The organism is Shewanella corallii (genome assembly GCF_023349125.1).
GTDB classification, from domain to species: Bacteria; Pseudomonadota; Gammaproteobacteria; order Enterobacterales; family Shewanellaceae; genus Shewanella; species Shewanella corallii.
In genome coordinates, this window is record NZ_JAKIKT010000007.1 from 173,015 (window position 1) to 230,541 (window position 57,527).

Genomic DNA, 57,527 nt, shown 5'->3' on the forward strand with positions numbered 1-57,527 from the left:
AAGATTAATGAGCACATGATCAGCGGTATCAAGATGCTGGAGGAGATCCCTTTCCCACCAGAACTGGCCAGGGTACCCAGATACGCCTCCACTCACCATGAAACCCTGAGGGGAGATGGATATCCCAGAAAGCTCAACGGCGCGCAATTGTCAGTACCTGAGCGCATTCTGGTACTGGCGGATATTTTCGAGGCCCTGACAGCATCAGATCGACCTTACAAAAAAGCCAAGCCCCTGAGTGTGGCGGTGGATATTCTGCACAAAATGGCGCTGGATAAGCATCTGGATATCGAAGTATTCAACCTGTTCCTCTCCAGCGGTGTGTATCTGGATTATGCCCGGGCCTTCCTGCCTGAAGCTCAGATTGACACAGTCGATATTGGCAAATATCTCGACAATAACACTGAGGTGGAGTTGCCCAGAGCCGGTTGATGTTATCTCAGTAAAGCTTATTAATCAGGCAGAGGTGAATCTCTGTCTGATTTTTAAGGTATTGATAGTTATCTGATTAATTGTTTTTCTTTCCCGCTTTTACCCTTGTTCGCCAGTCATTGTCCCAGACTCAGGCCCCTGTGAGTGCTTAGTATCCGCTTGGCGTCATCAGACGCAAAGATTCACTCACAGTAAGGATACCCATGATGAAATCTATCTATTCACAAATTGCCGGAGCGTCACTGCTGACTCTGCTGGCCTCCCAGGCTCAGGCCGCTGAGCAAAAACAGCCAACAGTATCACTGCAGGACACGTCCATCAGTTTCAGCCTTGATGAAAGCTATGCAGGTGAGAGTCGTGCCTATACCGCCTACCTCAATGGCAAGGCGATATCAGCAGAAGAGTTGATGGCCCAACTGGAGAGGTTTGGACCAATACGTGGCAATCAGCTTGAGCTGACTCTGGACCGTGACAGCCGCACTATGGTCGAAGGGCAGGCAAGCTTTGATGGCCGGCACTTTACTCTCAGTGGCATCAATCGCGAATTAAGCAAAGCCAGATATGAATGGAACGCCTGCCTGAACGGATATTCAGGTCGCAGTGAGCTTCAGGTCTGTCTGGGCTCGGCGTTGGTCCCTGATCGTTATCTGATTGCCGTCAGCAAAGAGATATCAGCGGATGAGTTGGCGCAAATGGCGAGGGGCACTGCTGAGCGCTACGGTGCCCGTGTGGACGCTGTGTACGAGTCTGTATTCCATGGTTTTGCCCTGCAGATAGACAAAGACAAGCTGGCGGAGCTAAAGCAGGAACGCTGGGTGAGTGATGTCTACGCCGATGGACTGGCCTATACCCATACAATTCAAAACCCTGTGCCGTCATGGGGAATGGACAGAGTTGATGAGCGTCCCCTCAATCTGGATAACCGTTTTACCTACCAGCAAACAGCAACAGGTCAGGATGTGTACGTGATTGACTCAGGGCTTAATGCGGCTCACCTGGACTTTACCGGCAGAGTGGGCGTCGGCGCCAGCTTTGTGGGGGGCAGTGCCAATACCGACTGTATCGGCCATGGTACCCATGTGGCGGGTACTGTACTGGGCACCCGACATGGTCTGGCCAAGGGCGCGACTGTGCACCCCGTGAGAGTATTTGGCTGCACCGGCAGTTCGGCGACCTCAACCATTGTCGCCGGGGTTAACTGGGTAACGGCCAATGCCGGTGGCCAGGGGGTGGCCAACATGAGTTTGGGTGGCGGCGCCAATACCGCCATGGACAATGCGGTACAAAACTCCATTAATTCAGGGGTGACCTATGTGGTTTCTGCCGGTAACTCCAATGCCAATGCCTGCTCATACTCGCCGGCGCGGGTGAACGATGCCATTACCGTAGGTTCAACCACCATCAATGACAAACGCTCCAACTTCTCCAACAAGGGCTCCTGTGTGGATCTGTTTGCGCCGGGCTCTGACATCACTTCGGCCTGGCATACAGGCAGTAATGCCACCAACTCCATCAGCGGTACCTCTATGGCCGCGCCACATGTAGCAGGCATTGCGGCGCTGATGCGGGCAGAAGATCCCGCTGCCACGCCGGCTGATATTATGCTGAGAGTGATTTCCGACGCGACGGTTGGCGTACTGTCCAGCATTGGCAGTGGTTCGCCCAATCTGCTGGCGTTCTGGAAGAATCCCTGTACCGATCCTGTGGCCATGCACGATGGCTCCAGCCTGATGCCCTGGTTTGATGGTGCCAACTGTTATGTGATGCCAGTACCTTCAGGTGCCGATCCCTTTATCTGGTCGGGTAACTACTATGTCGAAGCCAAGTTGATGGATTGTCCGTTGGGCAGCTATGACGGTGCAAACTGCTATGTGATGACCAAGCCGGAGACAGGGTTTATCTATGCCAACAACTTCTATCATCAGTACGATGACTGTTCCGTGGGCAGTGATGATTCAGCCAACTGCTATATCGCATCAGCGCCTGGCGGCACCAGTGCATTTGAGTGGGGCGGCAACTTCTACACTACCGCATTGCCGGGTAATGTATGTCCTCTGGGAACCTATGATGGCGCCAACTGCTATGTGATGACCAAGCCAGCCGGTGGTTTTATTTATGCCAATAACTTTTACACCACCTATGATGCCTGCACATCTGGCACTGACGATGGTGCCAATTGCTACCTGGCGTCAGCACCGGCAGGTACCACTGCCTTTGAGTACGATGGTAACTTTTACACCACGCCTACCGGCGCGCCAACTTGCCCGGCAGGAAGCTACGATGGTGCCAACTGCTATATAGGTACAGCGCCTGCGGGTTCCAGCCCATTTATCTGGGGTGGTAACTTCTACTATGGCGATTGATCTCTTTGCCTAGGACTAGGCCCATGCCCGGCAGTGATGCCGGGCTTTTTACGGTTAAGGTGCCCGAACCATCAAGTTAGTAGCTTTGCACTATGTCCTGCTGCAGCCGGGTTCAATATCCTGTGTCACTGGATTTCAGCGTCAGTTTGTCAGCTAAGGTTAGAACTGAGCAGAAGCAGAGCCGACAGGAGCAGTGGCGGAAGTATGGCATTCAGGATTAATAAAGTGTCCGACGATCTTTGGATTGGGGCTGAGCAACACGGTTACGCGCCGCAATTCAGAAATACCAAAGCAATAAGAGGGGTTGGATTCAGCACAGGTTTCGGAACCAGCCATATGATGGAGGATATTCTCAGTCCTCCCCCCAGGAAACTCGAGCTTGAACAAGAGGAAGGTGCCTGTGAGGTGTCTTACTATTTGCACTCTGCCGGGACCTATGGTGACTTTATCGATATGAGGGTCAACAGTGTTCATTGCAGGCAAACCCTGACCCGCTTTTCCCAGTTCTTTCTGTTTCCCATGATGCTATTTGTTTATCTGGTTATCAGATTGGGCCGTGACGATACTCCCTGGTTGTACTTGTCGCCGGCAGAAGCCTGGTTGTTTGGCGCCTGTTTGTTGCTGGTTTTGATTGATGTGTGCCGACCAATCAGAACCCCGGTTCGCTTTCATCATAACAACCGGGAGGTTTATGTTTTCCACAAGAAGGCGCTGTATCGTATTCCCTGGAAGTACTGTCATATCGCCTTGATGTACGCGCCTCACCATATTGGCCAGGGAGCCTTTACCGATGCCTATAACCTGAATCTTTGGCTTTACCCGGACTATTGCGTTAACGGCAAATGTGGCTCTCAGCCCGTGGCGTTGAACCTGTGTATGTGTGTGGGCGATCCTGAGAGTGCCTATGACTACTGGGAATTTGTCCGGCGTTTTATGGAAGAGGGGTCGGATAGCCTGCAACACGCCAATGAACAGAAAGCCTGGGTGTTAAAGATCCCCCATTCCGACTGGAGCAAAAAGGCGAAGATAATAGGTTGGCTCCTGTCTCCTTTGTTTTATTGCCTGTTGCCCTTTATTTCACCCTCTCAGTTTGCCACTCGCTTTAATCCCATCAGAGACAGATGGCCGCCAGAGGTTCATCAATGGACGGGAAGAAAAGTTAGCGGCTATTAGCGGTTTTATTGATAAAAAAAGGCCCGGCAATGGAGACGCTGCCGGGCCTTTTGGTTTCCACACGAGGCGAAATTTTAGAAAGGTTTGAGAACTAACATTGTTTGACCGGAAAAGGTTTGGTCGGGAAGGTGGCGATGCCTCCCCGGCCATTTCTAACGATCAGGTTTAGCTATCAGGCTTTGATAACCTTCACCGTGGCGCTGCCATCTTCGTGCTGGTATACACCGTGAATGTCGGTTTCGAAACCTGGGTAGTGCTTGCCGATTTCGCAAAGCATTTCCAGGAAGTCCAGAACCGGACGGGACGCGTCAGTGACCATTTCACCTGGCAGTACCAGAGGTACTCCTGGTGGGTAAGGCAGGATCATGTTGGCACTGATACGGTCAACCATATCGCTCAAAGGCACTTCTTCGATGTTACCGCGCAGCTCTTCCTGCCATGCAGCGTGAGGAGTCAGCTTCATTTCTGGCAGTACGTCGAAGGCTTTGAACATCAGCTCAGGCAGCTTGTACTGAGCAGTCAGTTTGTGGATGCCCAGAGCCAGTTCCTGAATACGCATATCTTTGTAGAAGGAAGGATCTTCTGCGTACAAAGAAGGCAGCATGTTCTTGATGGTCAGGTTCAGGTCGTAACCACGTTTGAACTCGGTCAGGGCACGCAGCAGCTGCATCGCTTTTGGCTTGTCGATACCAATAGAGAACAGGAACAACATGTTGTATGGGCCGGTTTTCTCAACCACGATGCCGTGCTCATCCAGGAACTTGGACACGATAGAAGCTGGGATACCGGTTTCAGCCAGTTCACCGTTTTCAGTCATGCCAGGAGTCAGGATGGTGACCTTGATTGGGTCAAGGTACATATGTTCGTCATCGATGTCCTTGAAGCCGTGCCAGTTGTCTTTAGGATCCAGCTTCCAACATTCAGTCTTGTCGATGTTTTCTGGCTGCCATACATCGAAGAACCAGGAGTCAGCTTCAGTGCGCAGACGTTTGATCTCTTTACGGAAGCGAATTGCACGGTCGATTGATTCCTGGATCAGGCGCTTACCACTGTTACCACGCATCATAGCGGCAGAGATCTCGGCAGAGGCCACGATACCGTACTGAGGAGAGGTCGAGGTGTGCATCATAAAGGCTTCGTTGAAAGACTCTTCTTCAATGTCACCTTTAACATGGATCATGGAAGCCTGAGAGAAGGCCGCCAGCAGTTTGTGTGTGGACTGAGTTTCATAGAACACACGACCTGGCATGGCTTCACCGCTCATACCACACTTGCCTTCATAGATAGGGTTGAAGTTAGTGTATGGCACCCACGCTGAGTCAAAGTGGATGTACTTGGTTTCCAGAGTGTCTTTGATGAACTTGGTGTTGTAGAACAGACCGTCGTATGTGGAGTTGGTTACTACCGCATAGTTAGGCATGGTTGCGCCAGGTGTGGCAGCCACTTTCTCAGCGATAACAGACTTGGTGAACTCGCTCTGAGGAATACCACCAAGGATACCGTAAGCGTTACGGGTAGGGCGGAAGTAGATTGGGGTCACATCTGACATCATCATCAGGTGAGTCAGGGATTTGTGACAGTTACGGTCAACCAGCACAGTGCTGCCGGCTGGCGCTGAGTACATACCCACAATCTTGTTGGCGGTGGAAGTACCATTGGTCACGATGTAAGAGCGGTCGGCATTGAAAGTGCGGGCAATATACTCTTCGGCCTCTTTGTGTGGACCTGAGTGGTCCAGCAGCGAACCCAGTTCAGGCATAGAGATAGAGATATCAGCCTTGAAAGTGTTGGCGCCGTAGAAGTCGTAGAAAATACTACCTGCAGGGCTCTTGTTGAATGCGGTACCACTCATATGACCAGGAGTACAGAAGGTGTATTTGCCTTCTTCAGCGTACTTGAACAGGGCTTTGGTCAGTGGAGGCAGGATGGCGTCTTTGTATGCGTCAACCGCTTGTTTGATCTTCACGCTGATATCAGCCGCTGAGCTTAAAGTGTATTCAAAGTAGCTGATGTTCAGACGCAGGTCAGTCAGGGAAATGTCCAGAGTGGACTGCTCGTTGGCGAAGGTAAACAGAGGCAGCTTTTCGTTCAGGCTGTTGACTGTTTTGCACAGGTCCATTGAGTAGGTATCCCAGTCGAAAATCACGCCGCAGATACGGGCATTGTTTTCAATCAGTTTAATCAGGTCCTGCTCATCCTCTGGGTAGACAACCTGGAAGCCTTTGCTTTCCAGCTGGGCTTGCAGTTCTTTAACAGGCACTTTCTTAAACAGTGCCTCCACATGGTTCATGATAGCGATAATATTCATCTGAATTTCTCCAGGGTGAGTGAGGGCGCCCTCCTATGCAAATGACAGGAGGATAAGAGAGCGCCTATAAAAATTGAGAGTTTTAAATCAGTTGTTTAGCTTGGGAGGGCGGGTGAGAGGTCACCCGCGCTTTCAATGCTGTAAGGGCTTAGTGAGCAGCAGCTTCTTTGCTGTCGTTGCCTTTGATTTTGTTGGCAGCACGTTCGATGTGCTGTCTCAGGCCCAGTTTGCGGCCGTAGAAGATAAACACTGCCAGAGACACGATGAAGGTAGCGCTCAGGGCGTGTGGGTCAGCACCAATCAGGGCGATGAAGCAGAACACACAGGCAACACCGGAGAACAACATCACGAAGCCGTTGCGGGTAGTCATACCTTCGTAGCGGATCATGTTCACGGCAGAGTAGAAGTAAGGCAGCATGGTCAGCAGTACGGCGTCAGAAGACAGTACGTTGAACAGGTCAGAAGCATGGCCGTCGCCTGAGCTCAGCAGGGTGATGGCGATCATCAGTACGGTCATCATGGTTGAAGCCAGCAGCAGACCTTTCTTGGGTACACCTTTCTCGTCGGTTTCACCGAACACTTTAGGGAAGTTACCATCAGCGGCAGCACGTTTACCGGCTTCACCAACCAGCATCATCCAGCTACCCAGAGAGGTGAAACAAGCCAGGGCAGTGAAGGCTGCAACGAATGGCGCAGTCCACTTACCGAATACTTCAGAGGTTGCCAGGGCGAATGGAGCACCTGATGCAGCCACTTCAGAGGCTGGGAACATACCGGCAATAACCTGAGTAGACAGAATGTAGATGATGCCGGCCAGCGCAGTACCCAGCATGGTTGCCAGAGGTACGGTGCGACGTGGGTTTTTCACCAGACCAGAAGATACCGCAGCAGACTCAACACCCACGAAGGCCCACAGAGTGATCAGCACTGCGTTAACAATGGCATGAGAATCAGAGGTGTGTGAAGTGTTCCAGTTTTGGGTGTACAGGCTTGGGTCAAAGTGAGTCCAGCCACCCAGTGCAGTACCAACAACAGGAATAAGGATAAGAACCAGACCAATAGTACACAGACGGCTCACCCAGCTACCACCCAGCAGGTTGATAAAAGTGAATACCCAGACTGATGCAATTGTCGCGATAGCGGCTGGTACGGTTTCGTTCAGTACAGGGAAGAATACTGACAGGTAAGACACACCGGTAATGGCGATTGCCAGGTTACCAATCCAGTTGGCGTGGTAATAAAGCACACCGGTCTGGAAGCCGAAAGCAGGAGAGATTTCGCCTGCATAAGCAATAGGACCACCTTCCTGAGGGTTGTTGGTACCCAGTCTGGCGTATACGAATGCCAAACTCAGGGCGCCAACCAGGCAGATAATCCAACTGTAAATTGAAATTGAACCGACTTGAGCGAGGGTTGATGGCAGCAGTGCAATACCACTCCCCATCATGTTACCGGCTACCACACCGGTACAGGCAATTAAGCCAATCTTCTTTGCGGACATACTGTCTCCATTTTCAGCTAATTCCAATCCGCCTGGATAGAAGAGTGAGGGGGAGCCCGTTTGCATCTCTTTATTCAGGAGTGCAGTAAGAGGTCTGGTGCGCTCTGCTATTCATGTGAATTGGAGGTTGAATTGCCAACTTGCATTTCCCGTTTCGGGTGAGCCCATCCGCCTGCTTATCTATGAATAGTGGGCGGGGTAAGGGCGCTGTTCGCATCTTGGCAATCGCCTGGGCAATCCCCCCGTATGCCTTGTGTGAGAGGAGGGAAGTGCCTGATTCGGGAGCAAGATTACGCCCGGATTTCGCGGAGGTGAAATCATGGTTTGGTCAATGACAAAAAGATGAGTCAAAGCTGATAAAGACTAAAATAAATCCAATAAATACAATGGGTTTATATTTTTAGAGAAAAATATCAAGGTGATATCAAGGTCGAAAGATGAAGGATATAAACCGGGTTTATATCGCGGTTTATAGGAGGTTTATGGCCATCAGGCCGCAATTGAGGTCAATGGCGGGGACCACTGCGGTACAGGGGCATTTCTGTTGTGTTCAGAGGTGAGGTTGGGCAGGGACTCGCTATGTTAAACTTGCCACCTAGGAGGTTGAATACCGACCGGGTTGGCTGCTAGCTTGGTTATCCAGACTTTCGCCAACATTGTTGTTGTCTGATGGCAAGGTCATATGAATGTGTGGTTGAATTTTATACTGACGAGTTATCCAAATGGCAAACAATGAACTAAAGAGGCTCCCTAAATGGTTAGCCGTTTTTTGTTTCATGGCAGGAGCGTGCGCTTTTGTATGGACTGTTAGCTTGATCGTTAGCGGCGAGTTCACTTTTAAAGGAAGTTTCTATTCGGCTACAGAAACACCGATTATCTTTTGGCTGCACATTACCGTGTTCTTGTTCTTTAGTGTCTCCTCATTATTGGTTTCATTTTTACCTGATTCCTGGTTCAGTTAACTCTCCACGGACCAAAAGTCATATAATCTAAGTTGCCCCATCCAACATTGCGTCCAATCCTTTCGACTCTGGCATCCTGCTTTGTTCTACCTCCTGCACCTATACACTCGTCCGGCAACTCTCGACGGGGACAGGTGTATTCAACGAGTCGCGGGTTGACCCAAAGGTTTCTCTACTGGCAGGTTATCCAGTTAAGGTGGCAATAGCAGGAGTGGCTCCAGAGATTATATGCATTTGGCAGTACAACAGCGCGATTACAAGTAGACGTATTACATCGGCCCCTATAGGTCTGGCGGGCAGAATCGCTGGCAATATGTATAAACTCCTCTATCTTGGGTTGAATCGGCAGGGTTAACGATCTAATGAGAAGAGGGCATGATGGTTACGTTGAAAAATCTGCCGACCTTGATAGGCATCATTGTCATTTAAGAATCGTCTTAGGCTCAAAGCCAGGAGATGAAAGAGGTAAAAGGAAGTAACTATGCCATATAGCCCTGAGGATATATCAGACTTAAAGAACAATCTGTCATCTTACCCAGGTATTGATTACTTGGGTGATGTTAAAGCTCATGATGGTGAAATCTTGTCATATTGGAGGCCAACAACGGGCCTTTACAAAGGGTTTGCACACATAGATATAAAGGGAAATTTTTCTGACATAGCCAGTCAGGCATCAGGGCTTCTGTGGAGTAAGATCAATAAGTTTAGCAGTGGGGATATTGAGTTATTATCTTCTGTTGATTCATTTGATAAATGGATCAGCATTAGAGTAGAGAAAGGGACTAATATTGTTGACGCGTTTGAACTTTATGAAGAATCTTCTGAGTTTGTGGCAATAGATAAAGAACGAAAATACTTGATTGCAGCTCACTCTGAGAATATATCAAACTACACTGACCAGTTATTATTGTACTTCTATAAGTTAGAAATAAATGGCGATGGTTCGGTTAGCTTTTTAAAGTGCGAATAATATGGCAGAAAGTGGGGCAGGCATATCTGTATAAGGGGCCGTCTTGCTCTAACGCTGTTCTAGAAATCGTAACTTTGGCACTACTCACTCGATGGTTGATTCCGCCAGAGCTGAGATATCAAACTAACTTCTGTCCCTACGCTTTATACACGGAATTTGAAGATTGCACCTCGTCCCCGTCCAACGCTGCCGAGGAGTTGTCAGCGTTGGTTGGGGTGTCCTAGGGGTTGTTAGGGTATTGGACAAGCAATACCCCTGACCCGGGTGAAGCCTTGGGCGAGTATTGCGAAGAAATAGGCTAACGAGCGAGAGGCAAGGATGCCGAACTGGCTTTTGTGCAGGGATGCATTTGGCTTCGATTTCGATCAAGCGCAGCTTGTTAATTAATCTCGGCAAGCGAAGCCTGGCAAAACAAAGCGTCACCGCCTGACGCAATCAGGCAAAAAAACGGGGGTCAAATTGACCCCCCCAAAGGTGAGCAAAAAACATTTGGAATGTTTTCTTGCAGGGAAACTTGTTTAACTCATCTCGCCATAGCGTCAGCTTCGCTTTAAAACCTTCTGCACAGCGGCTAGGGAATCCCGCTAAACCTGACCATTCCGCCAAACCCATTCACAAGAGGTGATTAGCTGGCCTCAATTCAGCTTAGCTAACACTCAATTCAGCTTCGCCAGTACAGGGGCACTTTGACTGAGCTCACTGTGATGAACCAGTGACTGACAGAGTAAATAGGTCCGTTCACTGCGATCCAGATAGTACGCCTGACTGAAGGCTTCGCTGGCCATCACAGGGTGGGTCTTTTCCGACAACTTGCCCAGGATGATATAGCCCAGAGAGGTGTAGTCCCCCAGCAGCTGGTGGCTGTGTGCCAGGGCTGTACGTACTGTGGTGTCTTTACCATGTATCAGAGCCTGCAGGGCAATAGCGTCCCAGTACTCAGGGGTATCCAACGCCGGATGATGCTGCATATAGTCGGTCAGCGCCTGGCCGTAGTTACGCAGCACATTGTTATCGATTGCTTTGTCTTCGGAGGCCTGATTGGTCAAGGCCAGCATCTGTGCGTAGCTGATGTATCTCAGTGCGATCGCTTTACCATTGGCAGGCTGTTTGGCAATAAGCTCATCCAACATGGCGATGCCTTTGTCCATCAACACAGGCTCAGGTTGCTGCAGGAAATAGCGTGCCAGCATCAGAGTTTTAGCTGAGGTCTCATCTGCCGGCAGCGACGAAAGTAAAGCCTGACGCTGGGATTCGGTCAGGGTGACATGCAAATCATCCAGCAATTCAAACTCTGTATGCTTAATCACCTGAGCCAGGTTCTCGCCGGTCAGCAGTTCATTGCTTTGGTAGATATCCCGCTCAGTGGCATGGCTGTAAAGGCGCACCGTGAGATAGGTGCCGTCGTCTCTGTAATTAATACTCACTATTAAACGCTTGCCCGGGGTTTGTGGGCTGCCACTGAGGTAACGGGTGCGGTACTGACTGAACTGTTCAACACTGGTTTGTAACTGCTTGCTGATGCCATAGGCCAGCAGACCCATCTGGTCCGGTGCCCTGGTATCTGACTGAGCTTCGATGGCAATAAGCTGGTTATCCAGTTCAGGCATGTTTTGATGACTGGATTGATAAATGGTCAGATAGCTGACAATCGCCACCAACACCAGCAGCATAATGGTGTCGAAAAGACGATTCACCAGAGTGTTGGCCATGGAGGCAATACTGGGCAGCAGCGGCTTGCCTTCATCTTCGCTCAGACTGCTGAGTGCACGGCTCATTGGGCCGGCGGGGAAGGGGGCAATATGACCTGTATGCCGGGAGTTTTGCTGTTCGCCGATGTCGGATTCTGGATGTTTTGCGTTTAGTGCTGCAGCGGGTTGATGCATGCGCACACTGGAGTGGGCTGGCTCGGCGGCGGTAAACCGCATTTCATGGAGCGGTGCGACGCAGGCCTCTGTCGTTGGATGTTCGCACTCACAGGAAAGGTCGTGGACATGAATCTCTTCAACATCCGCACTCAGCTTATAGCCCCTTTTGGGGATAGTGGTGATGATGCCAGCCTGATTACACTCTGCCAGCAGTTTTCTCAGTTCAAAAACAGACTGGGTGACCACCTGCTCTGTGACAATTGCACCATCCCATACCGCCTGGATCAGCTCTTCACGGGAAAATACAGTGTCAGGGTGACGGGCAAAGAAGCTGAGCAGGTTGACCAGTCGGGGCTCGATACAAAGCTTCCTGTCCATGAAGCAGAGTTTGCCTTCACTGGTATGCAGGATGAGATCATTGATTTTATATCTTAAATCAATCATGTATGTACCCGACGAGGTGAGAGATTGGTTCGATAACCTAAGAAATGGAGCAGGGCTGACTATACGCCTGTTAAATTTACATTAAAGGATTAAATTTGGGTTCTGAGATCCTCTCCGGCAGACTAACGAATGTTAATTTGGCGATCATTACCCCTTGATATAACTTGTGCTTTCATTGTTGGTATCTGCAACCAAAGCGGGTTGCCAGTGCTGCAATTGCTGAGTTTTTATTCTCTCCCGTCCTGGCTGTGCTGGACAAAAAAATGGCAGCCACAAGGGCTGCCGAAAAATCCAAATGGATCACCTGGAGAAAGAGCAATTACGCAATTAGTTGGCTTCTTTAGGGCCCATGTAGGCTGATAGTCCCTTGAAGCCACCTTTTAAAATCTTCACATTGTCAAAGCCTGCGTGACGCAGTGCGGTTCCCAGAGCGGTAGCCCGGGCGCCGGATTTGCAGAACACCACAATAGGTTTGTCGGTGGGAAGTTTGGCCAGATTCTCTGCTTCAAATACCTGATTGGCAGGGATATTCAGGCTATCAGGCAGAGCCAGGCCAAAGATTGACATCTCCGCAGGGGTACGAATATCCAAAGCCACCATCTCTTTACCTGCCTTGGTCGCTTCGACAAAGGCGGCAGGACTCATCAGCCCCAGATTTTTACCGGCAGCAGCGCCCTCTACATTGGCGAACTGTTGCTGATAGCTTTTAGCCAGATTGGCATCATAAGCCAACGCGCTGGCACTGGTGAGAGTCAGACCCACAATCAGTGGTAAAGACAGGTGTTTCAGTTTCATCGTCATTCCTTTGGTAAGTCAACGCTATCAGGTTATGACCATGTTGGAGTTTGCTCAATGGATGGGGATCACACTTTCCCCGGACATAAGATGTGAAAAAAGTTTAAGAAGTTTTGCCAACTGAAATGCTGGATTTGAGAATTCTTAATCTATAAAAAACCGAAAATTATTTAGCCTCAGGTGAATCTCGCTTAAGACAGTTTTTGGGTTGCTTAAGCTTTAACAGGTTTTTACAGTTGCAAACCTTGTCTCGCTTATTCCAGCGAGGCGACCACCAGACGAATTTGTGCTCTGGCTTCATCCAATGAGTCGACGATTGCCATGGCTGACTGATTGTGGTTACTCATGTCGGCCCAGTTGTCCTGCCAAACCATTTTGATATTGGTTGCCGCCTGCTGAGCATCCTGAGGCATCAGCAGGGCCAGGTCCTGGATTAGTCCCACTTTTACCCAGCCCTTTCTGGGGTTGCCTGTGACTATGTCCTTGTCATAGTGGGCGGTATACACAATCAGCTCCAGCTCCGCAATTTCTTTAAGGACTTCAAAGGCGGCATTGCGAACGGTGGCATTCTCTTCAGTGACCTCCATACGCCATACATTGTATGAGAAGCCGATAAGCGCAAATATCATGCTGAATATCGCTGTCAATCTGAAAATCTGACTGCTGTGCTGGGGCAACATAAATCTCTCCGGTCGGTTCGGGTTATTAATCAGACCCGGGTCAGCTCAATTCCTGTTCAGGTATAAGCATAACTTGCCAGAAAGACACGGGAAGGTCAGCTGCGCAGGTTACCGCAGTCCCGGGTTTCTGCCGAAAGCTGATAGTTAAAGCTGGCCGTGGGGGAGCGATAGACAATATGACAATTGAGTTCACCCGCCTGAATTTGAGCTTTTGCAAAGGCCAGGGTGGTGGGGAGCAGTAATCTGGCACCTGTCCCGGGCTGGCTGAGTATCAGCCAGTCACCCTCTGTTAAGCCGGTTAGCTTACGGAAGTTGTTCTGAATAACAGGGTTGGATGCCGACGCAATAGGATAGCCATTGGCCACGTAGAGACGCGTGCCCTGGATGGTGACGTAGAAATAGCCCATTTCCCTATCCCAGTTGGGGTGACCATTGCAGTCGTAACGGCATTCACTGAGATCACCAATGCCTTCGATTTGACTCAGACTATGAATTTGGCGGTTAAATTCAGCGATTCGGGCGCTGTTGCCCTTAAGTTGTGCGCTGTGGCTTTCACCGAACAGAGAGATAAACTTTGGCGCTGCGATTACCGCAATGATGGCGAGCAGGGTAACTGTGATGACAAGTTCAATCTAATACCAATTTCAGTTAATAGTTAATCAGCTTCAGCGGGAGTTCAATGCGCTTGAGACAAGGCGAGTTGACGAAGTCATAGTGGTTCTATGTCAAGACGACTCAACACAGTATCAAGTGCATTGACCCCCGCACTGCGTGAGCGTGTCAGGCATCCTGCTTCTGTGTTGCATTGCTCTTAAAGGGGCCACCCTTAGTCAATCAATGCGCCTTGAATCAGAATCCCTGACGCGCTCTGAAATGATAAGACTATTAATGAAGTTGGTATAAAAACCGGTTTCTTTCTGGGAAAATTGCAAAACATATGGGGGTTGGTAAATGGTGCGTGCACGTTACCCATGTTGGCCTTGTACATCCAATGCAGAAAAGCGATTGCGGCAATGAGTCTGCTGCTATTTTGCGCTTTGGTTCAGGCCCTGTGAAAACAGGCCTGAACCAGAGAGGCTGTATCAATGCTGCTGCATCAAAGGCAATCTGACATTGAGTAGATAGTCATTAAATTCAAATCGTTGCAGGAAGTTGAGGGCCGTATCGACCCCCGACATAAACAGGTCATATTTATGCTCTGGCGGCATTTCAAAGTTGAGCCACTGAATCTCGGGCTTAATGGGAATATTACTGACCAGTTCATCATAGTCCGCTGAGTGCACTACCCTCAGGTGATTATCAAACATGCGGCGTGAAGTGTTCACCACAGCGCCCAGATACTGCAGAAACGTATCCGTGTTGTGCTGATAGACATCATCCTCAAGCTTGACCCCTATGGTGGGGGCTCTGGGGGCGTGTCTGGAAGCCCGGGCCAGGTGAAAGATATCAAAAGGGAAGTTGGACACCATGCCACCATCGACAAACCGCACCTGCTCGGGTGGTCGTTGATATTTAAACTGATGGGCTTTGATATTGCGAAGATCCTCAAACAGGTGCATCGCCTTTTTCCCCTGTGGGATCTGATTAACCACCATAGGCTCAAAGAACAGGGGCACTGACATGGATGCTCTGACAAAGTGGGCGGGATGAAGCTCTTCTGTGTCCTGCCAGTAGAGTGGTGCATCTTTGGGGAATACCGCCCGGCTTTCCGTAGTGATATCTGTGGCTATCAGGGCGACTGCGCCACTGGCGGCATCCGCCGACGGGATTTTACCTGCCTCCTCAGAGGTACAGATGTACAGGGGAGGAAAGCTGTTTACTCTCGACTCCAGATCGGCCACGGTATAAACCGCATGCTCGTTGAGGATCTCTGTGGCCCACTCGAGAAATCTGTTACCAGGATTCAGCCCCAGAGTGGATTGAACCTGTCTAAAGGTTTTGTAGAGGCTGCGGGCACTCCACACATAACTCCAGCCCGAGTCCTTGTTCAGCACTTTGCGGATCACCTTTTTGACATAGTCAGGTCCATCCATAAACTCATCAAAAGCCGTACTGTCCAGAATCTCCAGTACCTTCTGACTTTTGGGTTTTCCCGGCACGTCCAGTGCTGCGGTCATCAGTGCATTGATGGCTCCGGCAGAGGTTCCTGCGACTTTTCGAAATCTCAGCCCCTGCTGTTCAAGTACATAGGTAAAGCCCACCAAAGCAATACCCAACATGCCACCCCCTTCCATCACCAGATCCACATACTGATTGCCGTCGTCATCGACGATATGACTGAAGACTTTGTCCTTCAGCTGCTCCTGTCGATTGGCAATCTCCATGTCTGCCTGGGTCCTGGCGCGGGTGATCCAACTTGCAGTATCAACATCTTGCATATATCCATCCTTAGCCCTGAAAACGTAAGTAACGTGCTACAAGATCACATACTTCTTTACGAGTTGGAATGACTGAAAAGTGTGGTATTTCGCCTGAATCTACTAATACCCCAAACAAAAAAACCACCCGAAAGGGTGGTTTTTGGCATCGATTAACCTATCAGCTCATACTTTCTAAAACTGCATTTCCGGCACATGTTCAGGGACGATAAGTTTACCTGCGGTCTTCTCGATAATCTCTTCGACCGAGACACCCGGTGCCCGTTCAATCAGATGGAAAGCGCCATCCTTGATTTCCAGGAATGCCAGGTCGGTCAATACCCGCTTAATGCAGCCGTATCCGGTCAATGGCAGTTGGCATTCGGGTAACAGCTTGGAGTTCCCTTTTTTGTCAGCGTGCATCATGGTGACGATAATATTGTCGGCACCAGCCACCAGATCCATGGCGCCACCCATGCCTTTCACCAGCTTGCCCGGGATCATCCAGGAAGCAATTGAACCGTTGACGTCCACTTCGAACGCGCCCAGTACCGTCAGGTCCACATGGCCGCCTCTGATCATGGCGAAGCTCTCGGCTGAGGAGAAGAAAGACGCGCCTTTGACTGCGGTAACGGTTTGCTTACCTGCGTTAATAAGGTCCGGATCTATTGTCTCTTCGGTGGGAAATTCGCCCATCCCCAACAGGCCATTTTCTGACTGCAGCATCACTTCCATACCATCGGGAATATAGTTGGCCACCAGAGTGGGAATGCCTATCCCCAGATTGACGTAAAAGCCATCTTGCAGTTCCTGGGCAACACGCTGGGCCAATTGTTCTCTTGTCAGTGCCATATCGCCTCTCCTTATGCCTCAGCTGTCTGCTTGATGGTACGCTGCTCGATACGCTTCTCAAAGGTGCCTTTAATTACCCGATCAACATAAATGCCCGGGGTATGGATATGGTCTGGGTCCAGTTCACCCGGCTCCACTATCTCTTCGGCCTCGACCACAGTGATTTTGCCTGCAGTGGCCATCATAGGGTTGAAGTTGGCGGCAGTTTTACGGAATACCAGGTTACCCATGGTGTCGGCTTTCCAGGCGCGAACCAGAGCAAAATCAGCCGTGAGGGAATCTTCCAGTACATAATGGCGGCCCTTGATTTCACGGGTTTCTTTGCCTTCGGCCACTGGGGTACCGTAACCTGTGGCTGTAAAAAAGGCGGGGATACCTGCGCCACCAGCACGGATTTTCTCTGCCAGGGTGCCCTGTGGTGTCAGGATAACGTTCAGTTCACCGCTGAGCATCTGCTGCTCAAAGGTGGCGTTTTCGCCCACATAGGAGGCGATCATGGTGCTGATCTGACGGTTTTGCAGCAGCAGGCCCAGACCGAAGTCATCCACACCTGCGTTATTGGAGATGGCGATAAGGCCTTTGACTTTCAGCTCAACCATACGGGCAATCAGCCCTTCCGGGATACCACACAGGCCGAATCCTCCGACCATAATGGTCATATCATCAGTCAGACCTGCCAGCGCTTCTTCATAGCTGCCGACGACCTTATTGAGTCCTGCCATAGTTCACTCCTTTGTTTGCAGTGGCGCTTCACCACTGTCGTTATTCTTGTATCAAATGCGCTAACGGTTCTGTCGTTCAGCTGCCCATGGCCTGTGCCACCTTGGAGCCTGATGGTCGCCCCAGAGCCTGGCTGATTTTGTGGCCCGCTGCGGCCAGCTTTTGCAGATCTATTCCAGTCTCTACGCCCATACCGTGCAGCATGTAAACCAGGTCTTCTGAAGCCAGATTGCCCGAGGCACCTTTAGCGTAGGGGCAGCCGCCCAAACCTGCCACTGAGGTATCGATAGTGCTCACCCCCAGATCCAGGCAGGCATGGATATTGGCCAACGCCTGTCCCCAGGTATCGTGAAAGTGCAGTGCCAGCTTTTCCATGGGGACTTTGGCTGATACTGCCTGCACCATATTACGGGCTTTGTCCGGGGTGCCAACGCCTATGGTGTCACCCAAAGAGATCTCATAAACGCCCAGCTTGTAAAGAACTTCAGACACGCGTACGACTTCACTGACAGGGATTTCACCATCATAGGGGCATCCCAGGGTGCAGGAGACATATCCACGCACCGGCAGGTTGAGTGATTTTGCCTTTTCTATCAATGGGATAAAGCGCTCTATCGACTCTTCGATAGAGCAGTTGATATTGCGCTGACTGAAACCCTCAGACGCGGCTGCAAATACCGCCACTTCATCGGCTTTGGCGTCAAGCGCCGCTTCCAGTCCCCGCATATTAGGCGTGAGGGCGCTGTAGCTGACATCCGCATGACGTGTGACCCCGGCAAACACATCGCTGCTGTCGGCCATTTGTGGTACCCATTTGGGAGAGACAAAGCTGCCGGTTTCGATGCGTTTGACACCGGCATCAGCCAGACTATTTACCAGCTGAATCTTGTCGGCCAGAGGTACACTCTTTTCGTTTTGCAGGCCGTCTCTTGGGCCCACTTCAAACAGACTGACTTTATCAGGACGCATCTGCGACCTCCGGTTTTTCGTTTGCGTCAGAAGCTGAGTCGAACTCCAGCAGCAGTACGCCATCGCTGACCAGTTCGCCCGGGGCGAAGAAGAACTCCTTCACGCTGCCTGCACCGGGGGCGGCGATGGTGTACTCCATCTTCATGGCTTCCATCACCATCAGGCCCTGACCTTTTTCAACCTGTGCGCCAACGTCCACCAGATGGGTCACCACAGTGCCGTTCATTGGGGCATTGAGTGGGTTGTCATGGCCATCATCGGCATCGTCATTGTGGGTTTTGACCGCACGGAAATGCAGGCTTTGTACTGACTCTTTAGTCAAGTCTGTCGCGGGCAGGAACAGGGTAAAGTCACTGTCTTTTTGAGCAATAGTCACCGATTGCTTTTGACCGTTCAGGGTATAGGTGAGGCGCTCGGCTCCAGAGTGCAGGCAGGTGAGCTCTCCCTGGATTGTGATTTGCTGATCGTTTAACTCAAGCAGGTAGTTGCTGCCGACTTTGGTCAGCCTCAGCTCATGAATGTCATGGTTATCGTCCATCAGCATCACATCAAAGCGACTGGCTGCACCGAGGCGCATGCCACTGAATCCCTGCCAGGGAGAGTCTGGCTCATGGGCAAACCCTGGCTGCTCCTGCTGGTTTTTCAGCAGACGATAAAGCGCTGCAACCGGCAGGGCGGACTTGATATCTGCCTTGGGGTCAGCAAGCAGTTCATCCTGGTGGCGGTCGATAAAATCGGTACACAGAATGGCGTCTTTAAACTCCTGGTTCCGACAAATACGTCCCAGGAAAGGAATATTGTGTTTGAGCCCGGTGATCAGGTATTCATCCAGCGCATTGGCCATTCGGGCGAGGGCGCTTTCCCTGTCGCTGTCCCAGGTGATCAATTTGGTGATCATAGGGTCATAGAAGTTACTGATCTCGTCTCCCTGACGAATACCTGAGTCGATACGAACATGCTGGTTTTCGGTCGGTTCGCTCAGGAACTCAAGCAGGCCTGAGGCGGGCAGGAAGTTGTTGGCCGGATCTTCGGCATAGATGCGTGACTCAAAGGCGTGGCCGCTTATCTGGATCTGATCCTGCTCCAGGGGAAGCGTTTGACCTGCCGCCACCAGAAGCTGCCAGCGCACCAGATCCTGACCTGTCACCATTTCGGTCACCGGATGCTCAACCTGAAGACGGGTGTTCATCTCCATAAAGAAGAAACTGTCATCACTGGCTTCAGTGTCCAGCAGGAACTCCACTGTGCCGGCACCCACATAATCGATGGCACGGGCTGCGGCGACAGCGGCTTCACCCATTTGCCTGCGCAGCTTATCAGACAGTCCTGGCGCAGGTGCTTCTTCAATCACCTTCTGGTGACGACGCTGCACAGAGCAGTCTCTGTCTGACAGGTAAACACAGTTGCCATGAGTATCGGCAAATACCTGCACCTCAACATGGCGCGGCTTTCTCAGATAGCGTTCAATCAGGAGCTTGTCATTGCCGAAAGAGGAGAGGGCTTCGCGACGGGCGGAGCCGATGGCCTCCATAATTTCGGCTTCAGACTCCACCACCTTCATGCCTTTACCACCGCCCCCGAAGGCGGCTTTGATCAGCTGCGGATAGCCGATGCGCTTCGACTCATTGATGAGCAGCTCATCGCTCTGGTCATCACCGTGATAGCCCGGCACCAGTGGTACGCCAGCTTTTTCCATAATGGCTTTGGCGGCACTCTTGCTGCCCATTGCATCAATGGCATCACTGCCCGGACCCACAAAACGGATATCGGCCTGCTCACAGGCGCGGGCAAATTCGGCATTTTCCGACAGGAAGCCATAACCCGGGTGAACCGCATCGGCGCCGCACTTTTTGGCAATCTCAAGAATAAGGTCGCCTTTTAAATAAGACTCGCTGGGGGCGCTGCCGCCAAGGTAGAAGGCTTCATCTGCCATTTCTACATGGCGGGCTTTGGCGTCGGCGTCAGAGTATAGGGCAACTGTTTTCAGCCCCATGGTTCTGGCTGTGCGAATAACGCGGCAGGCAATTTCGCCGCGGTTGGCGATAATGATTTTAGTCAGCATGCTTGCCGTCTCCTGATGACTGAAGGTTTACCTGGGTCCAGGCTGGTTGGCGTTTGTCGAAAAAGGCGTTAAGCCCTTCCTGTCCCTCTTCGGATACCCGGATGCGCGCTATCTGCTCGCTGGTGTAGTTAATCACTTCCGGCGTTATCTCGCCGGATTGCTGCGCGGCAACAAGGCGCTTGCACCACTGCATTGCCTGAGGACTGTTGGCGATAAGTGTCGCTGTCATGGCCTCTTCAGCGGCATTCAAATCATCGGCCAGTTGATGAACCACGCCCAACTCCAGTGCGGCGTGTGCATCAAAACGTTCAGCCGTGAGCATATAGCGACGGGATTGACGCTCGCCCATGGCGCGCAGCACATAGGGGCTGATGGCCGCAGGGATCAATCCCAGTTTGACTTCGCTCAGACAAAAGCTGGCATTGGGAGCGGCGATAGCGATATCACAGGCGCAGATAAGGCCCAGTGCGCCGCCAAACGCGGCACCATTAACCATTGCCAGGGTCGGACGGGGAAAAGTGTCCAGCTTATGCATTAATGAGGCAAGCTCTTTGGCGTCACTCAGGTTCTGCTCAAAGTCCATAGCTGCCTGTTTGCGCATCCAGTTGAGGTCTGCACCGGCACTGAAGTGTTTACCCTCGGCTTTCAGTACCAACAGATGGCAATCGCCAGTATTAACGGCTTGGGCTGCTAGTGCATCGATTGCCGTAATCATTTCGCCTATCATGACTTCATCGAAGGCGTTGTGCTTGTCGGTGCGGCTCAATGTCAGCGTGGCAATGCCATTTTCTAACGATGTGTTTATGTATTGATAATTCATGCTGCACCTCAGATCACATACGGAACACACCAAACTTGGTGTCTTCAATCGGTGCATTCAAGGAGGCGGCCAGCGCCAGACCGACCACTTCGCGGGTTTGAGCCGGGTCGATAATACCGTCATCCCATAAACGGGCGCTGGCATGGTAGGGGTGACCTTCTTTGTCGTACTGCTCGACGATAGGCTGTTTGAACTCACGCTCTTCCTGCTCGCTCCACTGAACGCCTTTGCGGGCCAGACCATCACGTTTTACCGTGGCCAGTACCCCGGCAGCCTGCTCGCCACCCATCACTGAGATGCGGGCATTGGGCCACATCCACATCATGGTGGGGTCAAAGGCACGGCCGCACATGCCATAGTTGCCCGCCCCATAGGAGCCGCCTATCAACACGGTAAATTTGGGTACAGTGGCACAGGACACAGCGGTTACCATTTTGGCGCCGTGCTTGGCGATACCTTCATGTTCATACTTCTTACCCACCATAAAGCCGGTGATGTTCTGCAGGAACAGCAGGGGGATTTTGCGCTGGCAGCACAGCTCAATAAAGTGCGCGCCTTTCTGGGCAGATTCGGAGAACAAAATGCCGTTGTTGGCTACTATGCCAACCGGGTAACCGTGAATGCGGGCAAAGCCACACACCAGGGTATTGCCATAGTTTGCTTTGAATTCATCAAAGTCTGAATCATCCACCAAACGGGCAATCACCTCTTTGACGTCAAAGGGCTTTTTCAGGTCAGTGCCGACAATGCCGTACAGCTCATTGATATCGTATTTTGGTGCTTTGGCAGGTTTCAGCTCAACCGAGAGTGGCTTTTGATGATTCAGCCGGGTGACCGCCTGACGGGCCAGCTCCAGTGCGTGCTCATCATTGCGGGCCAGATGGTCAGCAACACCGGAAATACGGGTATGCACATCGCCACCGCCCAGCTCTTCGGCGCTAACCTCTTCACCTGTGGCCGCTTTCACCAATGGCGGGCCGGCCAGGAAGATGGTGCCTTGCTCTTTAACGATAATGGATTCATCAGCCATAGCGGGCACATAGGCGCCACCTGCGGTACACAGCCCCATAACCACGGCAATTTGCGGAATGCCTTTAGAGGACATGCGCGCCTGATTGAAGAAGATACGGCCGAAATGATCTCTGTCGGGGAACACTTCATCCTGACGGGGAAGGTTGGCACCGCCTGAGTCCACCAGATAGATGCAGGGCAGGTGACAGCGCTCGGCGATCTCCTGAGCCCGCAAGTGCTTTTTCACTGTCAGCGGATAGTAGGTGCCGCCCTTAACCGTGGCATCGTTGGCGATAATCATGCACTCGACGCCACTGACCTTGCCGATCCCGGCTATTACACCGGCTGCAGGCACCTCTTCGCCATACACCTCAAAGGCGGCAAACTGCCCCACTTCCAGAAAGGGGGAGCCTGAGTCCAACAGGCGCTCGACACGCTCACGGGGGAGCAATTTGCCCTTGGCCAGATGACGTTCGCACGCGGCCTGACCGCCGCCCTGCATGATTTTATGAACCTGCAGCTGTAAGTCATCTACCAGAGTCTGCATATCTGCAGCCTTGGCTTTGAACTCACTGCTTGCCGGATTAATACGGGAGTTGAATTGCACCACAACAGCATCCTTCTGCAATGGAGGCCGGCGCTGCCGGCGCTCTTCTATGGTCGTTGCTCGGTTTCTTGCTTGTTCTTTTATTTGTTTCGCTTGCTTGTTTCGGGTGACCGCCGTGGCCAGCTCGATACGATTAAGGCTGGCGGGGCGGACTGAACTGAACATTCTTGCTTGGCTTAGCGGGACTCGTTAAACAGTTCGCGGCCAATCAGCATACGGCGGATCTCTGAGGTACCGGCGCCAATTTCATACAACTTGGCATCACGCAACAAGCGGCCAGTGGCGTACTCATTGATATAACCGTTACCGCCCAGCAGCTGAATGGCATCCAGCGCCATCTTGGTGGCGAGCTCAGCAGAGTAAAGAATCGCGCCCGCGGCATCTTTGCGGGTGGTTTCGCCACGGTCACAGGCCTGAGCCACGTTGTAGATGTAGGACTTGGCAGCATTCATGCCGGTATACATATCCGCCAGCTTGCCTTGTACCAGCTGGAACTCGCCGATGCATTTACCAAACTGCTGACGCTCGTGCATGTAAGGCACCACGATATCCATACAGGCGGTCATAATGCCCAGCGGGCCACCGGAGAGCACCACGCGCTCATAATCCAGACCGCTCATCAGCACCTTAACGCCGTTGTTCAGGCCACCGAGAATGTTCTCTTCCGGTACTTCACAATCCTGGAATACCAGCTCACAGGTATTGGAGCCACGCATCCCCAGCTTGTCGAGCTTCTGGGCCTGGCTGAAACCTTTAAAGCCACGCTCAACGATAAAGGCAGTAATGCCGTGTGGGCCTTTGTCGGCATCGGTTTTGGCATAAATCACATAGGTATGGGCATCGGGACCATTGGTGATCCACATCTTGTTGCCATTGAGGATATAACGGTCGCCCTCTTTGCGGGCGTTAAGCTTCATTGAGACCACATCAGAACCAGCGTTGGGCTCACTCATGGCCAGCGCACCTATGTGCTCACCTGTGATCAGCTTGGGCAGGTATTTGGCTTTTTGTTCGCTGTTACCGTTGCGGGCAATCTGGTTAACACACAGGTTGGAGTGAGCGCCGTAGGAGAGGCCGATGGAAGCTGAGGCCCGGGAGATCTCTTCCATGGCAACCACATGGGCCAGATAGCCCATTTTGGCGCCGCCATACTCTTCATCCACTGTAATGCCCAGCAGGCCCATATCACCCAGCACAGGCCAGAGTTCATTGGGAAAGGCATTTTGTTCATCGACTTTGGCTGAGAGCGGGGCAATTTCGTTGGTGGCAAATTGGCTGACTGCATCCCGCAGCATGTCAATTTCCTCACCCAATCCGAAGTTGAGGCTGGTGTAGAGTTGGCTCATGGTCAAGTATCCTTGCGTCTTGTTGGGTCTTGTGTTTTTTCGAAGGAAAGCTCCTTCGACACTGTCCCGACCTGCAAGGCAACCGGCCATCTGGCTGTTTACCCAGTATGATTATTATTGTTTGGGTCGGGTACAGCTGGTATTGCTTTTATCGTTTACATTTTGTGACTGGGTATTATCCCTGTACTTTGTTTTCCTCCAGCGCGGCAAGGCACTGTTGCTCAGCGGAGTTCAGTTCCATCAGCACCACTTTGATGTCATCCATCTGCTGTTGCAGTGAGGTTTTCTTCTCTTCAATCAGTTCCAGCATGGTATTAAGCTGCGTCGTGCTGGTCTTGTCGGCGTCGTACAACTCAAACAGGCGACGGGTCTCTGCCAGAGAGAATCCCAGGCGCTTGCCCCGCAGGATCAGCTTGAGACGAACTCTGTCTTTAAGGCTGTAGATCCGGGTTTGGCCACGGCGTTTGGGTTTCAGCAGCCCCTGATCTTCGTAAAACCGGATACTCCGGGTGGTGATATCGAACTCTTTCGATAAGTCACTGATCGAATATGTTGTTTGCAGGGCTTGATTAGTATTCATCGGCAGCTCACAGTCTATTTTTACTGAACGATATATGAAGTTTACGTAAAGGTAAATGTTTGCAGGCCCACTCCTGTTAACAAAGTGTCAACAGAAATTGCCGCGTCAGGGAGCCGGATCTCTGGGGGAGTGGGGGAAAGTACGTGAATATTAGCGAATAGGGTTGTTGATTGTGAGCATAACAGAACATAGTGCTGGTTTGTTGTTACTGTTAACTGAAGGTTGGGGAAGGAAATGCTTGGATTGTTGAGTGACTAGATCCAGTCCTTAAGCTCCTTTTCTCTCAACAGTACCAACCAATCAGCTACCAAAGCAGGGGGCTGTTTTCCCTGAATATTGATGTGCATTGCCAGGTTAAGGAGGTATCCATTGGGTCTGGCTTCAAGGTGCTTGACACAACCCTGAATATTTATCTTGTTTCCGCACAGGACTGGGGACGTGAATCTGACTTTGTTCAGTCCATAATTGAGGCCCATGCTTAGCCCTTTTAATCCTGCCATTTGCTCATTCAGGTAGGTGGCCATCAGAGAAAGCAGATAGAAACCATGTGCCAGAGTGCCATCTAAACCAGACGCTTTTGCATAGTCACTATCGGTATGAATCATCTGAGTATCGCCCGTACTAAGGGCGAAGATATCTAGATCCTCTTGAGATATATGGCGCCAATTGCTGGCTGGCAAAGGGGTCCCGACTAATGAGTTGAGATACTTCAGCAGGCTTGATTCATCATTCATCAAATGGTGTTTCCTCCATCTACGGGTAACACCGAGCCCGTGATGAAACTGGCTCTTTCGGAATCAAGGAAGACTGCTGCGTTTGCAATCTCTTCAGCTGTGCCCAGTCGATTCATAGGGTGCAGACTGGCGAAGTGTTTAAGTAACTCCTTCGGGTTAATTGCTTCGCTGAGCGCTTTTTCCATCAAGGCTGTTCTTATATAGCCGGGCAGGATCACATTGCACCTAACGGGGTAATTTTGCTCAGCACACCAGAGTGCTGTGCTCTGGGTCAGGTTGATAACTCCGGCTTTACTTGCACCATAGGCGGGGACATTAGCCACAGGGCGTTTTCCAAGTACAGAGGCGATATTGACTATGCTGCCTCCATATTGGCTGATGAGTTTGACGCCATACTTACAACCCCACATGGTACCGGTCAGGTTGACATTCAGTATGGTTTGCCAGTGCTCATGGTCTATCTCTTCAATATTCAAAGGAAGACCTATTCCGGCGTTGTTGACCACACAGTTGAGTGAACCATAGCGCTCTACAATTTCAGTAGTCGCTGTTTGCCAGTCTGCTTCTTGAGTAACATCGAGAGTTATGGCTGAAGCATGCTGGAAACGTTTAGCGTTTTGAGCCGCTTCGCCCAGGTTAATATCTGCAAATACTGTGTTATAGCCACAATTGCAGAAAGCTTCAGCAATGGCCTTGCCGATACCTGTTGCGGCGCCTGTAACCAAGACTGTTTTGCTGTGAGTTTCCGTGCTCATGAGTCAAAGTCCAGATGCAGGGTTTCAAGTCCCCGGAGCAGAATGTTGGGGAACCGACGGAACTTATTTTTACCTGGAGTCAGTCGGATGTTGTTTAGCCTTTCCAATAACAGTTTGAAGGCAATACTACTCTCTTTTCGAGAGAGCATGGCGCCTATACAAGTGTGGATACCGTTGCCAAACGCCAGGTGTTTACGTGTAAACGAGCGGGTAACATCAAACTTGTCCGGGTTCTCGAATACCGTTTCATCTCGATTTGCGGAGCCAAACCTTACCAATACAGTTGCGTTGGCGGGAATCTCCACGCCGTTCAGGCGAGTGTCTTGGGTAGCTGTACGCCACATGGTATTGCTCGGAGATTCGAGTCTGAGCATCTCCTCCACCATATTGGGGATGAGACTCGGGTCTTCTTTGACCAGCTGCATCTGATCAGGGTGCTCAGCCAACAGCAACATGCCTCCCGTGATCAGATTGGTTGTGGTTTCATTGCCGGCAACCAGAAGCTGTTGGGATACGTTAAGGAGTTCGGAAGTGGAAAGTGAGTTGCTATCTTCGGTTTTGGCATAGACGAGATCATTGAGCATATCATCGGTTGGCTTACTTCTTCGCTGGTCATGGCAATTTTTCATGTAGTGCTGAAACTCAACTACTCTGCGGGCACAGGCCTGATCTTCTTCCTCTGTTTGCATACTGCCAAGTAATCCCACAAAAGCGTCTGACCACTCCTTCACCAAATGATGCTCCTGTTGCGGGATCCCAAGCTGATCGCCGATTACTTTGACAGGCAAAGGGATGGAGAACTGGTGAGCGACCTCAAACTGACCATGTTGCACAAAGCTGTCGATAAGGCTATGACAGGTCTCTTCGATACGAGCTGACATGCGCTGAACTTTGGCAAAGGTAAAGGCGTGATTGACCAGTTTTCTGAATCTGTCGTGGGATGGGGGATCATTGGTCAGTAGGGTAGCGGTTTGTGGCCAGCCCTGAGCATAAATACGTCGGCACTCTTCACTGTGAAGGGATTTTCCAAGTAGGGGACTGGAGGACTTACTTGAAAACAGATCAGGTTGAGATGTGACTTCAAGGACGTGCTCATAGGAAAACACCATAAAAGTATTGTCCATTCCCGGGATTTTGTAGACGGGAGCCTGTTCCCTGGCAATTTTATTCGCCACAAAAGGGTTTTGAATTGTCTCCGGTGCAAAAAAATCAATGTTTTGAATTTGATCTTGCATGGATATTCCCAATTTTCAGTCTGATTAAAAAATAAACTCTTGTATTTAGTGTTATCACAGCTATCCTGATACATCAATAACAAACAGAATTGTTTGTTTGTTATTTATCATGGATTAATAAGCGAGCCCTGAGCGTGTTTGGGAAAAGTTACTGACTAAAAAGGTATTTATTTATGGGTTACCCTCTGAAAAATAGACAGATCCTGTTAAAGCGCCGCCCTGTAGGATTGCCGAATGAGTCTGATTATGAGGTGGTGACAAGTCCAGTCACTCCCCTTGAGCCTGGGGAGCTCTTGATGAGAAATGACTTGATTTCGCTGGATCCGGCAATCAGGGGGTGGATGTCTGCTGACGAAGACAGTTACATGCCACCTATAGCGCTTGGTGACCCTGTTCGATCCAGTACTCTCAGTACAGTGGTTGCCAGTCGTAACCCGGATTATGAGGTGGGCGATCTGGTACTTGGTCTTAATGCCTGGGAGGAGTACACCAAGCTTGGAGATATCCGCCATATACACAGCTTTGCGACCAAGATGCCTAAAGATTTGGGAGTACCCAATACCTGGTTGCTGAGCGTGCTCGGAGCCACAGGCATGACAGCTTATTTTGGCTTGCTGTATGTAGGAGAGCCTAAACCGGGAGATACAGTATTGGTTTCCAGTGCTGCGGGGGCTGTAGGTTCTATTGTTGGCCAGATTGCCAAGTTAAAAGGATGCAGAGTGGTTGGTATTGCTGGTAGCGACGAGAAATGTCGTTGGCTAAAGGATGAGTTGGGTTTCGATGATGCCATAAACTACAAAGACAACAACAATCGGGAGTTATTGGGTTGCGCGATAGCCAAGTCTTGTCCCGAAGGTGTGGATATCTACTTCGAAAATGTGGGTGGCTATTTCCTTGAGGCTGTGCTGGATAACATCGCCGAGCGCGGCAGGGTAATCATTTGTGGTTTGATTTCCCAGTATAACGAGGAGGTGGGCTCCGGTCCGGAGAACATCTGGAAGTTGCTGGTAAAGTCCGCCAGGATTGAGGGCTTTCTTATCCGAGATTATGTTGAGCAAATGCCCGAGGCTGCGTTGAAAATTGGTCAGTGGTTAGCTGAGGGGAAAATCCGTAACAAAGTCGATTTGCATACAGGTTTTGACAATATTCCCGCCAGTTTTTTAAAGCTGTTTAGTGGTCGTAATCAGGGCAAGTTGATTGTCGAGCTGGAGTTTGACCGGGAATAATTATCTAAACGGCATCATTGATGCCGCGCGGTTTAATTAGAAATGAGCAATGACTCAGGACTTGGAGAATGCGGTTTATTGACCATTGGAGAAATAGGCCGTCGGTCTATCATCCAAATCATATACAGGTTGTTTTTGGCTGCAAAGATACTTGTAAACTCTGGTTTCAGTTATCTCATAGTTGCCAAGGTGTGCCAGCATAGAAAGATAAGAGGGGGCGCTAAAATGGTATTGAAGGTGATGTTGTGACTCCCACTCTTCATAAACATAGATAAGGTCGCTCTCATTGACGTCAGCACTCCATTGATAGGCGATACATCCAGGTTCCTTTAATGCATCCTGTATGTAAGGATAAGCCTGTCTCAAGGCTTCTTCTCTTTGGTGGGGGGAGATGCGAATAACTCCGGAAATCAGTACTTTCATAGCTTGGTAATCTTTAAATTTCAACGATAGACTTGCCAAAGTTTGAACCATGGAAAATGGCGCTGAATGCCGCGGGAGCTGACTCAATCCCCTGATATAGGGTTTCAGCATTTTTCAGCTGATTTGAATCCAGCCAATTGAAAAGTTGTGACCTTATTTGGTTGTATCGCTGTGCATCGAAATGAGTCATTAAGCCCGTCATTGTCGCTTGCTTGGTAATCAGGTTAAACAGATTGCTGGGGCCGGGTTGAGCCTGTGTTTGGTCATAGCCGGAAATCGCACCACAAAGAGCTATTCGGGCCCCTTGTGCCAGATTATCAATAGCCGATTTGAGCATGTCTCCACCAATGTTATCGAAGTAGAAGTCAATACCATCGGGACATACTTCGGCGATAGCTGTGGTAAGATCTCCGCAGGTTTTATAATTAATCACGGCATCAAAGCCAAACTCGGATATCAGCTTTTGGGCTTTCTTATCATTACCAGCAATACCAATGACTTTTGCGCCGCGTATTTTACTGATTTGCCCGGCTACTATCCCCACAGCTCCTGCCGCAGCACTAATAAGAGCCGTTTGTCCCGGCTGTAACTTACCTATGTCTTCGGTGCCAATGTATGCCGACATACCGGTTTCACCCAGTACACCCAGGAATAACTTGTCGGCACAGGGCCAACCCCCCGGGACCGGATAGACAGCGTCATTATCAGGGGTAAGCACCGAATACTCTTGCCAGGCGAGTCTGGCCATTAACTTTTGTCCCGGCTGAAACCTGGGATTTCTGGAAGCTTCCACCTGGCCCAGAACTACGCCCTGAACCGGTTCTCCCAGAGTCATTGCAGGCAGGATATTATTACCACTGCCTTCGTTCATCCAGTAACGAAAGCCAGCATCCATAGACAGATAACTGTTACGTACCAATACCTCTCCATCTGACAGAGTGGGGAGTGGCACGGTTTCAAGCTCAAAGTCTGAAGCAAGTAATTTACCTTTAGGCCTCTTGGCCAGGACGATCTGCTTATGCATGGTAAGGGTTCTCTGTTCTATTGGGATGACAGTATCGAACGGTTGGTTTTCCTGCTTCATCTACTCTGAGTAAGTTGAATTTGCGTGTTAGAAACAACCAGCCATTCTCTCCTTTTATATACACATCGTTGTAAACACCAAAGAGATCGAACCTGTTGCCAAGGTATTCAAAGCTTTCGTTTACGTAGCAGCGACCTGAGGCCCGGTTTTGTTCCATTTGGGGTGAGATACTGTGGCTACTGACCTTATGTTCAACAAATTTGAAATGTTCCATGGCAGTCAACCAAAATTGCTTTATTGATTGCTGGCCAGTGAGTTCCTCCTGATTAGGCGGAGAGTCGAGGGAACTGATTATCCAATGAGCATCAGGATGCCAGCATTGTGCCCAGTCTTCGCCATCGACCCTATGTATGGCATCTGCATAACGTGCCATAAGCTCGCGGATTTCATCTCTGCAACAACTGGATGCGTTATTACTCATGGAACCCCCACATCGATATAACCACTGTGGCCGTCCCATTGTTCACAATGATTTTTTATTTTCTCGAACAGGTTAGTTAAATTATCAGTCCTTTCGATAACCTCGATCATAATATCCGGGGCCCGGTCACCATTGACGTATGAGGCCTTTTGCCCATCGGGCATTTCAATTTGCTGAACAACCTTGATACCTATGTTTTCAAGATAAGCGAGATCTGACTCATAGTTATCAGAGATGACCCCAAGATGCTGTTGGCCGCCGTTTGGAAACCATTTGATAAAGTCGCTGTATATTGAGGGCGCACGGTCGTGCTGCTGGATAAGCTCCAGCTGAATGTTGCCGTAATATGATAGAGCGATAGATACGTCGGGATTACTGGTTTTGCCCATAAAACTCATGGTGCGGAACTTTAAGTGGGAAAATACATAGAAGGGGCCGACACCAATTTTGTTCCAGCGCTGTATAGCCGAATAGATATCCGGAACCACATAGGCAACCTGAAACAGCTCAGGGATGCGACTAAAGACCCCGGCATTTGAACCCCGGGGCGACTCAGGCATTGGCCTCACCCTGCATACACCACTCTATGCCTCTTCTGAGCAGCAAATAATAGACATCGAGTTCCCAACTGCAACGTTCAATATTGGGATATTCGTCAACCAGTGGTTGCATATCATAAGTGCCGCGACAATGACCGAGCGTCAGATAAAGCACCTGGCCCTGATGATATGGATGAAGGTACATCACAGGACGGGGCTCATCGTTTTGCCACTGCTTGCCTTCATCAAAGTCGTCTGCTGTGCCATTAAAGAAGGTGTGTAATAAGCACTCATGCTCTCCATGAAACTCGGACAGGTAGAGTTCATCACAGGTGATGAAGTTAGATACCCCCCTGGTGAGCGGATGCTCAGCATTGGTGACATATACTTTATAGTCAGAGGTTGGAGGATGAGCGAGAAACTGGCTACCTAACATCTCCATAAACAGCGGCGATTCTCTGGGAGTGCCAACACAGACTGGGTCCAGGCTGAGAAAGCGACACACCGAGTTGGTGCCGTGGAGCGCAAACCATCTGTGCCCCCCACTCAACCAGGCTTTGAGCAACTGGGCCTGATTAGCATCAGGCAGCACGTTACAGGTGTAAGTAATCAGAAAATCTGACTGAACGATCGTTTTAATATCACTGTAATCACTGCCCACCTTCACCCTGACATTAGGATGCTCTGCCAATAATTTAAGTAGTTCAAGCCGAGCGAAATCCATATCATGATATTCGCCGCCACAAACCAGATAAGCGTTTATACGTTTCGGTTTCATGGGCCTTCCTCTATTTAAAGACCTTTACGCAAACCACCATCTATCACCAGATTGCTGCCGGTTATAAAACTGGCAAGGGGACTGGACAAATAGGCTATCAGGCTTCCTACCTCGTCGGGTGTGCCCATTCTGCCAAGGGGGATCTGGGATAAGGTTGATTGATAGAGCTCTGACATTTCATTTTCGACAAACTCCCAGGCACCACCGTTTACATAAACAGGGCCGGGGCTAACAGTGTTAACCCTGATACCGGTTTTACCATGGTGATGAGCCAGGGTTTTTGCGTGGGTTATCAAGGCGGACTTAAGGGCCATAAAACCGGGCGGAGAAGGGGGGAAATACTCGATGGCTGCGGTAGAGGATACAAAGGTGACCGCCGGAAATTTGGACTCAGACAGGTAAGGATGCAGAGTCTCGAAACCATCAACAGCACACATAAGGTCAACGTCAAAAAACTCTTTCCAAGCGCCCCAGGCGTCCATGCCGAGTGCGGTTCCTCCGGTCACGTTGGACACAAAAATATCAACACCTCTCATCTCTTCAGCGGCCTGCTTGAGCCAGAGCAGATAGGCGTCTTTATCATAAAGGTCGACCGCTTTACCGTGGGCCTTTCCTCCAAGGGCTCTGATCTCGGCTTCCAAAGCCTCCACACTTTGTTGCGAACGGGAACAAAAGCTGACTTCTGCTCCCTCTGCGCAAAATTGTAAAACGCAGGCCCGACCAATACCTTTAGTTCCGCCTGTGATGATTACCTTCTTGCCTTCAAGATAAAGATTCATAACCAGTCCCCTTAATATTGTCGTTACCGATTTTGAACTGTTGGTTTTTTGTTAACCTATCACAATAAAAACAGTCTTGCATGTTTTTGTTTTGATGCCGAAGTTATCCATTTAAATTCAACGTGATGATGATTTTTTGGTCATTTATTTAGCAAAATGACTGTGGTCAGGCTATTGCCACTCAAGTTCTTTGATGTTATCTCTGAACAATAAATAAACAGTCATGTCTGAATTTTATGTGTGGCTGAAGTACACATAATAAAGGTTCAAGCGATGCTAAAACTAATAGATAAAGTGGCGATTGTAACCGGAGGAGCTTCCGGGATTGGTGCCGAATGCGCGAGGGTGTTGTCTGAAAATGGCGCCACAGTGGTATTGGCTGATCTGGATATCGATCGTGGTTCATCTATTGCTAGGGAGTTGCCGGGAGAGGCCAGCTGTTTCGTGATGGATGTCATTAGTGAGCAGGATTGGCAGCAGTTGATAGATTATGTTCTGGACAAGTTTGGCAAGCTGAATCTGTTGGCACATTGTGCCGGGATCAGTCTGCCGGGAGATATAGAATCAACAGACTTCAGTCTGTGGCGGAAAATCCTCAGCGTCAATCTCGACGGTGCCTACTTGGCTAATCACTATTGTGTCAAAGCCATGAAGCAGAATGACGAGTCTAATGCCATTGTCAATATTTCATCTGCCATGAGTCTTAAGCCTCATTCATTTACCTCAGCATACTGCGCCAGTAAGGCTGGTGTTGATGCATTAACCAAGTGTGTGGCTCTGCATTGTGGTGAGCAGGGATTAAACATCCGCTGTAACTCAGTCCACCCGGGAGCTATTCATACACCTATGCTTGAACGTTATTTGGAGATGATGAAGGGAGACGGCACGCTCGAACAAGCCCAGCAGATGTTTGACTCCAGCCACCCTGTAGGTCATTGCGGTAGTGCAGGGGATATTGCCCAGGGGGTGCTGTATCTGCTGTCCAACGATTCAAGTTTTGTCACCGGAGCGCAACTTTCAATTGATGGCGGTCAGTCCATCGCCTGAACAGGTTTGGGAGGAAGGTATGACAACAACACAGAGTAACGAAAGGATTATCAGGCAGCATCTGGAAAAACTTCAGCAGGGAGATCTGTATGGAGTCATGGCAGATTTTGATGATGACGCCATTTTGGTGATGGCTACCGGTGTCATTAAAGGTAAAGCCGCTATCGAAGAGGTGTTTGCCGGTTTTCTGGCAGGCATTATTCCACCGGAGAAAACCACCTGGACCGTAGACCAACTGCTGGTGGAAGGAGATGTGGGGTATCTGGTGTGGAGCGCTAAATCCAACAGTCATGAGATAAGTTTTGCCAGTGACAGTTTCTTTTTGCAGGAAGGGAAGATTAAGGCACAGACATCGGCAGGCATTATTCAGGACCTGATGTATTAGCAGCAGAGGACGGCACAGTGTTGAATCACTCTTATCAATACCCAGAGAGAAATAGTCTCGCGACTCCCTGGCCCTTTAACACCATTGCGCAAGCAGCCAAACTGAGGGCGGAGCAAACCCCGGATGCCGTTGCCCACTATTTTGAAGATGGAACCTGTATCAGCTTTGGTCAGACCTGGGTGGATAGCATGGCCCTGGCCCAATCCTTTAAAGCTATGGGGCTGAAAAAGGGTGATGTGGTCAGCTTTCAACTGCCAAATTGGTATGAGGCTGTGATTATTAACCTGGCTGCATCCTGCCTGGGTCTTGTGGTTAATCCCATTGTTCCCATATACCGGGGGCATGAACTCAAATATATGTTGAACAAGGCCAAGGCCAGGGTGTTGTTTGTCCCTGAGACGTTTCGGGGTTTTAACTATCGGCATATGTTGGAGCAATTGCGTCCGGATGTGCCCTGTCTTGAGAAGGTGATTATTGTCAGGCCATCTTCTCCCGGAAATGATGACTATGATTCTCAGCTGATATACGGCAAGGACCTGGAGCCAGTCGAAGCCGACATGGATGAGATTAAGCTGTTGCTGTTTACCTCGGGCACTACGGGGTCACCCAAAGGGGTGTTACACAGTCATAGAAGTCTTGCATGGGCCATTCAAAACTGTTGTGACTTCTGGTCCATGACCGATGGCGACAAAATGTTTATGCCCTCTCCCGTAACTCATATCACTGGTTACACCTTTGGCCTCGAAGTTCCCTATTTCAATCGCACGCCATCTGCATTGATGGAGACATGGGAGGTCACAGCAGCAGCACGTTGGATTGATGAAATTGGGGCGACTGTTTGTGTTGGAGCTACCCCTTTCCTGCAGGAACTGACTGAACATCAAAGTCAGTCTGATACTGAGCTTTCCTCTCTTAGACTGTTTGCCTGTGGCGGTGCAGTGGTGCCACCAAAAGTGATATTTGATGCCACCAGAATACTACCCAATTGTCAGGCTATCCGTGTCTATGGCAGCAGTGAAACGCCCATTGTAACCCTGGGTTTTCTGTTGCCAGGACAGGAAAACCTGGCGGCCAACACGGATGGGCATGTATTTCGCTATCAGGTGCGAATTGTTAACCAAGGGGGGCATGACGCTCCTTTTAATGAAGAAGGGGAAGTTTGCGCCAGGGGGCCAGCCATGATGTGCGGCTATCTTGACCCTGATGACAACCTGGATGCATTTGACGATAAGGGTTTTTTCAAAACCGGGGATTTGGGATATCTGACTAAGGAGTCAGCGCTGGTGATATCAGGCAGAAAGAAGGACCTGATCATCCGGGGGGGAGAGAACATCAGTGCCCGTGAAATAGAGGACGTGTTAGCGGGTCTGGGTGAGGTCCGCGAAGTAGCCTGTGTTGCCATCCCCCACCTTAGACTGGGAGAAACTGTATGTGCTTTCCTGGTCTCGGGTGGTGCGGACGTCACTTTGAATGATATTCGTCAACAGTGTGCCGACGCAGGATTGGCCAAACAGAAGTGGCCACAGCACATAGTGCTGGTGGACGCTCTGCCGAAAACCCCTTCGGGCAAAGTTCAGAAATATCAGCTCAGAGAACAGGTCTCAGGGCTGGTGGTAGATTCACAACAATTAATGGGGTAATCGCCATGTCACTCGATCGACAAACCAGAATCTGGATGTTGGAGACCATGCTGGCCAGCCGGCATATGGATGACCGAATTATGGAGCTTTACTACCGGGACAAAACTCCTGTTTTTGACATCGCTGCTGGGTTAATTCCCGGTGAGATCCATAGTTCCCATGGTCAGGAGGCCTGTGCCGTTGGCACTGTCTCGGCGTTGACCGGTGACGATTGGATAACTGCTACCCACAGGCCCCATCACACGGCGGTGGCCAGGGGGCTGGAAATAAAGCAAATACTGTGTGAAATCATGGGTAAGGCCAATGGATTGAGCGGAGGTAAAGGAGGGCATATGCATCTTTATTCCGCTAAGCATAACTTTAGTTCCAGCGGCATTATCGCTGAGGGCATGGGTCCTGCAGCGGGTATGGCTTTAGCTTGCCGCATGCAGGGTAATCCGGGGGTTGGAGTCTGCTTCCTTGGAGAGGCCGCAGTGAATCAAGGGGCGTTTCATGAAGTGATGAATATGGCTGGCGTCTACAAGCTGCCCTTTGTTTGTGTGGTTGAAGATAACAATTGGGGAGTCAGTGTTGCCAAGTCAGCATCAACGGCGGTGGCTCGTAACAGCGATCGTGCGGCTGCCTATAATGCACTGGGACTCTATGTAGATACCAATGATCCTGAGGATATTCACGCCGCGATGAGTAAAGCACTGAGGCATACTCGCAGCGGCTCTGGCCCCGTGATCCTTGAACTGAAGACCTATCGCTTGCAGGGCCACATGCTGGGGGACCCCCAGCACTATGTACCTGATGAGGAGAAGGCGGCATTTAGAGATTGCACTCTGGACTACCGAGCCAAGTTGGAAGCCGAGGGGGTACTGACTGCTTCTGAGGCGGATGAATTACAGGCGAGGGTCAAAGCTGAAGTGGATGAGGCGGTGGAGTTTGCCATAGCCAGTCCTCTCCCTGACGCCGAAAACGCGTTGTCGGGTAACTTTGTCGATGAAATTACAGGTAGGGCAAACATATGACCAGTTCAAGAACATTAACAATGGCCCGGGCTGGCCGCGAAGCTGTGATGTGGGAGATGGAGCAGGATCCCCGGGTATTTATGCTGGGTGAGGATGTCTACAAGTTTGGCGGTGTATTCGGTACAGCAGATGGGTTGGGGGAGATGTTTGGCGCCGATCGTATTCTGGATACGCCGATTTCGGAAACCGGCTTTATTGGCCTGGCTACAGGCGCGGCTATTGCAGGTATGAGGCCTATTGTCGAGTTGGCGTTTATTGATTTCATTGGGGTTTGCTATAACGCAATCGTTAATCTGGCGGCTAAGCATCATTACCTATCCAATGGTCAGGTGAAAGTTCCCATGGTCCTTATGTTGGGCAGTGGTGGTGGTTATAACAATGGCGGCCAACACTCCCAGGCTCTTCATGCCTGTCTGGCACATATGCCCGGGATGAAAGTTGTCGCCCCCTCCAATGCTTACGATGCCAAAGGGTTTATGCATGCGGCAATTCGCAGTGATGATTTTGTCGTCTATATCGGTCATAAAAAACTGTCCGGTGTGGGATTTTTTGGCAAACCTATTCCTGGCACCATGTCAGAAATTCCCAGCGAGCCATACACATTGCCCTTTGGTGAGGCAAAAGTTGTTCGTGAAGGCATTGATGCCACTATCGTTGCTATCAGCTGGACTGTTCATCAGGCACTGGATGCTGCTGAGAAGTTGGCACACGAAGGGATTGATGTCGAAGTGATAGACCCACGAACTTTGGTGCCATTGGATAGGGAGAGCATTCTTAAGTCGGTTGCTAAGACAGGGCATCTGATTGTGGCGGATGAGGATTACCAAAGCTATGGCTTTACTGCGGAGGTTATTGCCAGCGTTGCTGAGTTGGATCCTACAGTTTTGAAGTCAGCACCGGTGCGGGTAGCCAATCCTGATGTCACCATTCCCTATTCCCGCCCAATGGAACAGCACATATTACCGACCAGTCAGCGTATTCAGGAAGCAGTTAGACGAGTTTTATCGAAATAACACAGGTGAAAACAATGAAAGTAACAATTCCAAATGATCAATGGGACGAGGGCAAAGAAGGTGTCATTGTCACCTGGATATACGGTGATGGTGCAGAGGTTGAAGTGGGTGATGTTATCTGTGAGTTAATGGTGGAAAAAATCCAGAGTGACTTTGTAGCACCCGCGTCAGGCGTATTAAGAATTCTGGTCGAGGCTGACAGTACCGTTGAGCCGGGCGATCACGTTGCTGATATTGAATAAGTGAGGTCAACCTATGCAGAAGATACCTCTCAAAGGCCTGAGGGGCATGATTGCGTCCAATATGATGCAAAGCCTGCAGCAAGCTGCGCAGCTGACCTTTGTCACAGATGTTGATGCTACCGGATTATTAAGCCTGAAAGCACAATTTAAACGGGAAAAAAAAGTCGCCATTGGGGTCGAGGACTTGCTTATTTTGTGCCTGAAAGAGACTTTGAAACGACACGGTGGGATGAATGGGTATATCGCCGATGGGGTTATTCATCTGTCAGAGGCAATTAATGTTGCGATTGCAACGCCTATCCCCGGAGGGCTGGCAGCTCCCGTGCTGTTTGACATCCAGGAGATGAGCATTGAGGAGATCAGCGCCCAGCGGCGTGATTTGATCGCCCGAGCCAATTCCAATCATCTGTTCCCAAGAGAAATGACAGGGGGCACGATAACCATCAGTAATCTGGGCTTAACCAGAGTGAAGTACTTTACACCGATTCTCAATGCTGGTCAGTTGGCAATCCTGGGGATTGGCAGTATTCAGCGGCAACCTGTTTGTCTCGACTCTGGAGAAATTGTCGTAAGGTCGATGATGGGACTGTCTTTGACCTGTGATCATCAGGCTATTGATGGCCAGCCTGCCGGTGAGTTTTTATCGGATTTAGCAATGGCAATAGAGAAGCTTGGAGCCGGCGGGGAGTTACATATTGCAAGTGACAATACTTGACTCACCGGTAGATTTAGGTGACCAGTTGGACGGGGAATTGTCTGCATTATGCCGGGCAGAACATCCTCAACTCACCATTTGGCAGTCACTCCCCGCGCTGGCTGTAAGTCAAAAAGATACCTTGTTGCCAACTTATGCTGAAGCGGTAGAAGTGTTAAGGCGGGACGGTGTAGAAACCCTGGTGCGCAAATCTGGCGGCAGTGCGGTTTTCCAGAGTCAATCCTTGTTTAATCTCACCCTTATATGGCGATTACAGGGACAAACGTCTATCCCGGAAAGTTACCGGCTGATGTGTCGGCCCATGATGGATTGGCTTGGCCAGCAGGGGATTTCCAGTCAACTGCACGCCGTAGATGGTGCATTTTGTGATGGCAGCTTCAATATCGCGGTTGGCGGGAAGAAACTGGCTGGTACCGCTCAGCGTTGGCAGAGGCGGAAAGGTGAGTGCAAGGTGCTTGGTCATATCTCCATCGTCCTCTCCCCCGACTACCATAGGGAGCTGAATCTAATCAACGAGTTTTACCGATTGGCAGGTAAGCCAATGGCTTACCGAAGACAAGCACTGATGGACTTGCAGAGCCTGGTTGGTTCGATCAATAAATCAGACAACACCTTTGCGAATTTTGCCCGACAAATCGGGCTGCAATACAGTGGGAGCCAATATGAGTTTGGCCAATAAGAGCGTCATCATTACGGGGGCATGCGGCAATGTAGGTGAAGCTGCAGCTAACTTGTTTTATCAGCAGGGCGCACAACTTGTACTGACAGACTTGAGTCAGAGAAAGCTTCAAGAAAAGTTCAAACATTTCTCAGCGGAACGATGTCGCTTGGTCGACGGTAACATCACTGAAGAAACCACCAATATTGAGATTGTATCCGAGGCGATGAAGCAATTCGGCAAGTTGGACGGCTTCCTGGCCAATGCTGGTATAGAAGGACAAATGGGGCCGATAGCTGACGCTGATGTCGATAGTTTTGACAAAGTGATGGCAGTCAATGTCAGAAGTGTTTGGTTGGGCGTCAAACATGTCTCTAAGGCGATGCAGTCGAGCGGAGGCGGAAGTATTGTCATTACCTCCTCTGTTGGAGGGGTTACAGGCTCTCCCTTTGTATCGGCTTATATCACCAGCAAACATGCAGTGGTTGGGATAATGCGCTCATTGGCATTGGAGTTGGGAGCAGACAATATCCGGGTGAATACGGTTCACCCCTGTGGTGTCGAAGGGCGAATGATAGAGCATATTCGCAGTATGCTGCCTCCGGGAGCCATTGAGAAAAGCTTGGAGCGTCAGGCTCTGGCACGCTTGGTTAATCCATCTGAAGTGGCAGGCATTATGCGTTTTCTGATTTCTGATGAAAGCCGGATGTGCACTGGCGGCTGCTACAACATTGACGGTGGATACTCGACTTGAGGTGAGTTATGCAACTGACAGAACTGACAATCAAAGAAGAAATCGCCCTGTTGACGCTCCGGTCGGTGGCGACCAGAAATGCGCTATCCCTGGAGATGGCCGCAGAACTGCGAGATCAGCTTGAGAGCGTGGCTGACAGCAGTGTCAGGATGCTGCTGCTCAGGGGGGAGGGCTGTTTTATGGCTGGAGGGGATATCACCTTTCTTGAGCAAGCTGTGTCCAGAGAGGATGCCAGGGATGTTGCCTGTTTGATTGATGCAGCCCACGGGCTGATAGATCAAATTCGCGCCTTAGCGGTACCAGTGGTTGCTGTGGTCGAAGGTAGCTGTGCAGGGTTTGGCATCAGTTTGCTCAGTCATTGTGATTTTGCCATTGCTGAACAGTCCTGTGTTTTTACCCTGGCGTATTCTGCCATTGGGGCCAGCCCAGACGGCGGTGCCAGTTATACTTTGCCCCGTATTTGCGGAGAAAAGAAAGCCAGGGAGCTACTTATGTTCAGCGAGCCCTTTACGGCAGAAGATGCCATGAATATAGGTCTGGTTAATGAGGTTGTCAGTATCGGGGGAATGTCGGCTTGTATCAGCCGCTGGCAGCAAAGGATCTGTTTAAAATCTCCCCATGCACTGGCGCGTATCAAACAGCTTATGAATAGGGATCAAAATGAGCGCCGCGCCCATATGGAAGCCGAAAAACAAGCTTTTATAAAGGGTATAGCTTCAGATGATCTGCTTGAAGGGATTCGGGCTTTTATGGAAAAAAGGCCCGCCAATTACAAATCCTCTATTCAGGATTAAAGGCGGACAAAGGTCAGCAGGGAAGTGTTAAGAAATCACATTAAAATTCAGCCCTTCAGGGATATCAGTCAGCTTTAGTTGGCAGGCAAGGCGACTGGTAGGAGTCGAGTTAGGCACATACTCAAGCAGTGCTTGCTCATCTTCATGCATCGCAGGCAGACGCTCAAAATCTTGTTGGGACAATCCCACGTGGCATGTGGCACAGGAGCAGCAGCCACCGCATTCGCCATCAATTCCTTCGATATTATGATTGACCGCCAACTGCATCAGATTTGATGCGCCAGCTCTTGGCAGCTCATGGCATTGGCCTGAGGCATCGATTATTTTGATTGGTGACATAGTGTAATTATCTCCTTCATGCTGATGGATGAGTTACTGAGCATCTCTGCCGGTACTCTTCCTCCTTGTGCGATAAGCCGCTTTGAGGCCATAAATTCACCGGGTTGATTGACGCAATCGGCAGCGATAACCACACCATTGCGCAGGTAGAAACAACTGAATTGACCATCGCTGACACTCCCCCTCAGTACAGTCGCATCATGGCCTGTATTTATCCCGGCCATTTTCATTTTCAGGTCATATTGGTCAGTCCAGAACCAGGGAAGATCGTGGGGCTTAAAGTCCTGCTGAGTGATATGTGCAGCGGTAATTCGGGCTTGCTCAACGGCACTTTGAACAGACTCTATTCTGAGCCCGGGATGGTCCGGGTGAGGGTAGCTAGCGCAATCTCCAATGGCATATATATTGTGATCTGATGTTTGACCATATTGATTCACTAATACGCCATTATCTGTCTCAAGCTTTGCCTTTGAAGCCAGATAGGTATTTGGCAACATGCCTATTCCAGCTACTACAAGATCGGTTATGAAACACTCCCCATCAGATGAGCGAAGGCTGGCCCTGCCATCTTGAAGTAATGTGGCTTGTTCAATCTGCTGCCCGATTAAAAAGTGGACACCTCGTCGCTGGTGGTAGGTTTGAAAAAAATCACTCACCTCAGCGGCTGTCACCCGGTTTAATATTCTGCTGGCTGCTTCTACCAGGGTGACCTTTTTACCCATTTGGATCAGGCTGGCTGCGAGTTCCAGACCGATATATCCTCCGCCCACAAGGGTGATGTGCTGAGTGTTTTCGAGCCGCTTTTGGAGCGCCAGAGTGTCTGACATGTCTCTGAGATAAACCAGCTTGTCCGACTCCAGGCCCGGAATTCTGACAGGACGCGGTGCTCCGCCTGTCGCCAGTATCAACTTGTCATAGTTGAGTTCGCCATTAATCAGCCTGTGCTTACGGTCAATCTCTTTCACAGAGTAATTCAGCCTTAACTCTATCCCAGCTTCATCAAATGCTGATGGGGATTTGAGCTGAATTTGTTCTGCCTGTACTTCCCCTTTTACCAGCGCTTTGGAGAGTGGAGGCCTGTGATAGGGCAGGCAGGACTCATCACTGAGAAGAGTAACTTCTATCCCAGGGATATGTTGCTTCAGCTGGAATGCGGCGTTGCAGCCGGCATGGCTGGCTCCAATAATGACGATTTTCTGTCTATTACCCATAAAACAAAACGGCATGATTGTTTTTTATTAAGTCTATGTTAATTTATTGTTTCGATCCACCGTTAGTTGCACTAAATGGACACCGGCATGAAAAATAAAGTTATTGTTTTGCACAGGACGCCTGTAGGAGCCTTGTCAGACGGCGACTTGGCGCTGAAGGTGCGGGACGTTGGAGAATTGTTACCCGGGTTTATCAGGGTAGCGGTGGAGTATATTTCCGTGGAGCCTGCGATGCGCGGTTGGGTGACAAATCGTACCGATTACATGCCGAGGCTAGCGCCTGGAGATACTTTACATGCTTTTGGGATTGGCGTGGTGATCCAGAGCGAGCATGCTGGTTTTACCGTAGGGCAAAAAGTGATTGGTAACCTTGGCGCCCAAGAGATAGCGGATATTAATCCTGAAATGACAGAGCTTCGAACTGCCTTGCCTGAGCCTGTGCCATCTTCCATTCAGCTTGGGATGGCCGGGATTACCGGGTTAACGGCATTCTTTGGTATGACCAAAATCGCCAGGCCATCAGTCGGAGAAACTTTTGTAGTGTCTGCGGCAGCAGGCGCGGTGGGATCAGTGGCCGGTCAGTTGGCCAGGTTGGCTGGTTGTAAAGTGATAGGGATTGCAGGCAGTGATGCCAAAAGTCTTTGGTTGACCCGGGAATTGGGGTTTGATGCTGTTATCAACCGACATAGTGAGAATGTCAAAGCCCGGCTGGACGAACTCTGTCCTGAAGGAATAGATATCTACTTTGATAATGTTGGTGGCGACATACTGGATACTTGCCTCTCCCGTCTCCGTAAAGGCGCCAGAGTTGTGCTTTGTGGTGGAATTGCAACTTACAATGCGACTGAAAAACCGGCTGGGCCAGCAAATTACTTTGCGCTTGTGCATCGTAGTGCATTGATGCAGGGCTTTATTGTATTGGACTATCTGGATGAGTTTGAACCGGCAATTGAATGGATAATGACTCAATACAACGCCGGACTTCTGATAAACCGGGAAGAGATGTTTACCGGGGTTGAATCTCTCCCCAATGCTTTGAACGCGCTATTTGATGGCAGCAACACTGGTAAGGTGCTGGTCAAAACCTGAATAGACCAATTAGAATTCGAATGGGGGAAATAGAGGAGTAAGCTCATTCTCCCCATCGAATAGGCTGTTTCTGACCAGCTCACTATCGTAGAACTCCCATAGTCGACTTATCCTGCCCTCAGTGACCCGGAAAATATGACAGTATCTTTGGTCGTAATTCTTGCCTGACTTGGTGTTTCCTCTGGCCTCCATAATCGCGACGGCCATCTCACCATTGGAGCACATAACCTTCCATTTGGTGCAGAATTGAAAGTCATCAGCAAGCTGTTCCATCAACAAAGGGAAAACCTGGTTGCACAGTGTGTCTTTACCATCAATATGACCGGATAGAGGCGTAACTCCTGAAAGATCAAGCTGGACATTGTCGTGCATTGTGTCCAGAAACCTGCTCATATCCTTGGCCTCGAGGCTGGTATAAAAGCGTGACACCAAATCCAAGGTGGACTGCTGTTGGGTGGGTAGGCTTTTATCCTGAGTCGAGTAACAGGTCACGAGTCATCCTGCTCTTGCCAGCCCTGCATATACATATCCAGTACCTTGTGGGTGTGCCGTATTCTGACTTCCTGGAAATTCGCCAGCTCAATTTTTTTCTCTTTGGCAGCATGCATACCTGATTGAACGAAAGGCATATTGCCCATGTCTTGGTCGAAGATAGGCCCAAGAGCACCCAACTCCTCAGCATCTGACCATTTTTCGTCTTCCTCCAGACTGTGCAGGGGAACGGGCGGAACCCTTTCAGCGTCTTTGTTATTTCGCTTCAATACCATCACATCCATATAGCAGGAATCAGGATCTTCCCCATCCGGTAACCAACGATAGACTATGTTGGGAACATAGCCGCCCCAAGGCGAAAAGTTGGGAAACACATTGTAGACAATGGCATCCAACATCTCAGCATTGGTTGCACGCTCGTAATTGTGGCCATCTTCTTTGCTGAAGTTGTCCCTGCTCATTCTGGCCATCACATCTCTAGCCGCCTGGCCCTCCTCCAGTTGATGTTCATGTTCACTGACTACCCGGCCGGAACCGCGTGTAAGAGTATCGAGAATCTGTTGCTGGCTGACGGAGTTTTTTGGGAGGAATTCACTTTGTACTCCCATGGGATGTATCGCTCTGCTGACATGGTCACCGAGGATATCGTACTGACTGTTGGCATCTGCGCTAAAGCTAAGGATCTGTGGATGGGTTGCCTGGCTATGATAAGCTTCCATAAAGGCTTCCATGGCTACCTTCCAGTTACATGGAATACGTTTGCGAACATGGACAACTTTGCTGCATTCGTCCAGTCGCCAGCGTTCGAAGTGCTCTGTGATCTCTCCTAAATACTCTTCAAGTGGAGCACAGTCAGGATCCATATTGATAAATACAAAGCCTTGCCAGGTAGCAAGCCGGATCTGTGGCAGTGTCATCTGCTCTTCTTTGATATGGCAAAAATCCCACTGCGCGGGGATATGCTTTAACTCACCATCAAGACGCCAGGTATAAGCGTGGAAGGGACAGCGGATCTCTTTGGAGCAACCCTGAGAGGTTTTCAACTTACGGCCGCGGTGAAGACATGAATTGTAGAAGGCTCTCAAGGTGTCGTCTTCTCCCCGGATGATCAGAAATGAGTGTCTTCCAATCTCATAAACATAATGACTCCCGACTCTGGGAAGCTCTTCCTCCCGACAAGCCATCTGCCATACCTTTGACCACATAAGTTTGTATTCCTGGCTGCAATAGTGGCGACTGGTAAATACCCGGCTGTCGATACTGTCGGAGCCCAGGTCTTGATATCGCTCTTGGAAACAATCGTCAACCTTTCCCTCTTCGCGCAAAAATAACGCCTCTACTGACTCGATACCTTCTGGCCTGGCTGGCTTGATGCCCTGATTGCCACTGCGTTTGCCTGTCATGATTTGCTCCTTAGTAAGAGGAAAGTCGGTTGTTTTTGTTAACGGGTAAACTTCTGGTTGCACCTGTTAAGGTGGAAGTTTCGGTCACCATACCTGTGAGCGTTACACATCAGTCTCTTAGCGAAATGCCCTACATTCAGCTCTTCCGTTACACCGATTCCACCATGAAGCTGCACGGCAGCTTCTGCCACAAATCTGGCAGCATCATGGATTTGAATGTGGGCAAGTGACAGCAGGTAGTCGTGATTTGCTCTGTCAGAAGTAGCGAGAGACTCAGTCAGCATGGACGCCATAGAAGTCGCTCTTTGATGGGCGATATACATATCAGCCAATTTATGTTGTAGAGCCTGAAATTCGGCCAGCGGCTGGCCGAATTGGTTTCGATCCTTAAGATATTGACTGGTTGCCTCTAATAGTTTGTTGATACAACCCAGGCTGTCAGCACAGTTAAAGGCAAAGGCAAGATTGAAAATATGCTGAGTACACTCACGGCTGTTACCACTGTCGAGCAGACATGTATCAAGCTTCAAATTGGGGATTTCAATCTGAACATTGCCCATAGGCCTGTCATCTGCGCCAGCATAATGGTTAACGCTCAGACCCGGTTCATCAGCCGGCAATAACAGCCATGTAGCATCACCTCGGGCCAAATCCGATGCCAGCAACAAAATATGGGTCAGATCCTGGGTATCGGTGACAAAGGATTTAACGCCTTTCGTAGTGGCAGTACCATCGCCATGATTTGCAATAAGAGTGTGATTGGTTTGGTAGTCATAGCCTTCGTCATAGAGAGCCAACGCACAACGAACTGAGCCATTGACTATGCCGGGCAAAAACGTTTCCTTCTGCTGCTCATCGCCCAGCTCCTGAATTAATATGGCTGTCAACCACTGGCTGGCCATAGGTTCCAGCACCAGATATTCTGCTTGTACTGTCAACAGGGACAGCATCTCGGAATATGAGCCTGACAAGCCGCCGTAGGCTTCGTCACAGGGAACTGCCAACCAACCAAGATCGGCCATCGTGAGCCAGGTATCACGATTCACCGGATTGCCTGATTTGATATTCTGATAGTGGTTGTGAAAGTCATAATTGTCTGACAGATACCTGACAGCGCTTTCAACAAGAAGTTGTTCAATATCGTTACTGAAATCAGTTTGAGAGAACATGGGGGACCTCATGAGCGGGTTAAAATCGTTCTGGCAATCAGGTTTCTTTGTATCTCGTTGGTGCCACCATAAATGGAGGCTGCCAGACTATTCAGGTAGCGGGGAACGGCCCAATAGCTGTCCTGAAATTTTGGGATGGGCCAATGAGAGTCTGATAGTTTCTCCCGTTTCAGGACCATAGCTTCTGGCCCCAGCAGTTCCACCGCCAACCTCGCCAGTTGCTGCTCAATCTCTGTGGCTTCGGTTTTTAGCAGTGAGGATTCAGCTCCACTTTCACACCCGTTCTCATAATGTTTTTGGGCACGTAGCTCAGTGTATTCCAGGGCTGTAATCGCAGCGTCGAGTTCTATCAGGCGATTGACATAAAGTGACTCAAAGTAGGAGTCTTGTGTGGAATTCATAGATTTTTGCTGGCAAAGCCGGGTGACTCTGATTAAATTTGCTCTAAGCCTTGCTGAAGCTGCGCCAGCGCCACGCTCCAGCTCCAACAAGTATTTGGCATAGGTCCAACCTTGTCCTGGTTCTCCAACGAGGTTTTCTTGAGGCACTTTAACGTCTTCAAAGAACACTTCATTCAGGTCGTGCTGACCACTGATAGAGGTGATGGGTTTGACAGAGATCCCCGGAGTATCCATGGGAATAAGCAGAAAACTGATGCCTTGCTGGGGCTTCTTCTCTTTACTGGTCCTGACAAGACAGAAAATCCAATTGGCAAAATGAGCATGAGTTGTCCAAATTTTGCTGCCATTCACCAGGTAATGCCCATCGACTAGTTCAGCTTTACATTTCAGGGAGGCAAGATCTGATCCTGAGCCTGGCTCAGAATAGCCCTGGCACCAATAATCCTCACCGGATAAAATTCGGGGTAGGAAGCGTTGCTTTTGCTGCTCTGAGCCATATTTGATGATCACAGGCCCTACCATTTTGAGTCCTAGAGGAATAGTCAGAGGGGCGCCAGCTTTGGCCGACTCTACCTCAAAAATATACTTCTGCTTTTGCGTCCAGTTGATACCACCATACTGTTCAGGCCAAAGAGGAGCGGCCCAACCTTTGGCAGCCAACTTCTGTTGCCAGGCAAGTGCCAGCTCTTTGTCCGGGAACACTCCTGAGGTTGCCAGTGATTCATGCAGGATTTCTTCAGTGAGGTTGTGTTGAAGAAATTCCCGAACCTCTTGTTGGAATGCGAGTTCCCTTTCATCTAGTACAAGGCTCATAAGTAACCCTTAGTTTTTATGGTTAGTTTGCTCCGATATAGATGGCATATGGACGTCACTTAAAACTCTGTTATTATAAAAACAGAACTGACTGTATTTTTATTGGATCGATAAAGCTTCAGGGAAGATGGCAAATTGTTGAATCTCTCGGTTAATCTACGTACGATTATTTCAGATTCTTTACACACCTTTTGTTTTATCCTCTGAAGTTCATATCAAAACAAACATGCCTGTATGTTTTTTGTATCATCAGGGTGGATGATTTTCAAGCGTCTTCTTCAGGAGTTATTTCATGACAACAAACACCAGACGACCGAAAGAGGGATCCAAGCAGGCTCTGAAAAGTGCCAATACCCAGGAAGCATTTCTAAAGGCAACTTTGGATTGCTATGTTTCTCTGGGCTACATACTCACTACTACGACTACGGTCGCCAAGCATACGGGACTGTCCCGTGGGGCAATGATGCACCATTTCCCGAGTAAGCGAGCTTTGGTTGAGGCTTCAATTGATTACCTTAATAAAGAGCGCATTCGGGTTTTTCTTACGGAGATAGGTAAGCTCTCCAAGCAGAGTCGACGGATTGTTGGTCTGGATGGGCTTGAAGTCTACTGGAAACTGGTCAACAGCAAGCTGTATACCGCTTACTTCGAATTACGAATGGCATCCCGAACGGATAAAGAGCTGGCGCAGATCCTTAAGAACGCGGACAGTGACTTTGAAAAGGTTTGGCTGGAGAAGATCAAAGAGGTTTTCCCTGAGTGGTGTGAGAAAGATACTGCTCAACTCAGCCTTGCTATGGATCTGACCCAAAGCACTATGGAAGGTCTCGCTCAATGTCACTTCACCAATGACAGTGAGGAGCGAAAAAGACGGGTGCTGCTATATACCAGAAGGGCGATTCGGGATATCTATGACGTCGACAAGATTGTTGACATTATAGAAGGTGAGGGACCGCTTTCAAATGAACCCAGATGATACCTGTGTGGATTCGCGTTAAACTGATAACAGGCTGACACAACTTATTCCCGGCGCTCCGTATACTTGGCTGAGCGCCATTTTTGGGGTCGCTACCTGACGTTTACCGGCCTCTCCCCTGAGCTGAAGTACGTTCTCATATATTTGCCGTAGGCCTGATGCACCGACCGGTTCGCCGTTTGCGAGACATCCTCCGTCAGTATTTATAGGCAGAGAGCCTGTCAAACTTGTCTTTCCGGTTAATATCAGTTGTTCCTGATCTCCATGTTCACACAGTCCCGTCTCCGCCATATGCATTATCTCGGCTCCCGACTCAGTGTCCTGCAACTGTGCAATATTTACCTCTTCGGGGCCAATACCAGCGGCTTCATAACAGGCCCGACTGGCATCTGTGGTGACAGGCGCGGTATTGGCCACCTGATTACAGGTTGTGAACACCTCGAAGGTTCCCTCCCTGCGACTGTTTAAGGCGCAGCCACGAATTTGAATTGCACGGCGACTTCCAATTTTCCTAAGACCTGCATCATTACAAACGATCAAAGAGATGGCACCTTCTGAGGGAGAACAAAACATGTATTTTCTCAAGGGGTAATTCAGCATGGGCGAGGCAATAATCTCATCGGCACTAAAGGCTTGTTGTCGCCACGCCATTGGGTTGAGGGAGCCATTGTAAAATGCCTTTTGTGCCACAGCGACCAAGGCATTTTCAGAGATCCCGTAATCGTGCATGTAACGGTTGATCTTCATAGCAAAAAATTGGGTCGTCAGGGCAAATCCCATCTCCCCGTACCAATCCGGCAAGCCCCAATCAGATAACCTTACCCGAAACGCACCATGCTCATGCTTGTCAAACCCGGTGACCAGACCTATATCTCCCATCCCGCTTTTGAGGGCATTGACTGCGCTAATCAGGGCGCTGCCTCCGGTGGCACAGCCATTTGCCACGTTGATAAAGGGGATACCACTCAGGCCTTTGAACTTTAGCAGGGTATCAGCATTACCGGCGTCCTGACTGCCGCCAAATGCAAATTCCACTTGCTCCCATTGAATTCGTGCATCTTCCATTGCTGCGGCGGTTGCAATACTGGCCTGCTGTATACCTGATACACCGGGAGTTCGGCCAAACTTATGTATGCCGATACCAACTATGTAGGTTCTTTCTGCCATTGTAATTTTCCTCTAGGTGACAAAGATGACCGGCTGGGTGGTCCCTTGCATCAGATCGGCACGAAAGCAAAAGCTTGTCTGGCCTGTTTGTTTGGGGCCAGGGTGATGTCAAGCGGTGTGAGTTTTACCGGTATACCAATTTCAGGGGTGTGGACGTTCTGTAGCCTGGTGATAACTCTGATGCCTTCGGGCAATTCAACAAAACCCAGCAGAAAAGGAGAGAAATTTTCAATGAGCTGCTGATCAGCAAATGGAGGCGCTTTGGGCGGGTAAGCCTGTGTAGTCCAGCTCCACAGTACTCCCTCTCTGGACAGCGGTAGAAGCTCGGTCTGGAGATCACATCGATTGCACTGTAACTCGGGAGGAAAACAAATCTGACTGCAGTTGGGGCACTGACTGGCACGCAAATAGATGCCTTCGTCATCGAGCCCTAGTACCTTGTCGTCTATCCAATCTTTGCTCATGACTATCCCCGTAAAACTGTTTTTACCTTGATATTTGATGCCACTGAAAATATAAACAGTCAAGAATGTTTTTAATGTTGGAGTGCAAGGAGTGAATAATGGAAAACTTGGAGCTGTTGCGAAGTATTACCCGTAACTTATTAACATATATAGAGAATGATACCACTTTTATGTCTGGTTCTCCCATGGTGAACCAGGCGGATATTTATACAGCTGAGGCTTTGCTGGGGCAGGAAAAGGCAAAACTGTTCGATACATTGCCCCAATTAGTTTGTTTTTCCCGGGACCTTCCGAACAAGGGGAGTTTTCTGGCAGTGGAGCATATGTCCAAGCCTGTACTTCTGGTGAGAGACAAACAAGGGTTAGCCAGAGCTTTTTTGAATATCTGTCCCCATAGGAACAGCAAACTTAAACAGGGGAGTGGTCAATGTCACTTTTTGGTCTGCCCTTATCATGCCTGGAGTTTCGAGCTTGATGGCAAACTCAACCGTATCTATGCAGCCGAAACTGTGGGAGATTTGGATAAACAAGATTACCAGCTGACATCTCTTCCCTGTGAAGAGGTCGCAGGTATGGTGTTTATCAGCCTATCCCCCGGTCAGCCTATATCAGTAGCCAGCCATCTTGAAGATATGCTTGATGCTCTAGCGCGTTGGGAGTTGGATAAACTGACCAAAGTCAGCTCAAGAATGATGGAGATTAAGTGCAACTGGAAGCTGGCGGTCGAAACATTCGGAGAGGGGTATCACTTTGAACCATTACACCGAAAAACCGTAGGGGATTATGCCATAGGTAATTGTTCCCACTTTGATCGTTTTGGACCTGATGGTGAGCACCACAGGCTGGCGTTTCCCAATAAGTGGATAAAACAACTTGCTGGCAAGTCTGAAGAAGAGTGGGGCACCGAGGAAGATTTATTCGCTAATTTTCAACTGGTTCATTTTATTTTCCCCAACGTGATTTTATTGATCTCTCCCCGTGAGGTGGAGTTTTTCCAAATCTATCCTGGCTCATCTGCATCAAGCCATACCACGGTATACACCAGCTATGTCAGAAAAAGCGATATGTTGAAGACCGATGAGCAGCAACAGGCGGCATTAGATCATTTCAGATTTATCGTGAAAGTAGTGACTGAGGAAGATTATGACGTAGTGAGCAGTATTCAGCGTTCCCATGAGGCCACAGGAGGAGAAAGGGCGTTTACCTGCGGGAGGAATGAACCAGCCTTAATCAATTTTCATCGGCAGCTCGAGCATAAACTATCGGGCTGTAAACCGGTTTAATACAATGATAAGAGCTTAATGGGTAAGTAAATCAAATCCAAAGTCGTACTCAAGCCATTGATTAAGCTGTATGTTGCGTTTTTTATTCAAAATAAAATAAAAAACAATCTTGACTGTTTTGTGTTCGGTGTGTTTTATCTATTTAGGACGCACTGAAAAAGTGCGGACATGAAGAGTTTTCGACGGGTTTAGTAGCAGTTGTCTAATATTTTAGGGGTATTCATTGAAACTCTTCCGACAAGTGTGAGCATTGGGGCAAGCCTTTAACCATGTGAGCTAATTTAAACTCCGGGTTTGCCTGTATTTGACTGAATTCGGAGCAGACCATGATAAACACACCAAGCAAAGCAATCTGTTCACTTGCTGCGGTACCCTTTTTCACATTGAGTCCAATTGCACAGGCACTTGCCAATGTTGCTCAGGCCGATGAAGAGATAGAGGTCATTACGGTTGAGGCGCGAAAAAGGGTAGAACCTTTACAGGAAGTTCCAGTCGCTGTGTCTGTGTTAACCGGTAAAGATATCGAGCGCACTTTCAATCAGAAAGTGGAGTCTATCGATAAGTTCACCCCTAATGTGGAACTGGGCAAAATGCAATTCGCTGGTGGTGGCATCACGGCAGGGATCCGTGGCATCAGTTTTTCAGAGGTGGAAAGAACCTTTGAACCAGCGGTGGGGATGTCCGTTGATGGCGTGTTTTTTGGGACGGGTGTTGGCGCTATGGTCGACCTGCTGGACATAGAATCGATTGAAGTTCTCAGAGGTCCACAGGGTACGCTGTTTGGTCGTAACACCATGGGCGGTGTGATCAATGTTAAACGTGCCAACCCTACCGGCGAGTTTGGCTTTAAAGGCGATTTGACCTTTGGTAGTTATGGTCGTAACGACTACAAAGCTGTGGTAAACCTCCCCGCATTTGCCAATGACAGTCTAGCAGTGAAGTTTTACGCCTATGACTTGAATGGTGATCTTTTCAGCAAAAATATTTTTACCGGCGACAGGGATAAGGGCACAGATCAGCTTACCTTCGGTACCAAGATCATGTTTGTGCCTACCGATGAAATCCAGGCTGTTTTCAGTTATGACAGGGTCAAAGATGAGTCAAACTATCCTGGTGTTGTCAATCTGAGTCAGAATAATAACGTCTTTTGTATTATTGGACAGTCAGTGTTTGGTGTTGCCGGATGTGAGTCTGAAACCGCTGCCGTGGTAGAGGCGGCTGGTTATAACTTTTATGAGTACAACACTGAGGTGTCTCAGACTCCATTCAGTGCCGACATTACCAGTAATCTTTACTCATTAAATATTGATTGGGATATAACAGATCAACTCAGATTGACTTCTGTAACAGGATATCAGGATGTTGAAGACAGACTTGATGCTGAAGTCACAGGTATCCCGGATGTTAGAGTGGTGAATGACTCAGGTGCGGTAACAGCATCAATCCCTTTTTTCCGCGTAGACAGACCTCAGGATTATGAGCAGTTCAGCCAGGAGTTCAGAGTGGCAAGTGATTTTGGCGGTTCATTCGACTTTGTTGCTGGTCTCTATTACTTCAGCTCTGAATACAGTTTAAAGCCTCAAAGTGGATATTTGTTGGGCGGGTTAAGTTTCAGGGCGTTTGCCCATCAGGAAGTGGAAGCTTACGCGGCTTATGGTGAGTTGTATTTCGGATTAACCGATAAGCTGTCAATGACTGTTGGTGGTCGATATACCTATGAGGAGAAGACCTTCGATGCTATTCGCTATGAAAATGGTGTGGTTGATGGCAATCCTGTCGAAAAGATAGCGTTTCAATGCCCGGATGCAAGTTCAGACTATATTCCCTGTCGAGACCCTAAAGAAGATTGGAACAGGTTTTCCCCCCGGATCGCATTCGATTATAAATTCAGCGATGACTTAATGAGTTACATTTCTTATTCGCAGGGGTTCAGAAGTGGTGGCTGGGTAGGCAGAGCTGCGGTTGCGGATGGTATAGGTCCTTATGACCCAGAGGTACTGGATAATTATGAAATTGGTTTAAGAAGTGAGTGGTTTGAAAACAGTTTCAGGTTAAATCTGACCGCGTTCTACATGGATTATAAGGATAAGCAGGAAGACTACACTGTTGCCTACACCAGTGTATTTGATCAACCGTCGACGACTTCATTTGTAGAAAATGCAGCCAAGGCAACCATTACCGGATTGGAACTTGAGTCCCAGCTGCAGGTTACGGAAGATTTCAGACTAAAGGCTGCGGCCGGTTATCTGGATGCAGAATACGATAGTTATGTGATTCCCGGACCGGGGAATACACCTGTAGATGTCACCTCTGAAAGGCACTACAGATATGCTCCTGAATATACGTTCGCACTGGGCGCTGAATATTATGTGGATTTGTCAGATTGGGGAGAGCTTGCATTTATAGCCAACTATAAACACACCGCAGAGTTCTGGGTGACTCCACAATTTGACCTTACCGGTAACGGCAGAGATCAAATCGATTCATATAACCAACTTGACCTGTCAATAAACTATGACTCAGGTTCAAACTACAGAATATCCCTATTCGTAGACAATGTAACAAACGCAGATGGCAGACTGTTCAGGAAATTTGATGCCGGCTCTTTTGTATTTGGTGATAAAGAAGTTGGGCGAACTTACGGTATTAATCTGGGTGTAAATTTTTAATAGTTTTACCGTTATTCTGCTGATGGAGTAATTGATGATCAATCTTAGTGATAAGGTCGCGCTGATTACCGGCGCGGCCTCTGGGATAGGTTTGCATACCGCCCAGTACTTCAGTAAAGCCGGCGCACGGGTTATTGCCTCAGATATTAATATCGAAGGCCTTGAATCTGCCTTTGCCAATAGTCCAAACCCTATAGACTTTATTGCCCATGACGTCAGCAGTGAACAGGATTGGCAAGCTGTTTTTGAGTTTATTAAATCCAAGTATCAGGACTTTAATATTCTCGTTAATAATGCGGGAATATTTAAAGACGGCAATATTGAAGATATGTCTTATGAAGATTATCAGTCAGTATTTAAAGTAAACACTTTGGGGACTTTTCTCGGTGTTAAATATGCCATCGAGAGTTTCAGAGCATTTGGAAAGGCAAATGAACCTGTCACCGGCAGTGTAGTCAACGTCTCTTCTATGGCCGGGATTCGTGCGCTGAAAGGGATGGGGGCTTATTGTGCTTCCAAGGCTGCAGTCAGCAATATGACCCGCTCGATTGCTGTTGAATGTGGTACCAACGGAGAGTTCATTCGAATCAACGCAGTTAATCCAGGCACTGTGAGAACCGAGCTAACTGAGTCTGCATTCGGCAGTGACTTCTTTGACCAATTTTCTCAAGATACGCTGCCAATTCCGATGGCGGATTATGGCAGGCCAGATGACATTGCTGCTGCCATAGCGTTTCTGGCTTCTGATAAAGCTGAAGTGGTCACCGGCGCAGATCTCACCATAGATGGTGGTTGGGCCGCAGGACTTGCGGGGTTGAATTTATGACTCGATTTCATAACAAGACCGTGTTGATTACTGGGGGAACCAGTGGCTTGGGTGAAGATATGGTGCTGCGGTTTGCTGCCGAAGGAGCCAGGGTTATTTTTACCGGTCGTAATCACGCCAAGGCCAAATCTGTCATAGATAAGGTTGAAAATAACCGGGAAAGAGTACGTTTTGTCAGACAGGATGTCACTCAGGAAGCGGATTGGCAGGCATTGGTCAGTATGCTTGAACTCGAGGATATTGGAGTCGATGTACTGATTAATAACGCGGGTTCTTTTATCGTCGGTCCCATTGAGTCCTTGTCTTCAACTGAGTTCGAGCGGCTGTTTGAGCTGAATGTTGGCAGTGTTTTTCTCGGTATAAAACACCTGATGCCGATGATGAAGGCCCGCAGAACCGGGGTTATTCTCACTAATGCGTCACTTTCTGGCCTTGTGGGGCATGAACATTGTATTGCCTATTGCAGCAGTAAAGCGGCGGCTATCCAATTGAGTAATGTAGCTGCGCTGGAAGGGGCTCCATATGGTGTCAGAGTACTTTCTCTTGCTCCCGGACCGGTATGGAACAAGATGTTGGCCGATACCTTCGGGGATACTCAGGAAACCCGGGACTACTTCGTTGATACTCAGCCCTACAAAAAGCTCTGCATTCCGGAACATGTGACCGAAGCAGCTATGTTTTTAGCTTCTGATGAAGCCAGATATATCACGGGGACCAGCCTTAAAGTGGACTGTGGCCGCGGTGCTGACTGATTAAGGAACAGGCTATGAAGGGAAAATTGCAGGGAAAGGTAGCTCTGGTTGTTGGCGCATCCAAAGAGGGAAACATAGGGCAGGGCATTGCCAAACTCTTCAGTCTTGAGGGCGCCGAAGTTGTGGCATCAGGACGGGATACAAGAGGACTGAAGGCATTTTCACAAACAACCGGCATTAGCGTATTGCGCTGTGACATCCAGAAAATCAGGCAAATTGAGCACCTTGTTGAGACCGTCATCGAGAAGTACGGGAGACTGGATATTGTTGTCCAGGCCGCAGGTTCTGGCCTGAACAAACCCTTTCTGGAGGTCACCCAGGCTGAATTGAAAGAGATGACAGATACTCAGTTTATAGGCCCCTTTAGGCTTTTACAGATGTGTATCCCTGCGATGAGTTATGGCGGTTCAATTATTCAAATATCCTCTGCAGCTGCTACTGTGATGTTGGAAAACTATGCCCCCTATATGGCAACCAAAGCCGGGATTGACCATTTGATTCGCGTGATCGCCAATGAGTTTGGACACCTTGGACTCAAGGCCAATTCCATTTCCCCGGGGCTTACTCCAACGCCCATGACCAAAGACGCTATCTCCATTCCCGGACTGAGGGAGGCATTTGAAAAGCAGTCTCCTTTGGGAAGACTGTCCACGGTAGATGATATTGCTCAGTGCGCGCTTTTTTTGGCCAGTGATGACTGTTTTATCAGTGGGGAGAATCTTCAGGTCAATGGTGGCTTGAGGTTGAGAGGCTTTCCTACAGCAGAAGAGATTAACGAATCCATGTTGTTGGCAAAACTTCGGTAGAACCAAGATGAATCAATCACATGTCCTCAGGTTTCTTTGTGATCAAGATGCGCTCGCTGAGAATACCAACCGCAGGTTTTGGCTTGATAAGCTTCCAGTGTTGCTGTGCCTTCATCAGGGAGAGTTTATTGCTTTTGTTGACCAGTGTCCTCATCAGATGAAGTCTCTGGAAGGTGGTGTGATGAGGGCCAATAAACTCTACTGTCCCGTTCATGGAGCCAGCTTTGAACTGCCCCATGGTCGTCACTTGTCACCACCGGCTTGCCGTGGCCTGTTACCAATGACCGTCATCAAAAAAGACGGAAAGGTTTTTGTTGAAGTCAAAACGGAGTGAGCAAGGCTTATGAATACTGAATCCAGGATTCCGGCAGAGGTTTACCCGGGTGATAGTAATTTGGAAAAAGCCCCTGAGCCGGAAATGAAATACATACCGGTTACCGGTGAGAGATATACAGATAAAGGTTTTATGTCTCTTGAGTGGGAGCATGTTTGGCGTAAGGTCTGGCATATTGCCGGGCCTGTAACGGATTGCGCCCATGAAGGTGACTATTTCACAACTGAGCTGGGACCAGAGTCGTTGCTATTTGTTGCTGGCCCACAGGGTAGGATTCAGGG

At 49.4% G+C, this 57,527-nt stretch carries 56 protein-coding genes (2 of these 56 running past the window's edge); 24 read left to right on the forward strand and 32 right to left on the reverse strand.

The window, feature by feature from the left end:
- The 3 genes from L2725_RS17025 to L2725_RS17035 form a co-directional block, all read left to right on the forward strand.
- Positions 1-432, forward strand: partial view of an HD domain-containing phosphohydrolase gene (locus tag L2725_RS17025; protein ID WP_249250038.1) — the 3' end only. Its footprint begins 2,727 nt before the window's first position; the window shows 432 of its 3,159 coding nt (coding positions 2,728-3,159); its start codon lies beyond the left edge, outside the window; its stop codon occupies positions 430-432.
- 203 nt (positions 433-635) lie between these two features.
- Positions 636-2,795 carry a S8 family peptidase gene (locus L2725_RS17030; RefSeq protein ID WP_249250039.1) on the forward strand — a complete coding sequence of 720 codons (2,160 nt, stop codon included), beginning with the start codon at positions 636-638 and terminating at the stop codon, positions 2,793-2,795.
- A 225-nt stretch (positions 2,796-3,020) separates the two neighbouring features.
- Entirely contained in the window at positions 3,021-3,968 is a 948-nt protein-coding gene (locus tag L2725_RS17035) for a DUF6708 domain-containing protein (protein WP_249250040.1), read from the forward strand.
- Between the two features lie 172 nt (positions 3,969-4,140).
- On the opposite strand, the gene cadA is transcribed toward L2725_RS17035, so the two are convergent.
- Both cadA and cadB read right to left on the reverse strand, forming a co-directional pair.
- On the reverse strand, positions 4,141-6,276 hold the full coding sequence (gene cadA, locus L2725_RS17040; protein ID WP_248935881.1) for a lysine decarboxylase: 2,136 nt from the start codon (positions 6,274-6,276) through the stop codon (positions 4,141-4,143).
- 148 nt (positions 6,277-6,424) lie between these two features.
- Entirely contained in the window at positions 6,425-7,777 is a 1,353-nt protein-coding gene (cadB, locus tag L2725_RS17045; protein ID WP_249250042.1) for a cadaverine/lysine antiporter, read from the reverse strand.
- 1,443 nt (positions 7,778-9,220) lie between these two features.
- On the opposite strand from cadB, the gene L2725_RS17050 reads away from it, so the two are divergent.
- Entirely contained in the window at positions 9,221-9,709 is a 489-nt protein-coding gene (locus L2725_RS17050) for a hypothetical protein (RefSeq protein WP_249250044.1), read from the forward strand.
- Between the two features lie 656 nt (positions 9,710-10,365).
- Here L2725_RS17050 and L2725_RS17055 read toward each other — a convergent pair.
- The 16 genes from L2725_RS17055 to L2725_RS17130 form a co-directional block, all read right to left on the reverse strand.
- The gene (locus L2725_RS17055; RefSeq protein WP_249250045.1) at positions 10,366-12,018 is read right to left on the reverse strand and encodes a winged helix-turn-helix domain-containing protein; all 1,653 of its coding nucleotides are present in this window, start codon (positions 12,016-12,018) and stop codon (positions 10,366-10,368) included.
- 327 nt (positions 12,019-12,345) lie between these two features.
- Positions 12,346-12,813 (reverse strand): rhodanese-like domain-containing protein, encoded by a 468-nt coding sequence (locus tag L2725_RS17060; protein ID WP_249250046.1) that lies wholly within the window; start codon positions 12,811-12,813, stop codon positions 12,346-12,348.
- Positions 12,814-13,067: 254 nt separating this feature from the next.
- Positions 13,068-13,493: a hypothetical protein gene (locus L2725_RS17065; protein ID WP_249250047.1), complete on the reverse strand. Its 426-nt coding sequence runs from the start codon at positions 13,491-13,493 to the stop codon at positions 13,068-13,070.
- A gap of 95 nt (positions 13,494-13,588) precedes the next feature.
- Positions 13,589-13,900, reverse strand: a complete 312-nt coding sequence (locus tag L2725_RS17070) for a hypothetical protein (RefSeq protein WP_249250048.1) — start codon at positions 13,898-13,900, stop codon at positions 13,589-13,591.
- Positions 13,901-14,575: 675 nt separating this feature from the next.
- Positions 14,576-15,871, reverse strand: coding sequence for a patatin-like phospholipase family protein (locus L2725_RS17075; RefSeq protein WP_249250049.1), 1,296 nt, complete (start codon positions 15,869-15,871; stop codon positions 14,576-14,578).
- A 174-nt stretch (positions 15,872-16,045) separates the two neighbouring features.
- Positions 16,046-16,702, reverse strand: a complete 657-nt coding sequence (locus L2725_RS17080) for a CoA transferase subunit B (RefSeq protein WP_115137876.1) — start codon at positions 16,700-16,702, stop codon at positions 16,046-16,048.
- Between the two features lie 11 nt (positions 16,703-16,713).
- Positions 16,714-17,424, reverse strand: a complete 711-nt coding sequence (locus L2725_RS17085) for a CoA transferase subunit A (protein WP_249250050.1) — start codon at positions 17,422-17,424, stop codon at positions 16,714-16,716.
- 76 nt (positions 17,425-17,500) lie between these two features.
- On the reverse strand, positions 17,501-18,391 hold the full coding sequence (locus L2725_RS17090) for a hydroxymethylglutaryl-CoA lyase (protein WP_249250052.1): 891 nt from the start codon (positions 18,389-18,391) through the stop codon (positions 17,501-17,503).
- Complete coding sequence (locus L2725_RS17095; protein ID WP_249250054.1) at positions 18,381-20,453, reverse strand: acetyl-CoA carboxylase biotin carboxylase subunit; 2,073 nt, start codon at positions 20,451-20,453, stop codon at positions 18,381-18,383. Before L2725_RS17095 ends, L2725_RS17090 begins: the two co-directional genes overlap by 11 nt.
- On the reverse strand, positions 20,443-21,273 hold the full coding sequence (locus L2725_RS17100) for an enoyl-CoA hydratase-related protein (protein WP_249250056.1): 831 nt from the start codon (positions 21,271-21,273) through the stop codon (positions 20,443-20,445). Before L2725_RS17100 ends, L2725_RS17095 begins: the two co-directional genes overlap by 11 nt.
- Positions 21,274-21,286: 13 nt before the next feature.
- A complete protein-coding gene (locus tag L2725_RS17105; RefSeq protein ID WP_249250191.1) occupies positions 21,287-22,894 on the reverse strand; it encodes a carboxyl transferase domain-containing protein in 1,608 nt (535 codons plus the stop codon).
- Positions 22,895-23,067: 173 nt separating this feature from the next.
- Positions 23,068-24,237 carry an isovaleryl-CoA dehydrogenase gene (locus tag L2725_RS17110; RefSeq protein ID WP_249250057.1) on the reverse strand — a complete coding sequence of 390 codons (1,170 nt, stop codon included), beginning with the start codon at positions 24,235-24,237 and terminating at the stop codon, positions 23,068-23,070.
- 175 nt (positions 24,238-24,412) lie between these two features.
- On the reverse strand, positions 24,413-24,817 hold the full coding sequence (locus L2725_RS17115; RefSeq protein ID WP_283164348.1) for a MerR family transcriptional regulator: 405 nt from the start codon (positions 24,815-24,817) through the stop codon (positions 24,413-24,415).
- Positions 24,818-25,071: 254 nt separating this feature from the next.
- The gene (locus L2725_RS17120; protein WP_249250193.1) at positions 25,072-25,551 is read right to left on the reverse strand and encodes a MaoC/PaaZ C-terminal domain-containing protein; all 480 of its coding nucleotides are present in this window, start codon (positions 25,549-25,551) and stop codon (positions 25,072-25,074) included.
- Positions 25,551-26,306: an SDR family NAD(P)-dependent oxidoreductase gene (locus L2725_RS17125; protein ID WP_249250058.1), complete on the reverse strand. Its 756-nt coding sequence runs from the start codon at positions 26,304-26,306 to the stop codon at positions 25,551-25,553. Before L2725_RS17125 ends, L2725_RS17120 begins: the two co-directional genes overlap by 1 nt.
- On the reverse strand, positions 26,303-27,541 hold the full coding sequence (locus tag L2725_RS17130) for a cytochrome P450 (RefSeq protein ID WP_249250059.1): 1,239 nt from the start codon (positions 27,539-27,541) through the stop codon (positions 26,303-26,305). Before L2725_RS17130 ends, L2725_RS17125 begins: the two co-directional genes overlap by 4 nt.
- 173 nt (positions 27,542-27,714) lie before the next feature.
- Here L2725_RS17130 and L2725_RS17135 point away from each other — a divergent pair, with 173 nt between their 5' ends.
- Positions 27,715-28,767: an NADP-dependent oxidoreductase gene (locus L2725_RS17135; RefSeq protein WP_249250060.1), complete on the forward strand. Its 1,053-nt coding sequence runs from the start codon at positions 27,715-27,717 to the stop codon at positions 28,765-28,767.
- 75 nt (positions 28,768-28,842) lie between these two features.
- Here the strand turns inward: L2725_RS17135 and L2725_RS17140 are convergent, their stop codons facing one another.
- Genes L2725_RS17140 through L2725_RS17165 form a run of 6 tightly spaced genes read right to left on the reverse strand, consistent with a single transcriptional unit; the run spans position 28,843 to position 32,791 of the window.
- Positions 28,843-29,190 (reverse strand): putative quinol monooxygenase, encoded by a 348-nt coding sequence (locus L2725_RS17140; protein WP_249250061.1) that lies wholly within the window; start codon positions 29,188-29,190, stop codon positions 28,843-28,845.
- A 13-nt stretch (positions 29,191-29,203) separates the two neighbouring features.
- On the reverse strand, positions 29,204-30,214 hold the full coding sequence (locus L2725_RS17145; RefSeq protein WP_249250062.1) for an NADP-dependent oxidoreductase: 1,011 nt from the start codon (positions 30,212-30,214) through the stop codon (positions 29,204-29,206).
- A complete protein-coding gene (locus L2725_RS17150) occupies positions 30,207-30,695 on the reverse strand; it encodes a nuclear transport factor 2 family protein (protein WP_249250063.1) in 489 nt (162 codons plus the stop codon). Before L2725_RS17150 ends, L2725_RS17145 begins: the two co-directional genes overlap by 8 nt.
- The gene (locus tag L2725_RS17155) at positions 30,692-31,255 is read right to left on the reverse strand and encodes a VOC family protein (protein WP_249250065.1); all 564 of its coding nucleotides are present in this window, start codon (positions 31,253-31,255) and stop codon (positions 30,692-30,694) included. Before L2725_RS17155 ends, L2725_RS17150 begins: the two co-directional genes overlap by 4 nt.
- Positions 31,248-32,012 carry a ThuA domain-containing protein gene (locus L2725_RS17160; protein ID WP_249250066.1) on the reverse strand — a complete coding sequence of 255 codons (765 nt, stop codon included), beginning with the start codon at positions 32,010-32,012 and terminating at the stop codon, positions 31,248-31,250. Before L2725_RS17160 ends, L2725_RS17155 begins: the two co-directional genes overlap by 8 nt.
- Positions 32,013-32,026: 14 nt before the next feature.
- Positions 32,027-32,791 carry an SDR family NAD(P)-dependent oxidoreductase gene (locus L2725_RS17165; RefSeq protein WP_249250067.1) on the reverse strand — a complete coding sequence of 255 codons (765 nt, stop codon included), beginning with the start codon at positions 32,789-32,791 and terminating at the stop codon, positions 32,027-32,029.
- Between the two features lie 273 nt (positions 32,792-33,064).
- Here L2725_RS17165 and L2725_RS17170 point away from each other — a divergent pair, with 273 nt between their 5' ends.
- The 10 genes from L2725_RS17170 to L2725_RS17215 are packed head-to-tail and all read left to right on the forward strand — an operon-like array spanning position 33,065 to position 41,052.
- Entirely contained in the window at positions 33,065-33,838 is a 774-nt protein-coding gene (locus tag L2725_RS17170; RefSeq protein WP_249250068.1) for an SDR family oxidoreductase, read from the forward strand.
- Between the two features lie 19 nt (positions 33,839-33,857).
- Positions 33,858-34,223 carry a nuclear transport factor 2 family protein gene (locus L2725_RS17175; RefSeq protein WP_249250069.1) on the forward strand — a complete coding sequence of 122 codons (366 nt, stop codon included), beginning with the start codon at positions 33,858-33,860 and terminating at the stop codon, positions 34,221-34,223.
- A gap of 17 nt (positions 34,224-34,240) precedes the next feature.
- Positions 34,241-35,863, forward strand: a complete 1,623-nt coding sequence (locus L2725_RS17180) for an AMP-binding protein (RefSeq protein ID WP_249250070.1) — start codon at positions 34,241-34,243, stop codon at positions 35,861-35,863.
- Positions 35,864-35,868: 5 nt separating this feature from the next.
- Positions 35,869-36,876 carry a thiamine pyrophosphate-dependent dehydrogenase E1 component subunit alpha gene (locus L2725_RS17185; protein ID WP_249250071.1) on the forward strand — a complete coding sequence of 336 codons (1,008 nt, stop codon included), beginning with the start codon at positions 35,869-35,871 and terminating at the stop codon, positions 36,874-36,876.
- Entirely contained in the window at positions 36,873-37,889 is a 1,017-nt protein-coding gene (locus L2725_RS17190) for an alpha-ketoacid dehydrogenase subunit beta (protein ID WP_249250072.1), read from the forward strand. Before L2725_RS17185 ends, L2725_RS17190 begins: the two co-directional genes overlap by 4 nt.
- A 14-nt stretch (positions 37,890-37,903) precedes the next feature.
- A complete protein-coding gene (locus L2725_RS17195) occupies positions 37,904-38,131 on the forward strand; it encodes a lipoyl domain-containing protein (protein ID WP_249250074.1) in 228 nt (75 codons plus the stop codon).
- 13 nt (positions 38,132-38,144) lie between these two features.
- Entirely contained in the window at positions 38,145-38,846 is a 702-nt protein-coding gene (locus tag L2725_RS17200; RefSeq protein ID WP_249250075.1) for a 2-oxo acid dehydrogenase subunit E2, read from the forward strand.
- Positions 38,833-39,525 (forward strand): lipoyl protein ligase domain-containing protein, encoded by a 693-nt coding sequence (locus tag L2725_RS17205; RefSeq protein ID WP_428985299.1) that lies wholly within the window; start codon positions 38,833-38,835, stop codon positions 39,523-39,525. Before L2725_RS17200 ends, L2725_RS17205 begins: the two co-directional genes overlap by 14 nt.
- Positions 39,509-40,258 carry an SDR family NAD(P)-dependent oxidoreductase gene (locus L2725_RS17210; protein WP_249250077.1) on the forward strand — a complete coding sequence of 250 codons (750 nt, stop codon included), beginning with the start codon at positions 39,509-39,511 and terminating at the stop codon, positions 40,256-40,258. The genes L2725_RS17205 and L2725_RS17210 overlap by 17 nt, the downstream gene beginning before the upstream one ends.
- A gap of 8 nt (positions 40,259-40,266) precedes the next feature.
- The gene (locus L2725_RS17215; RefSeq protein ID WP_249250078.1) at positions 40,267-41,052 is read left to right on the forward strand and encodes an enoyl-CoA hydratase/isomerase family protein; all 786 of its coding nucleotides are present in this window, start codon (positions 40,267-40,269) and stop codon (positions 41,050-41,052) included.
- Between the two features lie 27 nt (positions 41,053-41,079).
- Here the strand turns inward: L2725_RS17215 and L2725_RS17220 are convergent, their stop codons facing one another.
- The gene (locus L2725_RS17220; RefSeq protein WP_249250079.1) at positions 41,080-41,391 is read right to left on the reverse strand and encodes a 2Fe-2S iron-sulfur cluster-binding protein; all 312 of its coding nucleotides are present in this window, start codon (positions 41,389-41,391) and stop codon (positions 41,080-41,082) included.
- Positions 41,373-42,602 carry an NAD(P)/FAD-dependent oxidoreductase gene (locus L2725_RS17225; RefSeq protein WP_249250080.1) on the reverse strand — a complete coding sequence of 410 codons (1,230 nt, stop codon included), beginning with the start codon at positions 42,600-42,602 and terminating at the stop codon, positions 41,373-41,375. Before L2725_RS17225 ends, L2725_RS17220 begins: the two co-directional genes overlap by 19 nt.
- Before the next feature lie 87 nt (positions 42,603-42,689).
- On the opposite strand from L2725_RS17225, the gene L2725_RS17230 reads away from it, so the two are divergent.
- Positions 42,690-43,691, forward strand: coding sequence for an MDR family NADP-dependent oxidoreductase (locus L2725_RS17230; RefSeq protein ID WP_249250082.1), 1,002 nt, complete (start codon positions 42,690-42,692; stop codon positions 43,689-43,691).
- Positions 43,692-43,700: 9 nt separating this feature from the next.
- Here L2725_RS17230 and L2725_RS17235 read toward each other — a convergent pair whose 3' ends face one another.
- From L2725_RS17235 to L2725_RS17250, 4 genes are read right to left on the reverse strand one after another with little or no spacing between them, the layout of a single operon-like run.
- Entirely contained in the window at positions 43,701-44,183 is a 483-nt protein-coding gene (locus L2725_RS17235) for a nuclear transport factor 2 family protein (RefSeq protein WP_346429396.1), read from the reverse strand.
- The gene (locus L2725_RS17240) at positions 44,180-45,586 is read right to left on the reverse strand and encodes an aromatic ring-hydroxylating oxygenase subunit alpha (protein WP_249250084.1); all 1,407 of its coding nucleotides are present in this window, start codon (positions 45,584-45,586) and stop codon (positions 44,180-44,182) included. Before L2725_RS17240 ends, L2725_RS17235 begins: the two co-directional genes overlap by 4 nt.
- Positions 45,587-45,624: 38 nt before the next feature.
- Entirely contained in the window at positions 45,625-46,755 is a 1,131-nt protein-coding gene (locus L2725_RS17245; RefSeq protein ID WP_249250085.1) for an acyl-CoA dehydrogenase family protein, read from the reverse strand.
- Between the two features lie 8 nt (positions 46,756-46,763).
- Positions 46,764-47,969: an acyl-CoA dehydrogenase family protein gene (locus tag L2725_RS17250; protein WP_249250086.1), complete on the reverse strand. Its 1,206-nt coding sequence runs from the start codon at positions 47,967-47,969 to the stop codon at positions 46,764-46,766.
- Positions 47,970-48,261: 292 nt separating this feature from the next.
- On the opposite strand from L2725_RS17250, the gene L2725_RS17255 reads away from it, so the two are divergent.
- Positions 48,262-48,945, forward strand: a complete 684-nt coding sequence (locus tag L2725_RS17255) for a TetR/AcrR family transcriptional regulator (protein ID WP_249250087.1) — start codon at positions 48,262-48,264, stop codon at positions 48,943-48,945.
- 18 nt (positions 48,946-48,963) lie between these two features.
- Here the strand turns inward: L2725_RS17255 and L2725_RS17260 are convergent, their stop codons facing one another.
- Entirely contained in the window at positions 48,964-50,112 is a 1,149-nt protein-coding gene (locus L2725_RS17260; protein ID WP_249250088.1) for a thiolase family protein, read from the reverse strand.
- A gap of 50 nt (positions 50,113-50,162) precedes the next feature.
- Positions 50,163-50,576 (reverse strand): Zn-ribbon domain-containing OB-fold protein, encoded by a 414-nt coding sequence (locus L2725_RS17265; protein ID WP_249250089.1) that lies wholly within the window; start codon positions 50,574-50,576, stop codon positions 50,163-50,165.
- A gap of 98 nt (positions 50,577-50,674) precedes the next feature.
- On the opposite strand from L2725_RS17265, the gene L2725_RS17270 reads away from it, so the two are divergent.
- The 7 genes from L2725_RS17270 to L2725_RS17300 all read left to right on the forward strand — a co-directional run.
- Positions 50,675-51,859: an aromatic ring-hydroxylating oxygenase subunit alpha gene (locus L2725_RS17270; RefSeq protein WP_249250090.1), complete on the forward strand. Its 1,185-nt coding sequence runs from the start codon at positions 50,675-50,677 to the stop codon at positions 51,857-51,859.
- A 326-nt stretch (positions 51,860-52,185) separates the two neighbouring features.
- Positions 52,186-54,528, forward strand: coding sequence for a TonB-dependent receptor (locus L2725_RS17275; RefSeq protein WP_249250092.1), 2,343 nt, complete (start codon positions 52,186-52,188; stop codon positions 54,526-54,528).
- A 34-nt stretch (positions 54,529-54,562) separates the two neighbouring features.
- Complete coding sequence (locus tag L2725_RS17280; protein WP_249250094.1) at positions 54,563-55,354, forward strand: SDR family NAD(P)-dependent oxidoreductase; 792 nt, start codon at positions 54,563-54,565, stop codon at positions 55,352-55,354.
- Positions 55,351-56,106, forward strand: coding sequence for an SDR family NAD(P)-dependent oxidoreductase (locus tag L2725_RS17285; RefSeq protein ID WP_249250095.1), 756 nt, complete (start codon positions 55,351-55,353; stop codon positions 56,104-56,106). Before L2725_RS17280 ends, L2725_RS17285 begins: the two co-directional genes overlap by 4 nt.
- A gap of 14 nt (positions 56,107-56,120) precedes the next feature.
- Positions 56,121-56,912 (forward strand): SDR family oxidoreductase, encoded by a 792-nt coding sequence (locus tag L2725_RS17290; protein WP_249250096.1) that lies wholly within the window; start codon positions 56,121-56,123, stop codon positions 56,910-56,912.
- 7 nt (positions 56,913-56,919) lie between these two features.
- Positions 56,920-57,246, forward strand: coding sequence for a Rieske (2Fe-2S) protein (locus L2725_RS17295; protein WP_249250097.1), 327 nt, complete (start codon positions 56,920-56,922; stop codon positions 57,244-57,246).
- A gap of 9 nt (positions 57,247-57,255) precedes the next feature.
- Positions 57,256-57,527: the 5' portion of an aromatic ring-hydroxylating oxygenase subunit alpha gene (locus L2725_RS17300; protein ID WP_249250098.1), read on the forward strand. 1,078 nt of this gene lie beyond the right edge of the window; only the first 272 of its 1,350 coding nucleotides appear in the window; the start codon lies at positions 57,256-57,258; its stop codon lies beyond the right edge, outside the window.

What these genes read in the sequence shown, in the direction of transcription:
- L2725_RS17110 (WP_249250057.1), bottom strand. Translation starts at nt 24,237, where the DNA reads ATGAGCCAACTCTACACCAGCCTCAACTTCGGATTGGGTGAGGAAATT.
- L2725_RS17170 (WP_249250068.1), top strand. Translation starts at nt 33,065, where the DNA reads ATGCTAAAACTAATAGATAAAGTGGCGATTGTAACCGGAGGAGCTTCC.
- L2725_RS17255 (WP_249250087.1), top strand. Translation starts at nt 48,262, where the DNA reads ATGACAACAAACACCAGACGACCGAAAGAGGGATCCAAGCAGGCTCTG.
- cadA (WP_248935881.1), bottom strand. Translation starts at nt 6,276, where the DNA reads ATGAATATTATCGCTATCATGAACCATGTGGAGGCACTGTTTAAGAAA.
- L2725_RS17030 (WP_249250039.1), top strand. Translation starts at nt 636, where the DNA reads ATGATGAAATCTATCTATTCACAAATTGCCGGAGCGTCACTGCTGACT.
- L2725_RS17225 (WP_249250080.1), bottom strand. Translation starts at nt 42,602, where the DNA reads ATGGGTAATAGACAGAAAATCGTCATTATTGGAGCCAGCCATGCCGGC.
- L2725_RS17250 (WP_249250086.1), bottom strand. Translation starts at nt 47,969, where the DNA reads ATGAGCCTTGTACTAGATGAAAGGGAACTCGCATTCCAACAAGAGGTT.
- L2725_RS17075 (WP_249250049.1), bottom strand. Translation starts at nt 15,871, where the DNA reads ATGCAAGATGTTGATACTGCAAGTTGGATCACCCGCGCCAGGACCCAG.
- L2725_RS17100 (WP_249250056.1), bottom strand. Translation starts at nt 21,273, where the DNA reads ATGAATTATCAATACATAAACACATCGTTAGAAAATGGCATTGCCACG.
- L2725_RS17240 (WP_249250084.1), bottom strand. Translation starts at nt 45,586, where the DNA reads ATGACAGGCAAACGCAGTGGCAATCAGGGCATCAAGCCAGCCAGGCCA.
- L2725_RS17230 (WP_249250082.1), top strand. Translation starts at nt 42,690, where the DNA reads ATGAAAAATAAAGTTATTGTTTTGCACAGGACGCCTGTAGGAGCCTTG.
- L2725_RS17290 (WP_249250096.1), top strand. Translation starts at nt 56,121, where the DNA reads ATGAAGGGAAAATTGCAGGGAAAGGTAGCTCTGGTTGTTGGCGCATCC.
- L2725_RS17080 (WP_115137876.1), bottom strand. Translation starts at nt 16,702, where the DNA reads ATGGCACTGACAAGAGAACAATTGGCCCAGCGTGTTGCCCAGGAACTG.
- L2725_RS17065 (WP_249250047.1), bottom strand. Translation starts at nt 13,493, where the DNA reads ATGTTGCCCCAGCACAGCAGTCAGATTTTCAGATTGACAGCGATATTC.
- L2725_RS17145 (WP_249250062.1), bottom strand. Translation starts at nt 30,214, where the DNA reads ATGCATAAGCAGATCGTCCTGGCCAAGAGGCCTAAAGGTAAATTACTT.
- L2725_RS17150 (WP_249250063.1), bottom strand. Translation starts at nt 30,695, where the DNA reads ATGAGTAATAACGCATCCAGTTGTTGCAGAGATGAAATCCGCGAGCTT.
- L2725_RS17275 (WP_249250092.1), top strand. Translation starts at nt 52,186, where the DNA reads ATGATAAACACACCAAGCAAAGCAATCTGTTCACTTGCTGCGGTACCC.
- L2725_RS17140 (WP_249250061.1), bottom strand. Translation starts at nt 29,190, where the DNA reads ATGAAAGTACTGATTTCCGGAGTTATTCGCATCTCCCCCCACCAAAGA.
- L2725_RS17245 (WP_249250085.1), bottom strand. Translation starts at nt 46,755, where the DNA reads ATGTTCTCTCAAACTGATTTCAGTAACGATATTGAACAACTTCTTGTT.
- L2725_RS17270 (WP_249250090.1), top strand. Translation starts at nt 50,675, where the DNA reads ATGGAAAACTTGGAGCTGTTGCGAAGTATTACCCGTAACTTATTAACA.
- L2725_RS17160 (WP_249250066.1), bottom strand. Translation starts at nt 32,012, where the DNA reads ATGAAACCGAAACGTATAAACGCTTATCTGGTTTGTGGCGGCGAATAT.
- L2725_RS17165 (WP_249250067.1), bottom strand. Translation starts at nt 32,791, where the DNA reads ATGAATCTTTATCTTGAAGGCAAGAAGGTAATCATCACAGGCGGAACT.
- L2725_RS17120 (WP_249250193.1), bottom strand. Translation starts at nt 25,551, where the DNA reads ATGAATGATGAATCAAGCCTGCTGAAGTATCTCAACTCATTAGTCGGG.
- L2725_RS17090 (WP_249250052.1), bottom strand. Translation starts at nt 18,391, where the DNA reads ATGCGTCCTGATAAAGTCAGTCTGTTTGAAGTGGGCCCAAGAGACGGC.
- L2725_RS17190 (WP_249250072.1), top strand. Translation starts at nt 36,873, where the DNA reads ATGACCAGTTCAAGAACATTAACAATGGCCCGGGCTGGCCGCGAAGCT.
- L2725_RS17295 (WP_249250097.1), top strand. Translation starts at nt 56,920, where the DNA reads ATGAATCAATCACATGTCCTCAGGTTTCTTTGTGATCAAGATGCGCTC.
- L2725_RS17265 (WP_249250089.1), bottom strand. Translation starts at nt 50,576, where the DNA reads ATGAGCAAAGATTGGATAGACGACAAGGTACTAGGGCTCGATGACGAA.
- L2725_RS17070 (WP_249250048.1), bottom strand. Translation starts at nt 13,900, where the DNA reads ATGGGCTATTTCTACGTCACCATCCAGGGCACGCGTCTCTACGTGGCC.
- L2725_RS17055 (WP_249250045.1), bottom strand. Translation starts at nt 12,018, where the DNA reads ATGATTGATTTAAGATATAAAATCAATGATCTCATCCTGCATACCAGT.
- L2725_RS17195 (WP_249250074.1), top strand. Translation starts at nt 37,904, where the DNA reads ATGAAAGTAACAATTCCAAATGATCAATGGGACGAGGGCAAAGAAGGT.
- L2725_RS17115 (WP_283164348.1), bottom strand. Translation starts at nt 24,817, where the DNA reads ATGAATACTAATCAAGCCCTGCAAACAACATATTCGATCAGTGACTTA.
- L2725_RS17280 (WP_249250094.1), top strand. Translation starts at nt 54,563, where the DNA reads ATGATCAATCTTAGTGATAAGGTCGCGCTGATTACCGGCGCGGCCTCT.
- L2725_RS17050 (WP_249250044.1), top strand. Translation starts at nt 9,221, where the DNA reads ATGCCATATAGCCCTGAGGATATATCAGACTTAAAGAACAATCTGTCA.
- L2725_RS17220 (WP_249250079.1), bottom strand. Translation starts at nt 41,391, where the DNA reads ATGTCACCAATCAAAATAATCGATGCCTCAGGCCAATGCCATGAGCTG.
- L2725_RS17125 (WP_249250058.1), bottom strand. Translation starts at nt 26,306, where the DNA reads ATGAGCACGGAAACTCACAGCAAAACAGTCTTGGTTACAGGCGCCGCA.
- L2725_RS17200 (WP_249250075.1), top strand. Translation starts at nt 38,145, where the DNA reads ATGCAGAAGATACCTCTCAAAGGCCTGAGGGGCATGATTGCGTCCAAT.
- L2725_RS17095 (WP_249250054.1), bottom strand. Translation starts at nt 20,453, where the DNA reads ATGCTGACTAAAATCATTATCGCCAACCGCGGCGAAATTGCCTGCCGC.
- L2725_RS17210 (WP_249250077.1), top strand. Translation starts at nt 39,509, where the DNA reads ATGAGTTTGGCCAATAAGAGCGTCATCATTACGGGGGCATGCGGCAAT.
- cadB (WP_249250042.1), bottom strand. Translation starts at nt 7,777, where the DNA reads ATGTCCGCAAAGAAGATTGGCTTAATTGCCTGTACCGGTGTGGTAGCC.
- L2725_RS17060 (WP_249250046.1), bottom strand. Translation starts at nt 12,813, where the DNA reads ATGAAACTGAAACACCTGTCTTTACCACTGATTGTGGGTCTGACTCTC.
- L2725_RS17175 (WP_249250069.1), top strand. Translation starts at nt 33,858, where the DNA reads ATGACAACAACACAGAGTAACGAAAGGATTATCAGGCAGCATCTGGAA.
- L2725_RS17260 (WP_249250088.1), bottom strand. Translation starts at nt 50,112, where the DNA reads ATGGCAGAAAGAACCTACATAGTTGGTATCGGCATACATAAGTTTGGC.
- L2725_RS17085 (WP_249250050.1), bottom strand. Translation starts at nt 17,424, where the DNA reads ATGGCAGGACTCAATAAGGTCGTCGGCAGCTATGAAGAAGCGCTGGCA.
- L2725_RS17285 (WP_249250095.1), top strand. Translation starts at nt 55,351, where the DNA reads ATGACTCGATTTCATAACAAGACCGTGTTGATTACTGGGGGAACCAGT.
- L2725_RS17215 (WP_249250078.1), top strand. Translation starts at nt 40,267, where the DNA reads ATGCAACTGACAGAACTGACAATCAAAGAAGAAATCGCCCTGTTGACG.
- L2725_RS17135 (WP_249250060.1), top strand. Translation starts at nt 27,715, where the DNA reads ATGGGTTACCCTCTGAAAAATAGACAGATCCTGTTAAAGCGCCGCCCT.
- L2725_RS17130 (WP_249250059.1), bottom strand. Translation starts at nt 27,541, where the DNA reads ATGCAAGATCAAATTCAAAACATTGATTTTTTTGCACCGGAGACAATT.
- L2725_RS17185 (WP_249250071.1), top strand. Translation starts at nt 35,869, where the DNA reads ATGTCACTCGATCGACAAACCAGAATCTGGATGTTGGAGACCATGCTG.
- L2725_RS17155 (WP_249250065.1), bottom strand. Translation starts at nt 31,255, where the DNA reads ATGCCTGAGTCGCCCCGGGGTTCAAATGCCGGGGTCTTTAGTCGCATC.